51 protein-coding genes are annotated in these 54,076 nt (G+C 69.7%); 33 read left to right on the top strand and 18 right to left on the bottom strand.

Annotated features, from left to right (window positions below; translation table 11 throughout):
- On the bottom strand, positions 1-622 hold a 622-nt coding region (locus E3O46_RS02415; protein WP_134561042.1), incomplete at its 3' end, for a bifunctional transcriptional activator/DNA repair enzyme AdaA.
- 295 nt (positions 623-917) lie between these two features.
- On the opposite strand from E3O46_RS02415, the gene E3O46_RS02410 reads away from it, so the two are divergent.
- A complete protein-coding gene (locus E3O46_RS02410) occupies positions 918-2,138 on the top strand; it encodes a PrsW family intramembrane metalloprotease (RefSeq protein ID WP_134561037.1) in 1,221 nt (406 codons plus the stop codon).
- Positions 2,139-2,349: 211 nt separating this feature from the next.
- Positions 2,350-2,721, top strand: coding sequence for an FKBP-type peptidyl-prolyl cis-trans isomerase (locus E3O46_RS02405; protein WP_166788266.1), 372 nt, complete (start codon positions 2,350-2,352; stop codon positions 2,719-2,721).
- Between the two features lie 33 nt (positions 2,722-2,754).
- Here the strand turns inward: E3O46_RS02405 and E3O46_RS02400 are convergent, their stop codons facing one another.
- Positions 2,755-3,039 (bottom strand): DUF167 domain-containing protein, encoded by a 285-nt coding sequence (locus E3O46_RS02400; protein ID WP_241975325.1) that lies wholly within the window; start codon positions 3,037-3,039, stop codon positions 2,755-2,757.
- 67 nt (positions 3,040-3,106) lie between these two features.
- Between E3O46_RS02400 and E3O46_RS02395 the strand changes: the two genes are divergently transcribed.
- Entirely contained in the window at positions 3,107-3,514 is a 408-nt protein-coding gene (locus tag E3O46_RS02395; RefSeq protein ID WP_134561036.1) for a hypothetical protein, read from the top strand.
- A gap of 28 nt (positions 3,515-3,542) precedes the next feature.
- Here the strand turns inward: E3O46_RS02395 and E3O46_RS02390 are convergent, their stop codons facing one another.
- The 4 genes from E3O46_RS02390 to E3O46_RS02375 form a co-directional block, all read right to left on the bottom strand.
- On the bottom strand, positions 3,543-4,388 hold the full coding sequence (locus E3O46_RS02390) for an SDR family oxidoreductase (RefSeq protein ID WP_134558836.1): 846 nt from the start codon (positions 4,386-4,388) through the stop codon (positions 3,543-3,545).
- A complete protein-coding gene (locus E3O46_RS02385; RefSeq protein WP_134449576.1) occupies positions 4,388-4,813 on the bottom strand; it encodes a pyridoxamine 5'-phosphate oxidase family protein in 426 nt (141 codons plus the stop codon). Before E3O46_RS02385 ends, E3O46_RS02390 begins: the two co-directional genes overlap by 1 nt.
- 153 nt (positions 4,814-4,966) lie before the next feature.
- A complete protein-coding gene (locus E3O46_RS02380) occupies positions 4,967-5,236 on the bottom strand; it encodes a protealysin inhibitor emfourin (RefSeq protein ID WP_134449577.1) in 270 nt (89 codons plus the stop codon).
- The gene (locus tag E3O46_RS02375; protein WP_134561035.1) at positions 5,233-6,333 is read right to left on the bottom strand and encodes a M4 family metallopeptidase; all 1,101 of its coding nucleotides are present in this window, start codon (positions 6,331-6,333) and stop codon (positions 5,233-5,235) included. The genes E3O46_RS02380 and E3O46_RS02375 overlap by 4 nt, the downstream gene beginning before the upstream one ends.
- 107 nt (positions 6,334-6,440) lie before the next feature.
- Between E3O46_RS02375 and E3O46_RS02370 the strand changes: the two genes are divergently transcribed.
- Complete coding sequence (locus tag E3O46_RS02370; protein ID WP_134449579.1) at positions 6,441-7,334, top strand: LLM class flavin-dependent oxidoreductase; 894 nt, start codon at positions 6,441-6,443, stop codon at positions 7,332-7,334.
- 108 nt (positions 7,335-7,442) lie between these two features.
- Here the strand turns inward: E3O46_RS02370 and E3O46_RS02365 are convergent, their stop codons facing one another.
- From E3O46_RS02365 to nirB, 3 genes are all read right to left on the bottom strand, one after another.
- On the bottom strand, positions 7,443-8,474 hold the full coding sequence (locus E3O46_RS02365) for a uroporphyrinogen-III synthase (protein ID WP_241984937.1): 1,032 nt from the start codon (positions 8,472-8,474) through the stop codon (positions 7,443-7,445).
- Between the two features lie 163 nt (positions 8,475-8,637).
- The gene (gene cobA, locus E3O46_RS02360) at positions 8,638-9,753 is read right to left on the bottom strand and encodes a uroporphyrinogen-III C-methyltransferase (RefSeq protein WP_134558838.1); all 1,116 of its coding nucleotides are present in this window, start codon (positions 9,751-9,753) and stop codon (positions 8,638-8,640) included.
- 3 nt (positions 9,754-9,756) lie between these two features.
- Entirely contained in the window at positions 9,757-12,444 is a 2,688-nt protein-coding gene (nirB, locus tag E3O46_RS02355; RefSeq protein ID WP_134561034.1) for a nitrite reductase large subunit NirB, read from the bottom strand.
- A gap of 224 nt (positions 12,445-12,668) precedes the next feature.
- Between nirB and nirD the strand changes: the two genes are divergently transcribed.
- The 21 genes from nirD (at position 12,669) to E3O46_RS02250 (ending at position 32,715) form a co-directional block, all read left to right on the top strand.
- Positions 12,669-13,013, top strand: coding sequence for a nitrite reductase small subunit NirD (gene nirD / locus E3O46_RS02350; protein WP_134449583.1), 345 nt, complete (start codon positions 12,669-12,671; stop codon positions 13,011-13,013).
- Between the two features lie 81 nt (positions 13,014-13,094).
- On the top strand, positions 13,095-14,492 hold the full coding sequence (locus E3O46_RS02345; protein ID WP_134449584.1) for an MFS transporter: 1,398 nt from the start codon (positions 13,095-13,097) through the stop codon (positions 14,490-14,492).
- A 126-nt stretch (positions 14,493-14,618) separates the two neighbouring features.
- Entirely contained in the window at positions 14,619-16,766 is a 2,148-nt protein-coding gene (locus E3O46_RS02340) for a molybdopterin oxidoreductase family protein (protein ID WP_134561041.1), read from the top strand.
- The gene (locus tag E3O46_RS02335) at positions 16,759-18,591 is read left to right on the top strand and encodes an NAD(P)/FAD-dependent oxidoreductase (protein WP_134561033.1); all 1,833 of its coding nucleotides are present in this window, start codon (positions 16,759-16,761) and stop codon (positions 18,589-18,591) included. Before E3O46_RS02340 ends, E3O46_RS02335 begins: the two co-directional genes overlap by 8 nt.
- Positions 18,592-18,691: 100 nt before the next feature.
- Positions 18,692-19,927 carry an AI-2E family transporter gene (locus E3O46_RS02330; protein ID WP_134561032.1) on the top strand — a complete coding sequence of 412 codons (1,236 nt, stop codon included), beginning with the start codon at positions 18,692-18,694 and terminating at the stop codon, positions 19,925-19,927.
- A 156-nt stretch (positions 19,928-20,083) separates the two neighbouring features.
- Complete coding sequence (locus tag E3O46_RS02325; RefSeq protein ID WP_134561031.1) at positions 20,084-20,941, top strand: class II fructose-bisphosphate aldolase; 858 nt, start codon at positions 20,084-20,086, stop codon at positions 20,939-20,941.
- Between the two features lie 3 nt (positions 20,942-20,944).
- The gene (locus E3O46_RS02320; protein WP_134558590.1) at positions 20,945-21,763 is read left to right on the top strand and encodes an HAD-IA family hydrolase; all 819 of its coding nucleotides are present in this window, start codon (positions 20,945-20,947) and stop codon (positions 21,761-21,763) included.
- Entirely contained in the window at positions 21,760-22,407 is a 648-nt protein-coding gene (gene dhaL, locus E3O46_RS02315) for a dihydroxyacetone kinase subunit DhaL (RefSeq protein ID WP_134561030.1), read from the top strand. Before E3O46_RS02320 ends, dhaL begins: the two co-directional genes overlap by 4 nt.
- A gap of 74 nt (positions 22,408-22,481) precedes the next feature.
- A complete protein-coding gene (dhaK, locus tag E3O46_RS02310; RefSeq protein ID WP_134449589.1) occupies positions 22,482-23,477 on the top strand; it encodes a dihydroxyacetone kinase subunit DhaK in 996 nt (331 codons plus the stop codon).
- Between the two features lie 27 nt (positions 23,478-23,504).
- Entirely contained in the window at positions 23,505-24,146 is a 642-nt protein-coding gene (locus E3O46_RS02305) for a maleylpyruvate isomerase N-terminal domain-containing protein (RefSeq protein WP_134561029.1), read from the top strand.
- 103 nt (positions 24,147-24,249) lie between these two features.
- On the top strand, positions 24,250-24,519 hold the full coding sequence (rpsO, locus tag E3O46_RS02300; protein WP_134449591.1) for a 30S ribosomal protein S15: 270 nt from the start codon (positions 24,250-24,252) through the stop codon (positions 24,517-24,519).
- Between the two features lie 214 nt (positions 24,520-24,733).
- Complete coding sequence (locus E3O46_RS02295; RefSeq protein WP_134561028.1) at positions 24,734-25,036, top strand: hypothetical protein; 303 nt, start codon at positions 24,734-24,736, stop codon at positions 25,034-25,036.
- The gene (locus tag E3O46_RS02290; RefSeq protein WP_134561027.1) at positions 25,036-26,019 is read left to right on the top strand and encodes an FAD:protein FMN transferase; all 984 of its coding nucleotides are present in this window, start codon (positions 25,036-25,038) and stop codon (positions 26,017-26,019) included. Before E3O46_RS02295 ends, E3O46_RS02290 begins: the two co-directional genes overlap by 1 nt.
- Positions 26,016-26,573, top strand: coding sequence for a ferric reductase-like transmembrane domain-containing protein (locus tag E3O46_RS02285; RefSeq protein ID WP_134561026.1), 558 nt, complete (start codon positions 26,016-26,018; stop codon positions 26,571-26,573). The genes E3O46_RS02290 and E3O46_RS02285 overlap by 4 nt, the downstream gene beginning before the upstream one ends.
- The gene (locus E3O46_RS02280; protein ID WP_134561025.1) at positions 26,570-27,811 is read left to right on the top strand and encodes an NADH-ubiquinone oxidoreductase-F iron-sulfur binding region domain-containing protein; all 1,242 of its coding nucleotides are present in this window, start codon (positions 26,570-26,572) and stop codon (positions 27,809-27,811) included. Before E3O46_RS02285 ends, E3O46_RS02280 begins: the two co-directional genes overlap by 4 nt.
- Positions 27,808-28,068: a ferredoxin gene (locus E3O46_RS02275; protein ID WP_134449596.1), complete on the top strand. Its 261-nt coding sequence runs from the start codon at positions 27,808-27,810 to the stop codon at positions 28,066-28,068. The genes E3O46_RS02280 and E3O46_RS02275 overlap by 4 nt, the downstream gene beginning before the upstream one ends.
- 64 nt (positions 28,069-28,132) lie before the next feature.
- The gene (locus E3O46_RS18520) at positions 28,133-29,317 is read left to right on the top strand and encodes a DUF4232 domain-containing protein (RefSeq protein WP_241987321.1); all 1,185 of its coding nucleotides are present in this window, start codon (positions 28,133-28,135) and stop codon (positions 29,315-29,317) included.
- A gap of 122 nt (positions 29,318-29,439) precedes the next feature.
- A complete protein-coding gene (locus tag E3O46_RS02265) occupies positions 29,440-29,868 on the top strand; it encodes a hypothetical protein (protein WP_134561024.1) in 429 nt (142 codons plus the stop codon).
- Positions 29,862-30,146: a helix-turn-helix transcriptional regulator gene (locus E3O46_RS02260; RefSeq protein WP_134449598.1), complete on the top strand. Its 285-nt coding sequence runs from the start codon at positions 29,862-29,864 to the stop codon at positions 30,144-30,146. Before E3O46_RS02265 ends, E3O46_RS02260 begins: the two co-directional genes overlap by 7 nt.
- Positions 30,143-31,120: an NAD(P)-dependent alcohol dehydrogenase gene (locus E3O46_RS02255; protein ID WP_134558599.1), complete on the top strand. Its 978-nt coding sequence runs from the start codon at positions 30,143-30,145 to the stop codon at positions 31,118-31,120. Before E3O46_RS02260 ends, E3O46_RS02255 begins: the two co-directional genes overlap by 4 nt.
- Positions 31,121-31,182: 62 nt before the next feature.
- A complete protein-coding gene (locus tag E3O46_RS02250; protein WP_134561023.1) occupies positions 31,183-32,715 on the top strand; it encodes an amino acid permease in 1,533 nt (510 codons plus the stop codon).
- Positions 32,716-32,833: 118 nt separating this feature from the next.
- On the opposite strand, the gene E3O46_RS02245 is transcribed toward E3O46_RS02250, so the two are convergent.
- Positions 32,834-34,540: an alpha-glucosidase gene (locus E3O46_RS02245; RefSeq protein WP_277612951.1), complete on the bottom strand. Its 1,707-nt coding sequence runs from the start codon at positions 34,538-34,540 to the stop codon at positions 32,834-32,836.
- A gap of 157 nt (positions 34,541-34,697) precedes the next feature.
- On the opposite strand from E3O46_RS02245, the gene E3O46_RS02240 reads away from it, so the two are divergent.
- The 4 genes from E3O46_RS02240 (at position 34,698) to E3O46_RS02225 (ending at position 39,514) form a co-directional block, all read left to right on the top strand.
- Positions 34,698-35,693: a dihydroorotate dehydrogenase gene (locus E3O46_RS02240; protein WP_241975287.1), complete on the top strand. Its 996-nt coding sequence runs from the start codon at positions 34,698-34,700 to the stop codon at positions 35,691-35,693.
- The gene (locus tag E3O46_RS02235) at positions 35,690-36,610 is read left to right on the top strand and encodes an iron-sulfur cluster-binding protein (protein WP_198413679.1); all 921 of its coding nucleotides are present in this window, start codon (positions 35,690-35,692) and stop codon (positions 36,608-36,610) included. Before E3O46_RS02240 ends, E3O46_RS02235 begins: the two co-directional genes overlap by 4 nt.
- 142 nt (positions 36,611-36,752) lie before the next feature.
- Complete coding sequence (locus E3O46_RS02230) at positions 36,753-39,035, top strand: polyribonucleotide nucleotidyltransferase (RefSeq protein WP_134449603.1); 2,283 nt, start codon at positions 36,753-36,755, stop codon at positions 39,033-39,035.
- 143 nt (positions 39,036-39,178) lie between these two features.
- A complete protein-coding gene (locus E3O46_RS02225) occupies positions 39,179-39,514 on the top strand; it encodes an ArsR/SmtB family transcription factor (RefSeq protein ID WP_134449604.1) in 336 nt (111 codons plus the stop codon).
- A gap of 30 nt (positions 39,515-39,544) precedes the next feature.
- Here the strand turns inward: E3O46_RS02225 and E3O46_RS02220 are convergent, their stop codons facing one another.
- The 7 genes from E3O46_RS02220 to E3O46_RS02190 form a co-directional block, all read right to left on the bottom strand.
- Positions 39,545-41,122, bottom strand: coding sequence for a hydrogenase large subunit (locus E3O46_RS02220; protein ID WP_198413678.1), 1,578 nt, complete (start codon positions 41,120-41,122; stop codon positions 39,545-39,547).
- Positions 41,122-42,840: a proton-conducting transporter transmembrane domain-containing protein gene (locus E3O46_RS02215; protein WP_198413677.1), complete on the bottom strand. Its 1,719-nt coding sequence runs from the start codon at positions 42,838-42,840 to the stop codon at positions 41,122-41,124. Before E3O46_RS02215 ends, E3O46_RS02220 begins: the two co-directional genes overlap by 1 nt.
- Entirely contained in the window at positions 42,840-43,496 is a 657-nt protein-coding gene (locus E3O46_RS02210) for a hypothetical protein (RefSeq protein ID WP_134449605.1), read from the bottom strand. The genes E3O46_RS02215 and E3O46_RS02210 overlap by 1 nt, the downstream gene beginning before the upstream one ends.
- 8 nt (positions 43,497-43,504) lie before the next feature.
- Complete coding sequence (locus E3O46_RS02205) at positions 43,505-44,503, bottom strand: respiratory chain complex I subunit 1 family protein (protein ID WP_134449606.1); 999 nt, start codon at positions 44,501-44,503, stop codon at positions 43,505-43,507.
- Positions 44,503-46,521 carry a proton-conducting transporter transmembrane domain-containing protein gene (locus E3O46_RS02200; protein WP_134561021.1) on the bottom strand — a complete coding sequence of 673 codons (2,019 nt, stop codon included), beginning with the start codon at positions 46,519-46,521 and terminating at the stop codon, positions 44,503-44,505. The genes E3O46_RS02205 and E3O46_RS02200 overlap by 1 nt, the downstream gene beginning before the upstream one ends.
- Positions 46,518-47,003: an NADH-quinone oxidoreductase subunit B family protein gene (locus tag E3O46_RS02195; RefSeq protein WP_134561020.1), complete on the bottom strand. Its 486-nt coding sequence runs from the start codon at positions 47,001-47,003 to the stop codon at positions 46,518-46,520. The genes E3O46_RS02200 and E3O46_RS02195 overlap by 4 nt, the downstream gene beginning before the upstream one ends.
- Before the next feature lie 107 nt (positions 47,004-47,110).
- The gene (locus tag E3O46_RS02190; RefSeq protein WP_134449609.1) at positions 47,111-47,626 is read right to left on the bottom strand and encodes an Lrp/AsnC family transcriptional regulator; all 516 of its coding nucleotides are present in this window, start codon (positions 47,624-47,626) and stop codon (positions 47,111-47,113) included.
- 186 nt (positions 47,627-47,812) lie between these two features.
- Here E3O46_RS02190 and E3O46_RS02185 point away from each other — a divergent pair, with 186 nt between their 5' ends.
- The gene (locus tag E3O46_RS02185; protein WP_134558604.1) at positions 47,813-48,481 is read left to right on the top strand and encodes a VOC family protein; all 669 of its coding nucleotides are present in this window, start codon (positions 47,813-47,815) and stop codon (positions 48,479-48,481) included.
- Positions 48,482-48,488: 7 nt separating this feature from the next.
- Here the strand turns inward: E3O46_RS02185 and E3O46_RS02180 are convergent, their stop codons facing one another.
- Positions 48,489-48,995 (bottom strand): glutathione peroxidase, encoded by a 507-nt coding sequence (locus E3O46_RS02180; protein WP_134558605.1) that lies wholly within the window; start codon positions 48,993-48,995, stop codon positions 48,489-48,491.
- A gap of 330 nt (positions 48,996-49,325) precedes the next feature.
- On the opposite strand from E3O46_RS02180, the gene E3O46_RS02175 reads away from it, so the two are divergent.
- The 3 genes from E3O46_RS02175 (at position 49,326) to E3O46_RS02165 (ending at position 53,938) form a co-directional block, all read left to right on the top strand.
- Complete coding sequence (locus E3O46_RS02175; RefSeq protein WP_277612950.1) at positions 49,326-51,014, top strand: ribonuclease J; 1,689 nt, start codon at positions 49,326-49,328, stop codon at positions 51,012-51,014.
- 95 nt (positions 51,015-51,109) lie between these two features.
- Positions 51,110-53,215 (top strand): transglycosylase domain-containing protein, encoded by a 2,106-nt coding sequence (locus tag E3O46_RS02170; RefSeq protein ID WP_166788307.1) that lies wholly within the window; start codon positions 51,110-51,112, stop codon positions 53,213-53,215.
- A gap of 120 nt (positions 53,216-53,335) precedes the next feature.
- The gene (locus tag E3O46_RS02165; protein ID WP_134561018.1) at positions 53,336-53,938 is read left to right on the top strand and encodes an NADPH-dependent FMN reductase; all 603 of its coding nucleotides are present in this window, start codon (positions 53,336-53,338) and stop codon (positions 53,936-53,938) included.
- Positions 53,939-54,076: the final 138 nt, after the last annotated feature.

Raw genomic sequence — 54,076 nt, 5'->3', positions numbered from 1 at the left:
GGGCCTGGCCGTGCGCGGTGGCGGTCGCCTCGGCCGCGGTCGCCGCCCGGGCTGCGGCCCGGGGTGCGCCGGCGGTGTTGCCCGCACGCGGCGCGCAGGCAGAGCGGCGCAGCTCCCCCGGGGTGCGCTCGTAGACCGCGGCGATCGTGTCGTTGAACTGGCGAACGCTGCCGAATCCCGCGGCGAAGGCGACCTCGCTGATCGGGAGGGCGGTGCCGAGCAGGAGCAGGCGCGCGGTCTGGGCGCGGTGCGCCCTGGCGAGGGCGAGAGGACCGGCGCCGAGCTCGGCGACGAGTACCCGGGTGAGGTGGCGCGGGGTGTAGCCGAGGCGGCGGGCGAGGCCGGGTACGCCGTCGCGTTCGACGGTGCCGTCGTCGATCAGGCGCATCGCGCGCGCCGCGAGGTCGTCCCTGGTGTTCCAGTCAGGGGAGCCGGGCACCGCGTCGGGCAGGCAGCGCTTGCAGGCGCGCAAGCCGGCCTCGTGCGCCGCTGCGCTCGTCAGGTAGAAGGAGACGTTGCCTGGCCGCGGGGTCGCCGCCGGGCAGCTCGGCCGGCAGTAGATCCCGGTCGAGTGCACGCCCGTGATGAACTGGCCGTCGAACCGCGCGTCGCGGGAGCTCATCGCTCGGTACCGTTCGGCGAAGACCGGGTCGGCGAGGCGGTCGTCGCCGCGCTCTGCGACGCCGGAGCGGCCGGTCGTTCCGGATCGGCCGGGCGTGCGTCTCGTGGCGTCGGAAGGGTTCACCCCTCCAGCCTGCCATTCCCGACCCGAGGTCGGTAGCGGAATTCGGACATCGCGCGCCCGCCCGACGGCCTCCCACGAACCCGGCACAAGCCCCGCGCGGGACCGCGTGGTCTGTCCGCGACCCCCGAATGCGGTCAGAACCGCAACCGCCCCGCCCGGTATCCTGTGGGTCATGACGCCTGAGCCCGCACCCGGTTCCGCCGCCCCACTCCTCGGCGGGCCGGTGACGCCCGTCGCCCCGGTGTGGACCGCTCCCGTGCGCCGTACCCCGGGCGGCCTGATCGCACTGACGATCATCGGGCTCGTCTTCGGGAGCCTGGCGCTCCTGCTCGTCCTCGTCTACCTCTCCACGTTCCTCGGTCCGTCCGCCCTCGTGCTCTGCCTCCTGCTCGCCCTCGTGCCCCTCACCGGCATCCTGCTCGTGGTGCGCTGGATCGATCGCTGGGAGCCGGAACCCCGACCCGCGCTCTGGTTCGCGTTCCTCTGGGGAGCCGGCATCTCCGTCGTCACGGCCCTCGTCTTCGACCTCGGCGTGCAGCTCGCGCTCGCCGCGGCGGGGAGCTCCCGCGCCGGCTCGGAGGCGGGCGGCGCGGGCTCGGGCACGGATGCGTTCGCCGCCGTGCTGCAGGCGCCCCTCGTCGAGGAGGGCGCGAAGGGCGTCGGGATCCTGGTGCTGTTCCTCGTGCTTCGGCGCACGTTCGACGGGCCCGTCGACGGCATCGTCTATGCGGCGACGATCGCGGCCGGTTTCGCGTTCTCCGAGAACATCCAGTACTTCGGCGTGGCCATGCTCGAGAGCGGTGCAGACGGGCTCGGTTTCACGTTCCTCGTCCGCGGGGTCTTCTCGCCGTTCGCCCACGTCACGTTCACCGCGTGCACCGGGATCGCGTTCGGCATCGTGAGCCGGCGCAGGGCCGGCGGTGCGCTCGGCCGGGTCCTCATCGTTCTCGCCGGATTCGCGCTCGCGGTCGCCCTGCACGGCCTCTGGAACGGCGCCGCCTACCTGCTCACGAACGACTCCGCGCTTCTCTTCTACTACCTGCTCGTGCAGCTCCCGCTCTTCATCGGGTACATCGTCGCCGTCGTGCTGCTCCGGCGCCAGGAGGAAAAGATCACCGTCGCCAGGCTCGGCGAGTACGCGGTGGCCGGCTGGTTCACGTCCAGGGAAGTCTCGATGCTCGCGACAGGACCCGGGCGGCGGCAGGCGCGCGCCTGGGCCGCCCGGCAGCCACGGGAACGTCGCCTCGCGATGCGCCTGTTCATCGCCGACGCGACCCGGCTCGCCTTCGCCAGGCAGCGGATGCTGAACGGCACCGCCGACCGGGTCGCCCGCGCCGACGAGGCCGAGCTTCTCGCTCTCGTCCAGGCGCACCGGGCGGTCGTGATCGGCTGAGGCCCGGCATCCGCTCTCAGAGGGCTGATGCCGCCCGCGGCCGGTCGACCCGCGGCCGGTTAACGAGTGAACTCGTCATCCGGTGGCGTGGCACTGCCGACGACTCTCCCGGATGACGAGTTCCTGCTGATATCGTGCGCCCTCCGGTGCCGTTCGCGCAAGGGGTAATTTCCAGCGTGCATGATGCCGGGAAATCCGATTGGATGGGTGCATGACTGATCTGAACACCAAGCCCGAACTCGACGCACCGGAGGGCCCAGCGCCCACGGAGCTCACCATTACCGACATCGTGGTTGGCGAGGGCGCCGAGGCGACCGCCGGCGCGACCGTCGACGTGCACTACCTCGGCGTCGAATACGACACCGGCGACGAATTCGACTCCTCGTGGAGCCGTGGCCAGTCGATCAATTTCCCGCTGCGCTCGCTCATCGCGGGCTGGCAGCAGGGCATCCCCGGCATGAAGGTCGGCGGGCGTCGCAAGCTCGTCGTGCCGCCGCATCTGGCGTACGGGCCCGCCGGCGGAGGACACCGCCTCTCCGGCCAGACCCTCATCTTCGTGATCGACCTGCGCGGCGTCAGCTAGGCCGCGCACTCACCCGCAACCCGTGCGCATCGATCACGACTCGTGGTCGATGCGCACGTGTTTAACCCGCGAGGTGTGTCCGCGCACGATCGTGACGGCGCTCTTCGAGACGGCGAAGTGCTTCGCGAGCAGCTTGACGAGGGCGTCGTTGGCGGCGCCCTCGACGGCCCGCTGCTGCAGGTAGACCGTGAGCGAGGCATCCGTCGGCGCGCTCGTCGCCGCGGGAGTGCCGAGGGAGTCCGGGTCGTCGACGGCGACGAGCGGGCCCTTGCGGCTGCCGGGCTTGACGTGCACCGTCAGGTTCACGGTTCGGGTCACGGACTGCCTCCTGAAAACTCTTCCTTTCAACGCTAGTGGTCTGCGATCGTCCGGACGAGAATGTCCCATGATCTCAATCGACTGCGCACGTGCCCTCGAAGCCGCCGGACTGGCCTGGCGGCCCGCCTCAGGCGACGCGTTCCGGATCGAAAGGGCCGGCTTCGACGTCGAGGTGTTCACGGTCAGCGAGATGACCATCGAACCGCATGAATTCGACACCGGCACCATCCTCGGCTTCAACGGCACGACCGAGTGGGCACTCGACTCGCTCGCCCTCGAGGACGCCCTCTGGCTCCCCCGGGACGACCAGCTCCGGGAGATGCTCGGGGGTGCATTCCACTCCCTCGAGCGGCTCGGCGACGACGCCTATCGGGTCACCGCGCTGCTCGCCGGGGTGCTCGAGGCCGTCGAGGCGACCGACGCGGCGGATGCCTACGGGCTGGCGGTGCTCCGCCTCCTGCGCCTCAGCCGCTAGTCGAGCCTGCTGCCCGTCGAGCCTGCTGCTAATCGAGCCAGGCCGTGGTCATGCGCTGCACCGCTGAGCCGTCGGCATCGGCGAGTTTGACGCCGACGAACGCGCGCGCCGCGTCGGAGGTCTGCACCCGGAACGGCGGACGCTCGCCGTCGAGCAGCGCGGCGACGAAGGCCCCGGCGCTCTCCGCAGACTGCGCGGCACTGAATGACTGCGCGGCCCTGGCGAGGTACCCCGCGAGGGCGGATGCATACGGATCGTTCGGCGGACTGGCGCGCGGGTCGAGGCCGACGTTGTCGACGAACGACGATGCGACCGCGCCGGGTTCGACGACCGTGACCGTGACACCGGCGGTCGCCGCGACGGGGGCGAGGCTCTCCATGAATCCCTCGACCGCGAATTTCGCCGCACAGTACGCCTCGCTGAACGGCTGGCCGACGACGCCGCCGACGCTCGTGACGGTGATCAGCCGGCCGCGGCTCTGCCGAAGGTGCGGCAGCGCCGCGCGGGTGACGCTCACGACACCGAAGAAATTGACCTCCATGACCGCGCGCACGACGTCGAGGCCCTCGTTCTCGATGGTGCCGACGTGGCCGGCCCCTGCGTTGTTCACCAGGGCGTCGATCCGGCCGTACCGGTCGAGCATGTGCGCGATGACCTCGGTGATCGACGCGGGCTCCGTCACGTCGAGGCGGCGGATGTCGAGGTTCACGCCCGCCGTTTCGCCCGCGCTGCGGAGGGCGCGGGCTCCCTCGAGGGTGCGCATGGTCGCGACGACGGTGTGTCCTGCGCGGGCGGCCGCGACCGCGGCCTGGAGCCCGATGCCCGAGGAGGTCCCGGTGACCAGGACGGTGCCGGGGACGGCCGGGCCGCTCATCAGTACCGTTCGGGTTCTGGTCCGAGCTGGAATCGGCGGCCGCTCACCGTCTCGGGAATGATCTCCACGTAGATGTACTTGAGCGTCGGGATGAGCGGGCGCAACGGCAGCTGGTCGGCGGCATCGATGTCGGTCTGCTGTTCCAGCACCCGTGCGTGGCCCCTCGCGACGACGCTCCAGGCCTCGTCGCGTCCGATACCGTCCGTCTCGAAGGCGACCTTGTTGTTGACGGTGAGTTCGAGGAGCTTGGTTCCCTCCGCGGTGCGGAAGACCAGACGCCGGTCGGCGGCGACGAAGTTGACCGGGTAGATGTCCGGTTCGCCCGCGATGCTGAGGGCGAGGCGACCGAAGCTCGAGGAGATCAGGAGGTCCCAGCATTCCTCATCGTCGAGGACATGCACCGGATACAGGTCGTTGGTTTCCATGGTTCATATTCCCACGCAACCGGGTGCTCCGCCACCACCCTCCGCTGTCGACGTGAACTCACGGCAGACCCGAATGTCCCGGTCGGGCCGCACCGCCTCGAAACCGGGCCGACGCGACCCCCCGCGCGCAGCCGGTGCAGGGCCGTCCGGGCCTCAGTCGCGGTCGTGCGTGGTGCGCACCCGGTCGACGAGCTGCCGCCACGGGCCGGAGAGGTCCGGTTCCGCGAGCACGACTTCGTGGGGGGCGCACCGGATGCGGTACACGTAGCGGTCCGGTTCCGGCGCCCTCTCGACGACGTCGTCCCAGGGCAGGGACGCGAGAAAATCGGTCCACGCCGCCGCGTCGGCCTGCTCGTCGACCTGGACCTCCCAGGTGACCCGCACTCCGGCGATGCCACCGCTTCGCGAAACGATGACCTTCATGCCCGCGATGTTACTCCGCCGAGTCCCTTCCCGAGCCCGACACCACTCCAGCCGGCCACGACAGCGCTGTGCTCGCGGGAGCCGGGGCCGAATCGCCTGGTCGCGGCCGTCACGGTTGCGCGGGCGAACCCGGAGAAGTCGACGCGGGGCCGCAGCGTTCCGCTCGTGAGCGTGTCGTACCAGATCCGGCCGGCGCCCTCCCACGCGTTTCCGCCCAGCTCGGCGGCCACGAGGTAGAACGCCCGGTTCGGGATACCCGAGTTCAGGTGCACGCCTCCGTTGTCGTCCACGGAATCGACGTAGCCGCTCATGTCCGACGGTTGCGGGTCCATGCCGAGCACGTCGTCGTTGTACGCCGTTCCCGGCGCCTTGAGCGAGCGCAGCGCCGCGCCCTGGACCTGGTCGGTGAAGAGGCCGGCACCGATCAGCCAGCTCGCCTCTGCGACGGACTGCCCGAGGGCGAACTGCTCGACGAGCGACCCGAACACGTCGGACACGGATTCGTTGAGGGCCCCCGACTGTCCCTCATAGGCGAGGTTGGCGCTGAACTGGGTGACCCCGTGGGTGAGCTCGTGGCCGATCACCGTCAGTGACGCCGTGAACCGGTTGAACACCTCGCCGTCGCCGTCGCCGAAGACCATCCGCTCGCCGTCCCAGAAGGCGTTGTCGTAGTTGCGGCCGTAGTGCACACTCGCCTCGAGGGGCAGTCCATGGCCGTCGATCGAGTCGTGCCCGAACCCGGTCCAGAACAGGGCATGGGTGTGGCCGAGGCCGTCCCAGGCCTCGTTCACCGCGACATCACCGACGGGGGCCTGGACCTTCGACCGCACCAGGCGACCGGGCAGGCGTTCGAGGCCGCCGGCATCCGAAACGGCCCTGTCGAGCTCACCGGGAGTGGCTGCCCCGCCGCGGGCGGCCGGGTGCACGGTCGGCGGATGCGTCGTGCTCCGTCGCTCGCGCAGCGGCGCGTCCCGCAGGAGCGAGTGCCTCGCCGCGTCGGCGGCGGCCGCGTACCGCGGGTCGTCGAGTCTCGCGAGCCGAACCAGGAGGTACGGCGGAACGATGGCGCATCGGATCCCATGCTCTCTGCTGCTCATGGCTCGAGTGTGTCACTGAGCGCAGACAAACGCACGGGTTCCGCGCCCCCGGCTGTGGAGAACACCGGGTCCGGGGGCCGAACAGAACACGCTCCTAGACTGTGACCATGCGCTACGGAATCGTCATCCTCCCCCAGGACCCCTGGCCGGAAGCCTCCCGCAAGTGGCGGGGCGCCGAACGTCTCGGCTTCGACCACGGCTGGACCTACGATCACCTGTCCTGGCGCAGCCTCGCCGACGAACCGTGGCACGCCACGATCCCGACGCTGACCGCTGCCGCACTCGTGACGCGTGACCTGCGGCTCGGGACCTTCGTCTCGAACCCGAACTTCCGGCATCCGGTGCCCTTCGCCAAGGAACTCGCGACACTCGACGAGCTGTCCGGCGGGCGGTTCCTGCTCGGCGTCGGATCGGGCGGCACCGGCTTCGACGCCACCGTGCTCGGCCAGCGGGCATACACCGGGCCGGAGCGGCACGCGCGGTTCACCGAATTCGTCACCCTGCTCGACCTGCTGCTCCGCGGGGAACCGGAGGGCAGCACGGCCGGCATCGACTTCACCGGCGACTGGTACACCGCCGTCGGCGCACGCATGGTCGGCGCGCCGACCCAGGCGCCCCGGCTCCCGTTCGTGATCGCGGCGAACGGGCCGAAGGGGCTTCGCCTCGCGGCGACCCACGGCACCGGCTGGGTGACGACGGGTCCCGACGGCGCGACCGGTGACGCCTGGTGGACGAAGGTCGCCGCGCTCGCCGAGCGCCTCGACGACGCGGCGGATGCCGTCGGCCGCGATCCTCGCTCGATCGACCGGTACCTCAACCTCGACAGCGGTGGCGGCTACTCCCTGCAGAGCGTCGGAGCCTTCGACGACGCCGTCGGCCGGGCCGAAGAACTCGGCTTCACCGACGTGATCAGCCACTGGCCGCGTGCCTCCGGTATCTACGCCGGCTCGGAGGACGTGCTCGAGGCCGTCGCCGCCGCCCGGATGCAGCCCCGCCCCTGACCCCCGGTGTGTTCCGAATTCAGGAGTTGAGCCGTTTTCGGCACGATTCCGGTCTGATTCTGTCCCGGAATGCGCTCAACTCCGGAATTCGGAACGAGGGAGGGCGGGTCAGACGTCGATGCGGTAGCCGCGCTTGATCACCGTCGCGACGAGGCCCGGCTCGGGGAGCGCCTGGCGCAGCCGGCTGATCGCGACGTCGACGGCGTGGTCGTCCTGCATCTCGGGCAGCGTCGCGGTGAGGCTCGCCCGGGAGGTGACCGTTCCGCCGGCGGCGAGCAGCACGCGCAGCAGCGTCAGTGAGCTCGGCGGCAGAGTGGTTTGGGCGCCGGCGAGGGAGAACAGCCGGCCGCGAAGCTCGACGGGCCCGAACCGGGTGTCGAGGCGCAGCACCCGCTGCTGCTCGAGGTGGTCGCAGACGAGCTTGATCAGCGCGCCCATCCGGAACCGCTCCGGCACGATCGGTGCCAGCCCGGCGGCGAGCAGGGGGCCGGCGGTGACGGGGCCGACGGCCGCGGCGACGACGGTCTCACTGAACGCGTCCTGCAGCTCCTCCAGACGGCCGATCGAGTCGGCGACGCCGAACAGGGCCATCACGGCAGGGGCGCTTGTGAAGGTGACCGCGTCGACGCCGCCCGCGCAGATCAGGTCGACGAGCCGCAGCACCCGTGCGGAGTCCTCCGGGAGCAGCCAGCGGTAGGGCGCGACGGTCAGCACCGTCGCGCCGGCGGCGACGAGGCGCTCGAGCTGGGGCTGGTCGGTGAAGCCGTGCAGCTGCACCGCGATCGTCTTCCCGGCGGCGCCGTCCCGCAGCACGTAGTCGACGAGGGACTTGGTGGTCTCCTCGTCGCTCATCCCGTCGTCGTCGAGGCCTGCCGCCCGCACGGCGCCGCGCGCCTTCGGGCCGCGCACGAGGATGCTGGAGTGCGCGAGGGTGTCGGTGAGTTCGTGGCCGACACCCGCGGCATCCGCCGCCTCGAACCAGCGCCGGATGCCGTACGAGGTCGTCGCAAGGAGGATGTCGGGCCGGGCGGCGATGATCGTCAGGGTGTCGCTCGTGATGCGGGCGTCGTCCGCCGCGGCCGCGATGCGGATGGCGGGCGCGTGGACGACCTCGGCGCCGCGGCGTTCGAAGGCGGCGATGAGGTCCTCGGAGCGCCGATCGCTCGTGACGGCGATGCGGAAGCCCTCGAGCTGGTCTGCGCGGAACCCGGGCTGGCTTGCTTCGGCGCTCGTGTCGTTGACGGTGTCTCCGGCTCGTTGGATGGTGGCAGGTGGCTGGGGGAAGCGGGGCGGATGTCCCCGGTCAGTGCTCGGCGTTCAGTGCGTGCTCGGCGTTGCCCGCGATGGCCTGCAACAGCTCCTCGCTGGCGGCGTCGTCGTGCTGGGACAATCGTACGACCTCACCGATCACGAGGACGGCGGGGGAGCGGGCGCCGAGTTTCGCGGCGAGCGGGGTGATCGTGTCGAGCCGGGCCTTCGTGGTGCGCTGGCGGGAAGAGAAGCCCTGCTCGATGATCGCGACGGGCATGTCTGTCCGCATCCCGTGGCGGGCGAGCCCCGCTGTGAGGTGCGGCAGGGTCCCGACGCCCATCAGGACCACGATCGTGCCGCCGAGCCCGGCGAGGTGGGCGAGCTCGTTCTCGCTGAGCGGCGCGTGGCCGGAGAGCACGGTGAAGACCCGGCTGAGTTCCCGGTGGGTGACCGGGATGCCCGCGGCGGCCGGCACCGAGATCGCGCTCGTGACCCCGGAGATGACGGTGACCGGCACGCCGGCCTCGCGGCACGCGAGTACCTCCTCGCCGCCGCGCCCGAACACGAACGGGTCGCCGCCCTTGAGGCGGACGACGGTGAGGCCGGCGAGGGCGCTGTCGACGAGCATCCGCTCGATGTCGGCCTGTGGGGTGGCGTGGTGGCCCGGCGTCTTGCCGACGTCGACGTGCTCGGCACCGGGGCACCACTCGTCGAGCCGGTCGTGCGGGCTGAGCTTGTCGTAGAAGACGATGTCGGCGTCGCGGAGCGCCTGGACACCGGCCATCGTGAGGAGACCGTCGTCGCCGGGGCCGCCGCCGACGAGGGTCACCCGGCCGAGCGGGGCGACGGACGCCGCGGGTTCGCGACTGAGCCAGACGCGCTGCGCGGCGCAGGCATCGACGATGATGCGCTCGGTGGACTCGGAGACCTCGACGAGCACGACCAGGTCGACCGCCGAGACGAGGTCACGCCAGCCGTGCGGGAAATGCGGGTATTCGACGGGGCGCACCTGCGGGTGCGGCCGTTCCGGCGGATGCCCGTCGACGGTGACAGAGGCGAGGTAGACGATCGCCTCTGCGGCCAGGAACCGGGCGAGCACCCGCCTGGCCGCGAGGGCACCTCCGAAGACGAGGACCCGGCGGCCGGCCAGGTCGAGGCTGATGTCCATGGTTCACACTCCCTGTCGCAGTTCGATGGCGCGTTCGGTGGTGATGGCGGTACCGGTGTCGGCGGCAGTGGTGTCACGGGGCCGGACCGGGATGCTCGGACCGGAGAGCAGCACGGCCTCGCGCTCCGCAGGCCGCGCCGGCCGGGGCTGGTCGCGTTCGATGACCTGCATGAGCGCGGGGTCCGCGGTTCCGGGGGCGTTGACGAAGGAGCGGAACCGGCGCAGGCGCTCCGGATCCTTGAGGGTCGCGGCCCATTCGTCTTCGTAGTGGCCGACGTGGGCGAGCATGGCGGCCTCGAGCTCCTCGGCGATACCGAGGGAGTCGTTGCAGACGACGTCGCGCACGTGGTCGAGCCCGCCCTCGAGGTCTTCCTGCCAGCGGGCGGTGCGTTGCAGCCGGTCGCCGGTGCGGATGTAGTACATCAGGTACCGGTCGATGTACTTGATCAGGGTCTCGTCGTCGAGGTCCTGGGCGAGGAGCTGCGCGTGGGCGGGCTGGAAGCCGCCGTTACCGCCGACATAGAGGTTCCAGCCCTGGTCGGTCGCGATGATGCCGACGTCCTTGCTGCGCGCCTCCGCGCACTCGCGGGCGCAGCCGGAGACGCCGAGCTTGAACTTGTGCGGTGCGCGGAGTCCCCGGTAGCGCAGCTCGAGGTTGATCGCCATCGCGACGGAGTCCTGCACGCCGAAGCGGCACCAGGTCGACCCGACGCAGCTCTTGACCGTGCGGAGGGACTTGCCGTATGCCTGGCCGGACTCGAACCCGGCCTCGACGAGGATCTTCCAGACGTCGGGAAGCTGTTCCAGGCGGGCGCCGAACAGGTCGATGCGTTGGCCGCCGGTGATCTTGGTATAGAGGTTGAAGTCGGCGGCGACCTCGGCGATGACCTTGAGCTTGGCCGGCGTGATCTCCCCGCCCGGGATCCGGGGCACGACCGAGTACGTGCCGTCCTTCTGCATGTTGGCGAGGGCGCGGTCGTTGGTGTCCTGCAGGGCGCCGCGGCCGCCGTCGAGGATGTACCCCGAGGTCTGCGTCGCGAGGATCGAGGCGATCACGGGCTTGCAGATGTCGCAGCCGAGTCCGCTGCCGAACCGGCCCATGATCTCGTCGAAGTGGGTGAGCTGCAGGATGCGGACGGATTCGAAGAGCTCGCTCCGGCTGAGCGCGATGTGCTCGCAGAGGGCGTGCGAGACGGCGATGCCTGCCCGGGTCAGTTCCGTCTCGAGGATCTTCTTGACGAGGGGAACGCACGAGCCGCACTGGGTGCCCGCGCGGGTGCACGCCTTGAGCGGGCCGAGTTCGGTGCAGGCCTCGGTGTGCTCGTCGCCGCGGATGGCGGAGCGCACAGCGCCGACCGAGACGTTGTTGCAGGAACAGAGCTGCACGTCGTCCGGCAGGTCGGTGTTCGCCGGCGGCTCGGCGCCGGCCGCGGAGAGGTAGGCGCTCGGTTCGGCGCCGAGCTCGCGGCCGAGCAGGGGCCGGAGCGCCGTGTATGGCGAGGCGTCGCCGACGAAGATGCCGCCGAGGAGGGTCTTCGCGTCTCCCGTGACGACGATCTTCTGGTACAGGCCCCTGGCCGGGTCGGCGTAGACGACCTCGAGGGAGTGTTCCGCGGCGGCGAGGGCGTCTCCGAAGCTCGCGACCTCGACCCCGGAGAGCTTGAGCTTGGTGGCGTCGTCGATGCCGGGGAAGACGGCGGCGCCGCCGTGCAGCCGGTCGGCGACGACCTCGGCCATCGCGTTCGCCGGGGCGACGAGGCCGACGCAGCTGCCGTTGACGCTCGCGACCTCCCCGATGGCCCAGATGTGCGGGATCGACGTGCCGCAGGCATCCGTGATCTCGATGCCGCCGCGCGGGCCGAGCTCGAGTCCCGCCGCGCGGGCGAGTTCGTCGCGCGGCGTGATGCCGATCGAGAACACGACGAGGTCGGCGTGCAGCTGGGTGCCGTTGGTGAGTGTGACGCCGAGGACGCGGCCGGTCGGGGAGGTGAGCACCTCGGTGGGCCGGTTGCCGAGGGCGAGGGTGATGCCCTGGGCCTCGATCAGCCGGCCGAGCGCCTGCCCTGCTCCCTCGTCGAGCTGGGCGCTCATCAGCCAGCGGCCGGAGTGCACGATCGTGGCGAGCCCGCCGAGGCGCTGCAGGCCGCCCGCGGCCTCGAGGCCGAGAAGGCCGCCGCCGACGACGACGACGTTCGCGGGCCGGCCGAGCCGCTCGCGGAGATGGGCGACCTCTGCGACGAGGAAGTCGACGTCCTCGATGGTGCGATAGACGTGGCCGGCTTCGGCGCCGGGAATGGGCGGCACGGTGGCGGACGATCCCGTCGCGAACACGAGCTCGTCGTAGGAGAGGGTCTCGCCATCGGCGAGGGTGACCGTGCGGCCGGCGGGGTCGACGCTGTCTACCCGGCTGCCGCCACGGTAGGTGACGCCGGGGGTCTCCCAGAGTGCCCGGTCGCCGAGGGTGAGGTCCTCGGAGTCGACGAGGCGGCGGGACAGGGCGACCCGGTCGTACGGCAGGTGGTCCTCATCGCCGAGGACGAGGAGTTCGCGGCCATGACCCGGGGTGGACCTGGCCTGCATGGCCTCGGTGAACCGGTGTGCGGCGGGGCCGCCGCCGATGACGAGGACGCGTCGGGGGGCGCCGGACGGCCCTGAGTGAGCCTGAGCGGCGTCGAACGTGACGTTGTCCATGGCGGAGCCTTCCGTAGGTGGTGCTGCCAGCCTAAAAGGGCCGCGTTTCCCCTCGGTTGCGCCCATGTAACAAGGTGTGACCGGGACCTCACCGGCCCGCCCGGGGAGGGTGAGGACTTCTTTACGCATTCGACGCGTCCGGCGCGGACCCGCGAAACGTGGCCGATTTAGCGTGAGGGAATCGCCCACCCGGCAGGCATACCTCACAGAAAGCGGGATCACTCGTGAACCACCCCGGCACCTGGATCCGCGTCTGTTCCCTCGACGAACTCGAGCCGCTCTGGGGCGAAGCCGCCCTCGTCGGCGATGAGCAGCTCGCCATCCTGCTGCTTCCGAACGGCGGCCTCTACGCCGTCGACAACCGTGACCCCGCAACCGGGTCGTTCGTGATGAGCCGCGGCATCGTCGGCTCGCGCGGTGACCGGTTCACCATCGCCTCGCCCCTGCACAAGCAGGTCTACGACCTCGAGACCGGCGAATGCTTCACCACCGCCGAGTACTCGCTGCGCACCTATCCGGTCAGGGTCGAGGACGGCGAGGTGCATGTGCACCTCTCCGAAGCCGCCTGACGTTTCCCCCGACGTTTCCCCTGACTCTTTCCCCGATCTTCCCCTGTCCGTCCCCTGCACACCCCTCCCGAGGAGAACACCATGACTGCAGTCGATACCCCCACAACCGGTCTCCGCACCGGCCCGAGCCTCGTCCACCGCCCCGGCCGATGGATCGACAACTGGAACGCCGAAGACACCACCCAGTGGAACGACGGCGGCAAGGCCATCGCCTCCCGCAACCTGAAGTGGTCGATCTTCGCCGAATTCCTCGGCTTCGTGATCTGGCAGCTCTGGAGCATCGTCGTCGTGCAGCTGCCCAAGGCCGGCTTCACCTTCGACACCGGCCAGATCTTCTGGCTCATCTCGATGCCGAGCCTCGTCGGTGCGACGCTCCGCTTCCCATACACGTTCATGGTGGCCCGCTTCGGCGGCCGCAACTGGACCATCATCTCCGCCGGCCTGCTCCTGATCCCGTCGATCGCCCTCGGGATCTGCGTCGGCAACCCGGCCACCCCGTTCCCGGTGATGCTCTTCGTGGCTGCTCTCGCCGGCCTCGGCGGCGGCAACTTCGCAAGCTCGATGTCCAACATCACCTACTTCTACCCGCAGAGCCAGAAGGGCTGGGCCCTCGGACTCAACGCGGCGGGAGGCAACCTCGGTGCCGCCGTCGCCCAGCTCGTCGTCCCGATCGTGATCACCATCGGTGCCGCCGGAACACTCAACCTCTCGCTCGCCGGCTGGTTCTGGGTGCCGTTCATCCTCGTCGCGATGTGGGGCGCCTGGAAGCACATGGACAACCTGTCGAGCGCCAAGGCCGACTTCGCCGGTTCGCTCGCCGCGCTCCGCGAACCGCACCTCTGGATCCTCGCCCTGCTCTACATCGGCACCTTCGGCTCCTTCATCGGCTTCGCGAGCGTCTTCCCGAAGCTCATCGCCGACCAGTTCCCGGCATACTCGACCTTCCACATCATGGCCGCGTCGATCTCCCTCGCCTTCCTCGGCGCCCTCGTCGGTTCCCTCGCCCGCCCGGCCGGCGGCAAGCTCGCCGACCGTTTCGGCGGAGCCCGCGTCACGATCGCGGCCTTCGGCGTGATGGCCCTCGGCGCGCTGCTCGTGATCGCGGTGCTCTCCCTCGGCAACTTCTGGCTGTTCCTCGCGAGCTTCCTGCTCATCTTCGTCGCGACCGGTGTCGGCAACGGGTCGACGTACCGGATGATCCCGAGCGTCTTCGCCGCCCGCAGCGGCGTCAGCGACGCCCACACCAACTCGGGCGACGTGAGCACCCAGCGGAAGACCGCAGCAGCCCTCGGCCTCATCTCCGCGATCGGCGCATACGGCGGATTCATCATTCCCCAGGTCCTCGGCAACTCGAAGATCGCGACCGGCAGCTACACCGGCGCGATCTACGGTTTCATCGGCGCCTACCTCGTGATGATGGCCGTCACCGCGTTCTTCTACCTCCGCCGCGGCTCCTCCGTGGCCGGGCAGCGCATCTAGCGCGCGCCCGTTCCCGCGCCATCACCGACGCCACCAGCAACAGGAGACCCCGTGACCGCACCCCTCGCATCCGCCGCCCGCCCGGGCGTCGACACGCACTGCCCATACTGTGCGCTGCAGTGCGCGATGACCCTGACACCGACGTATGCCGAGATCGGCATGCAGTCGGGTGGTGCCGGTGCTGGCACGGATACCGCGGCGCGGCCCGGTCTGACCGTCGCCGGCCGGGCGTTCCCCACCAACCGGGGCGGCCTGTGCAAGAAGGGCTGGACCTCCGCGGAACTGCTCACATCCCCGGAACGGATCCTGACCCCGATGCTCCGGCAACCGGACGGCGGCTTCGCCCCGGCGAGCTGGGCGGAGGCGCTCGACCTCGTGGCCGAGCGGCTCGCCGGGAGCCGGGCGCGGCACGGCGCCGACTCGGTCGGGGTGTTCGGCGGCGGCGGGCTGACCAACGAGAAGGCCTACCAGCTGGGCAAGTTCACCCGGGTCGCGCTCGGCTCTTCCCGGATCGACTACAACGGCCGGTTCTGCATGTCCTCGGCCGCGGCAGCGGGCAACCGTGCCTTCGGCGTAGACCGGGGATTGCCGTTCCCGGTCGAGGACCTCGACGCGGCGGACACCATCCTCATCCTCGGCTCCAACGTCGCGCAGACCATGCCGCCGTTCATCGGTCATCTCGAGGGCGCCCGGAGCGCCGGCGGCCTGATCGTCGTCGACCCGCGTCGCTCGGCGACCGCGCGCCTCACCGAGGACGGCGGTGGCATGCACGTCCAGCCGACGCCCGGCAGCGACCTCGTGCTCCTGCTCGGCCTGACCAACATCGTCATCACCGAACGCCTCATCGATACCGACTACCTCGAACGGCGCACGGTCGGCTTCGAGGCCCTCCGCCGCAGCGTCTCCCGGTGGTGGCCCGAACGGGTGCAGCAGCTCACCGGCGTTCCGGTGCCGCAGCTGCGCGAGCTCGCCCGCCGGCTCGCGGCCGGATCGGGCACATACATCCTCACCGGGCGCGGCGTCGAGCAGCACGTCGACGGCACGGACACCGCGACCGCCGCGATCAACCTCGCCCTCGTGCTCGGCCTCGTCGGCACCCGCCATTCCGGCTATGGAACCCTGACCGGGCAGGGCAACGGCCAGGGCGGTCGCGAGCACGGCCAGAAGTGCGACCAGCTCCCCGGCTACCGCAAGATCACCGACCCGGCCGCCCGCGCCCACGTCGCCGGCGTCTGGGGCGTCACGCCCGAGAGCCTGCCGGGGGCCGGCGTGCCCGCGATCGAGCTGCTCGACTCGCTCGGCGTGTCCGGCGGCGTCCGCTGCCTGCTCGTGCACGGCTCGAACGTCGTCGTGTCCGCCCCGGACTCCAACCGGGTGCGTGCCGGCCTCGAGGCTCTCGATTTCCTCGTGGTCTGCGACTTCTTCTTCTCCGAGACCGCGCGCTTCGCCGACGTCGTGCTGCCGGTCACCCAGTGGGCGGAGGAGGACGGCACGATGACCTCGCTCGAGGGCAGGGTCATCCGCCGCCGTACCGCGATCGGCGCGCCGGACGGGGTGCGGAGCGAACTCTGGATCTTCCAGGAACTCGCGCGCCGGCTCGGCTCCGCCGGCACCTTCAGCGCCGACCCGGCCGAGGTGTTCGACGAGCTCTGCCTCGCGAGCGCGGGCGGCCTGGCCGACTATTCCGGACTGAGCTACGGGCTGCTCGACACGGGGGAGGCCGCATACTGGCCGTACCCGGTCGGGTCGACCGGAACCCCGCGGCTCTTCCTCGACCGTTTTGCGCACGCAGACGGCCGCGCGCGCATCGTCGCCGTGCACGCGAGGGTGACGGATGCGCCGGCCCAACGGGACGGTACGGTCACGCTCATCACCGGCCGGCTCCTCGAGCACTACCAGTCGGGGGCCCAGACCCGCCGGGTCCCCGAGCTGCACCAGGCCCAGCCTCAGGCCAGGCTCCAGGTGCACCCGGCGACCGCGGCCCGACTCGGTCTCGTCGACGGTGGCGAGGTCGAGGTCGGCAACATGCAGGGAACCGTGACCTGTGTCGCCGAGGTGACCGGCGGCATCCGCCCAGACACCGTGTTCCTGCCGTTCCATTTCCCCGGTGCCCAGCGCGCGAACCTGCTCACCCTCGGGGCCACCGACCCCGTCTCGGGCATGCCGGAATTCAAGCGCACGACCGTGCGGGTGCGCGCGCTCGTGCGGACACCGGGGTCCGGGCCTGCCGGTCCCGTTTCCGTCCCGTCGATTCGAACGGATGCCCATGCCTGAGCCGATCCCCGCAGCACCCGTCGGGAGCGTTCCCGCTGCCGTTCCCGCTGCCGTTCCCGCTGCCGTTCCCGCAGCCGTTCCCGCTTCCCCGGCGCCGAGCCGGATCGTCCTCGTCGGCTACGGCCCGGTCGGGGCCCGCCTCGTCGAGGAGCTGCTCCCGGTCGTGCGGGCCGGCCTCGCCACCCTGACCGTCGTCGGAGCGGAGTCGGCGGACGCCTACAACCGGGTGCTCATTGCCGACTACGCCGTCGGCCGCTCCGACCGGGACACCCTCGAGGTGACGGACACCGACGCGGCCAGGGCGGCGGGCGTCGACATCCGCACCGGCGAGATCGTCACCCGGATCAACCGGGTGCGACGCACGGTGACCCTCGGCGACGGCACGGACCTCGGCTACGACCGGCTCGTGCTTGCGACCGGTGCCCGGGCCAACGTCCCGACCCTCGACGGGGTGACCCGGCTGCGCCGCACCCTGATGCGCCCGCCGACGGATGCCGGTGCACTCGACACCGCCGACGCGCCGTTGCCGCGCGGGGTCACCGCGCTCCGCGACCTCGACGACGCGGCGACGGTGCTCGAGACCGTCCGCTCCGGAGGCCGGATCGTCGTGCTCGGCGCCGGGGTGCTCGGCATGGAGTTCGCGCTTGCCGCGGCCCAGGCCGGGAGCGACGTCTGCGTCGTCTACCACGCCGACATCCCGCTGAACCGCAATCTCGACCGTGGCGGCGGAACGGTGCTCGCCCGCAGCGCCCGCAGGGCCGGCGTCACCATGGTCAGCCACGCCAGGGCCGAGAGCATTCTCTTCACCGTCGACGCCGACGGCCACGACCGCTTCGACGCACTCATCTGCGCCGACGGCAAGCAGATCCCCGGGGACCTGCTCGTGCTCAGCTGCGGCATCGGCGCCCGCACCGAACTCGCCGGCCTCGCCGGCCTCAGCGTGTCGACGGGCATCCTCGTCGACGAGTCCCTGCGGAGCTGGACGGACCCCGCCGTCTTCGCGATCGGCGACTGTGCGCACGTCGCCCCCCGGCCGGCCCCCGGCGCCTCCACGGCCACGCCTGCCGGAGGGCCCACCGGCCTGATCGGACCCGGCTGGCGCCAGGCCGACTGGCTCGCCGCCCGCTTCGCCGCGGAAATCGAGCACGATGCCCGGGCTGGGGCAGTCACTTCTCCTGCGACTGCCGCCGCCGATGTGGCTGCTCCCGCCGATTTCGGGCCGGCGCTCGCCGTGCAGGCGCACGGCGTCGTCATGCTCAAGGCGGAGGGCATCGACGTCGTCGCCGCCGGCGACACGAGCGCTGACCCCTGGGACATCGACCCTGCGCACCCGGACGACGGCCACGGGGCCGCCGAGCCCGTTCACGGCAGGGACTGCGCGGCGGCACCGGGCGCGACCGCGCCGCGCCTGGGCGTGTCGCAGTGGTCAGACCCCGAGCACGGCCGCTACGTGAAGATGGTCACGCGCGGCGGCATCCTCACCGGCTTCATCTGCGTCGGGATGCCGCGCACCGGTGCCGAACTCGCCCTGCTCTTCGAGCGCGGCAGCGAACTGCCCGCCGACCGTTCGCTGCTGCTGCGCTACGACGGCCCCGACGTCGACCCGGCGGGCGGCGGCGACGCCTTCGCCCCCGACGCGACGGTCTGCTGGTGCAACGGGGTCACGGTCGGCGCGATCACCGCGTCAGCGGCGGCCGGAAACACCGACGTCGCCTGCATCGGCTCGGCCACCCGCGCCGGAACCGGCTGCGGCGGGTGCAGAGGCCGAATCGGCGAGGTCCTTGAGCGTTTCGCCCTGACGAATTCGACGGAGATTGTGGGCTGAACACCCCGAAAATGTGCCTCCCACAGGTGTGAAACTCAAAAACTCCGTCGAATTGGTGAGGTTCGGGGACGGCGGCCCGACCCGGCCTACCATGGGACGCATGCGAGCGAAGCCCGAGCGAACCCCTCAGCAGGCACAACGGCAGACACCACGGCAGACTCCGGCTGAGTCCGCCGGGTCCGAGCACTCTGGTGCCAGGGACAGCACCCTGAAGTCGCTGCTCGTCGACCGGCTGGGGTGGCTGAGCATCCGCAGCGCCCAGCTGATCGTCGTGATCGTGCTGGGAATCGGCGTGGTGTTCGCCCTCGTGCAGCTCAAACTCGTCGTGATCCCCACGCTCGTCGCGCTCATCCTGGCGGCGGCGCTCAGCCCACTCGTGCGCTGGCTGCGCGCCCGTGGAGTGCCGCGAACGCTGGCGACCTGGCTCACCCTGCTCGGCGGGGTCGTCGTGCTCGGGGGCATCGTGACCCTGATCGTCTTCGCCGTGCGCAACCAGTGGTCCGAGCTCGTCACCGCGGCCTCCGACGGCCTCGACCAGTTGCAGGGCTACCTGACGACCGGCCCGCTGTCGCTCGATGCCACCCAATTCGAGGCCGCCAGGAACGCCGTGATCGGCTTCGTGACGAGTGCCGAGTTCGGCAGCGGCGCACTCGCCGGGGTGTCCGCCGCGGCCGAGGTGCTCACCGGAGCCGCCCTCGTCGTCGTCATCCTGTTCTTCTTCCTCAAGGACGCCGCGTCGATCTGGGCCTTCTTCCTGACGCCGTTGCGCGGCTCCGCCCTCGCGCGCGCCCGCCGCATCGGCACGACCGCACCGACGGTCCTCGGACAGTACGTGCGCGGGACCGCGACCATCGCGCTCTTCGACGGCGTCGTCATCGGTGCGAGCCTGGCCATCCTGCAGGTGCCGCTCGCCCTGCCGCTCGCGGCGATCGTCTTCCTCACAGCATTCATCCCCTTGATCGGCGCGACGATCGCCGGGATCCTCGCCGCGCTCGTCGCCCTCGTCTTCAACGGGCCGATCGTCGCTCTCATCGTCGTGGTCATCGTCGTCGTGGTCAACCAGCTCGAAGGCGACCTGCTGAACCCGATCGTGATGGCCGGCGCACTCAAGCTGCACCCCCTCGTGATCCTCGTCGCCCTCACGGCGGGCACCGTGCTCGGCGGCATCGCCGGCGCGGTGCTCGCGGTGCCGCTCGTCGCCGTCGCGTGGTCGATCGTGCGCGTCTGGGACCACCCCGTCGCCGTCGCCCCGAGCCCGCCGCCGCGCCGATTCTTCCGCGGAAAGTCCGGTGCCGGCGGCACGTCGGCCGCTGCCCGCGTCCAGCGCGACGGCTGACCCAGGGACAGGATCCACCTCCTCGGGCCGTGAGGCCTGAGAGCTGAGGCCATTGTCGGGGCCGGGGTTGCAGCCTACGATGTCGGCATCCGGCTGACGGCGACCCGGTGACACCCGGGCCCGGACACCGGCCCCACTCCGGCGAGGAGGCCTGGAATGTCGGTGTCCACCCTGAAATCGGTCGTCGACCGCGCGTTCGCGGAACGCTACGGCGTGCCGGCGATCAACATCGTGAACGACCTCACGATGGAGGCCGTCCTGGCCGGGGCGGTCGAGGCGCGGTCACCGGTGATCGTGCAGACCTCGGTCAAGACCGTGAAGTCGATCGGGTCGCGTGTGCTCTTCAGCATGTGGGAATCGATGACCGCCGGCATCGACGTGCCGGTGGTGCTGCACCTCGACCACTGCCCCGACCGGGCGGTCATCACCGAATGCCTCGAGCGCGGCTGGAACTCGGTGCTCTTCGACGCGTCCCGGCTCCCGGTCGCGGAAAATCAGCGGCAGACCATCGAGGTCGTCGCGGAGGCCCGCACCTTCGGTGCGCACGTCGAGGGTGAGATCGAGTCGATCACCGGGGTCGAGGACGGCATCGGCTCGGACACGGCATCCGCGAGGCAGTCCCTCGAGATCTCCCTGCGCTTCATCGAGGAGACCGGCGTCGACGTTTTCGCACCCGCGATCGGCAACGCCCACGGCGTCTACACCCGGGAACCGGTCCTCGACTTCCGGCGGGTGAGCGACATCGTCACGGCGCACCCGATCCCGATCGCCCTGCACGGCGGGAGCGGCCTGAGCCCGGGCCAGTTCGCCGAACTCATCGCGCTCGGGTGCGCCAAGGTCAACATTTCCACGGCGCTCAAGATCACCTTCATGCAGTCGAGCCTCGCCTATCTCAAAGACGCGGAGGCGCGCGACAAGTGGGACCCGCCATCCTTGTTCGGGCAGGTTCGTTCCGACATCGTCGCGCTGACCCGTGGACTCGCCGAGCAATTCGGCAGCGCAGGGAAGGCCTGACGGATGCCGGCCCTCATCTTCGACTGCGACGGCGTCCTCGCCGACACCGAGCGCGACGGCCACCTGCCGGCGTTCAACCAGACCTTCCGGGAATTCGCCGTCCCTGTACGGTGGAGCGATTCCGACTACGCCGTCAAGGTCAAGATCGGTGGCGGCAAGGAGCGGATGCGGAGCGCCGTGACGCCCGCGGTCGCCGCCGTCATCGGCCTTCCGGACGATCCGGGCGCCCTCGACGAGGCCGTCGCGCGCTGGCATCGACGGAAGACCGCGATCTACACCGACGCCGTGGCGCGCGGCGCACTCCCCGGCCGCCCCGGCATCAGACGGATCACGGCGGACGCGGACGCGGCAGGCTGGACGCTCGCCGTCGCATCCACGTCGGCTGAGGCATCCGTCCGCGCCGTGCTCACCGAGGCGGTCGGACCCGACCTCGCCGCGCACTTCCGGGTCTTCGCGGGGGACATCGTCGCGGCCAAGAAGCCAGCCCCCGACATCTACCTCCTCGCCCTCCGCGAACTCGGTGTCCCGGCAGCCGAGGCCCTCGTCATCGAGGACAGCGCCAACGGCCTCCAGGCGGCGCTCGCCGCGGGTCTCCGCACGCTCATCACCGTCAGCGGCTACACGGCGGCCGAGGACTTCACCGGCGCCTCCCTCGTCGTCACCTCGCTCGGCGACCCCGGCGGCCCCACCGCGATCACCCTGAAGGACCCGCTGCGCCTCGACGTCGGCCGCACCGTCGAACTGACCGATCTCACCGCCATCCTGGCCGCACCAGGACCGATCACACCAGGACCGACCTCCCCGGAACCGGAGACCCCATGACCCGCAGCAGTCTCGACGACACCGAATTCGTCGTGCACAGCATCGCCCAGACCGCGGTCGACAACGAACGCGAGTTCGGCGACCTCGACGCCGTCGTCGGCGACGGCGACTTCGGGTTCTCCCTCGCCCGCGGCTTCGAGATCGTTTTCGCCGACTGGCCGGAATTCGACCGCAGTTCCCCCGCCGACTTCCTGAAGAAGATCGCCCTCGTCATCTCCGGACGGATCGGCGGAACCTCCGGCCCGCTCTGGGGCACCGCGTTCCTGCGGGCATCGGCGGCCGTCGCAGGCAAGACCGACCTCGACGGCGACGACGTCGTCGCCATGCTCCGGGCAGCGACAGAGGGCATCAAAGCGCGGGGCAAGTCCGATCTCGGCGACAAGACCCTCCTCGACGCCCTCGTCCCGGCAACGGATGCCTTCGAGGCCGAAATCCACGCCGGGAGTGCCGGCACGGTTGCGCTGGCCCGTGCCGCCGTCGTCGCGCGGGAACGCGCGGACGCGACGAGCTTCCTGCAGGCCCGCCGCGGCCGGGCGAGCTACACGGGGGAACGCAGCATCGGTTCCCCAGACCCGGGGGCCGTCGCCGTCGCCGTGATCTTCGAACGGCTCAGCCGGGAATGGGCCGCGCGCGACGACCTCTGATCCACACGACCTTCCGCACGCTATTCCGCACGATCTGCTGCACGTTCCGGACCACCCACGAAGGAGATGGACACATGAAGAAATTCGTCAACGACCCGAAAATGTACGTGCCGGATATGCTCAAGGGCATCGCCCTCGCCAACCCGGACACCCTCCGCTACGAGCCGAAGTACAACCTGATCATGCGCGCGGGCGGCCCGAACCCGAACAAGGTGTCGATCATCCAGGGCTCCGGTTCCGGGCACGAACCCGCCCACGTGATGACCGTCGGCCGGGGGATGCTCGACGCGGCCTGCCCCGGCGACGTGTTCGCCGCCCCGCCGATGGACTACGTCTACGAAACCACCAAGCTGATGGCCTCGCCCAAGGGCGTGCTGCTGCTCGTGAACAACTACACCGGCGACCGGATGGCGTTCGAAATGGCCCAGGAGATGGCCGCGTCCGACGGCATCAACGTCAAGACCCTGTTCATCGACGACGACGTCGCCGTGCAGGACTCGACCTGGACGGTCGGTCGTCGCGGCGTCGCGGGCAACTTCTTCGTGATGAAGGCCGTTGGAGCGGCCTCCGAGGCCGGCGCCTCCCTCGACGAGCTCGTCCGGATCGGCGAGAAGGTCGACAGCGTCACCCGCACGATGGGCATCGCCCTCACTTCCTGCACCCCGCCCGCGAAGGGGTCACCGCTCTTCGAGCTCGGCGAGGACGAGATCGAGGTGGGCGTCGGAATCCACGGCGAACCCGGCCGCCGGCGGGCCAAGCTCACGACCGCTGACGAGATGACCGACGAGATGCTTGAGGCCGTCGTGAACGACCTGCCCTTCGTCGCGGGCGACCGCGTCGCTCTCATGATCAACGGGCTCGGCGGCACCCCGATCAGCGAGCTCTACATCCTCTACGGGCACGCGCACGACGAACTGACCCGCCGCGGCATCACGGTCGGGCGCAGCTACGTGGGGGAGTACTGCACCTCCCTCGACATGGCCGGGGCTTCGCTCACGCTCGTGCGTCTCGACGACGAGATCGAGGGCCTGTTGGCCGCGCCCGCCGAGATCGCCGCCCACGTGTTCTAGCGGATGCCGCCGCTCTAGAATGACGCGATGACCAGTTGGAATGAAAGCCGGGCCGCCTACCGGGATGCCGCGGGCTGGTTCGCCGGAACCACCGCGACGATCACGGACCAGTGGGAGCGGGTCGCGCTCGGGGAGTGGACCGTGCGCGACCTCGTCGGCCATACCAGTCGCTCGCTCCTCACCGTGGAGAGTTATCTTGCGGCCGGGCGCGAGGTGTCCGTCGACCCGGAGCACCCGCCGGAGGTCGAGATCGGGAGCGCTGTCGACTACTACGGCGTGATCGGCGTCGGGGCCGGCGATCCTGCCGCGGTCGCGGAGCGCGGCAGGGCGGCCGGACGGGCCCTCGGGGCCGAGCCCGCGGTATCCGTCGCCGGCATCGTCGGACGCGTGCTCGCCGAGGTCGACCGCGCGACCGGCGACGAGTTCGTGCTGACGCCCTTCGGCGGGATGTTGCTGGCCGACTACCTGCCCACGCGCGTGTTCGAACTCGCCGTGCACGGCTGCGACCTCGCCGCGAGCCTCGGCATTCCGCCGACGGTGCCGGAGTCCGCGGTGTCGATCGCCGTGCACCTGCTCGGCGACCTCGCCGTGCGCGGAGGCAAGGGCCCGGAGCTGCTTCTCGCCGGCACGGGGCGTGGACCGTTGACCGACCGGTTCAGCGTGCTCTGAATTCTGCTAAGCTCTCTAGGTTGCCGTCCAACGGCCGCGGAACAAGAGAGCCCAGGCATTCGGCCCACGGGCACCGCGCAGTGAGAGAAAGGGGATCCCATCTATGGCACTCGAAGCTAATGCTAAGAAGGCGATCATCGAAAAGTACGCTACCCACCCAGGCGACACCGGGTCCCCCGAAGTCCAGATTGCCATGCTCACGCAGCGCATCCTCGACCTCACGGAGCACCTGAAAGAGCACAAGCACGACCACCACTCCCGTCGTGGCCTGCTTCTCATGGTTGGTCAGCGTCGCCGTCTGCTCGGCTACCTGTCCGACATCGACATCGCCCGCTACCGCTCGCTCATCGAGCGTCTCGGACTGCGTCGCTAGTCAGGCACGAAACCGGAAGCCGCGTCGATATCGCGCACTTCTGAAGCTGAACTTCAACGAAACGGGCCGTCACCTTCGGGTGGCGGCCCGTTTTGTCTGCCTGCGCGTGGACCTGTGAGCCTCCGCAGTGCGCCTCTCCCTAACACCCTGTTCCCTCAAGGTGGCTGCATAGGAAACCCATAGAGTCCGCTGGCACCGTAGTTAGTGTCAACGAATGAAGGGTGGCACGGAGATGAATGCTCACGAACGCGGTAAGAAGCTCAGCCGGATCGTGACCGGCACGATCGGACTCCTCGCCGTCGTCGCAGCCTCTGCGCTCGGCCTGCACGACTGGGCCGACTCGCTCGCCACGCAGGACGCCTCCGCGACCACGACGACCACGACGACCTCGGGCGACTCGGGCACGACGTCCGGGAGCACGACGACCCAGGCGACCGCCGCCCCCGCGGCGCCCGCTGCGCCGAGTGTGTCCTCGGGCAGCGGAACCAAGGTGCACGCCAAGACGAGCGGGTCCTGATGGCCGCCGTCGCGACCCTCGCGACCGACGACTGGAGTCTCTGGAGCACGAGCGCCCGCCTCGTCGTGACCGACCCCGCGCTCCTCCCGGAGGCCCGCCGGATCGCCGACGCCGTGCTCGAGCGCGTGGAACTCGCCTCGAGCCGGTTCCGCCCGGACTCCGAGATCCTGACGAAGGCCCCGCTCTTCCCGGTCGGTGCCCTCGTGAGCGACACACTCGCCGAACTGATGCGCCTCGCCCTCGCCTCCGCGGCGGAGACCGACGGCGATGTCGACCCGACCCTGGCCAACGCCCTCGGCGCGATCGGCTACGACCACGACATCCGCCTGATCCTCGACGACGGCGTCCCGGTGCGCGCGATCGCCTCACCCCGGCCCGGCTGGGCGAGTGTGCGCCTCGTCGGCAACCGCCTGACCGTGCCGGCCCACCTCGGCATCGACCTCGGAGCGACCGCGAAGGCCGCCGCCGCCGACCAGGTCGCCGCCCGTATCGTCGCAGAACTCGGCTGCGGCGTGCTCGTGAGCCTCGGCGGCGACATCGCGACCGCAGGTCCGGCGCCCGCGGGAGGCTGGCAGGTCCTGGTCCAGGATGCCCCGATCGACCCGAGCGCCCACGTGACCCTTGCCGAGGGCCTCGCCCTCGCGACCTCGAGCACCCAGAAGCGCCGCTGGACGAAGGCCGGCCGCCCCCAGCACCACATCCTCGACCCCGCCTCCGGGCTGCCCGCCGAACCCGTCTGGCGCAGCGTCACGGTCGCGGCCGGGACCTGTCACCGGGCCAACACGCTCAGCACGGCCGCGATCGTCCGCGGCCACAAGGCCGTCGCCTGGCTGCGCGAACTCGGCGTTCCCGCGCGCCTCGTCGACGCCGAGGGTGTGGTCGTCTCCCTCGGCGGCTGGCCGGACGACAACCGGTCAGAGGCCCTGGAAACCTCGGAAACCCCGGCTGCAGCCGACGCCGAAGCCGAAAGGTCGTTCCTGTGAACGAGGCGCTCTGGGCGCTCGGTCGCGGGACAGGGGTCGTCTCCCTCGCCCTCTTCACCGTGTCCGTCCTGCTCGGCATCCTGAACCGGTCCGGCAGGCCGCTCTTCACGTTGCCCCGCTTCTCTGTCGCCCTCGTGCACCGCAACGTTGCTCTGCTCGCGACCGCGTTCCTCGCCATCCACCTCGTCACGCTGTTCGGGGACTCCTACGCCCAGCTCCGGCTCGTCGACTTCGTCGTGCCGTTCCTCGGCGCGGCCAAGCCCTTCTGGCTCGGTCTCGGCACCCTCGCCGTCGACCTGATGCTCGCGATCGTGATCACAGCACTCCTCCGCGGTGTCGTCGGCGTGCGGGTCTTCAAGGCCGTGCACTGGCTCACCTACCTGATGTGGCCCGTTGCGCTGCTGCACTCCATCGGCAACGGCACGGATGTCGGCCAGACCTGGTTCATCGCCTTCGCCGCGACCTGTTCGATCGCCGTGGTCGCCGCGCTCGTCTGGCGCCTGAGCCGCGGTTTCATCGAGTACCAGAACGTCAGAGTCGAGAGGGCCTCATGAGCAGCACAGCGGACACCTGGCTGTTCCCCGCCGTCCAGGCCCCGGTCGGCACCGCCCGGCTCACGGCCGCCCCTGCCGCCGACTACGCCACCCACCAGTCGACCTTCGGCCCGCTGCCCGCCCACGCGGATTCGGCGGCACTCCTCGCCGCCCTCCGCGACTCCGGTCTCGAGGGCCGCGGCGGCGCTGGCTTCCCGGCGTGGCGCAAGCTCGCCGCCGTCCCTGCCCGCGAACGAGCCCGCCGCCGCCGCGTCGTCGTGATCGGCAATGCCGCGGAGGGCGAACCCCTCAGCCAGAAGGACGCGACCCTGCTGCTCCGGTCGCCGCACCTCGTCATCGACGGGCTCCTCACCGTCGCCGGCGCCCTCGGCGCCCACTCCGTCTACCTTTACGCCCAGGCCTCGGTGATCGAGTCCGCCACCCGCGCCCTCGCCGAGCGGGCGGATGCCTCCGCGATCGAACTGCGGGAAGCGGCGGACACCTTCATCTCGGGTGAGGCATCCGCCGTCGTCAACGCCCTCGCCGGCAGGGCGCCGATTCCCCAGGACCGCACCGTGCGGCTGACCGAATCCGGCCTCGGTGGCCGGCCCACCCTGCTGCACAATGTCGAAACCCTCGCCCACATCGCGCTGATCGCGCGCTTCGGCGCCGCCTGGTTCCGGTCGGTGGGCACGACGGGGGATCCGGGGACGCGACTCGTCACGGTCGGCAGCGACGGGCATCCGTCGAGGGTGCTCGAGGTCGCAGGCGGGTCCCGCATCGGCGACGTGCTCCGGTTCACCGGAGTCGACACCGGGAGCCTTTCGGCAGTGCTCGTCGGCGGTTACCACGGCGCCTGGCTGCCGGCGTACGCCCTCGAGGCCCGCCTCGACCGCGCCGACCTCGCCGGATTCGGCGCGAACCCCGGCGCCGGCATCCTGATGGGGCTCGGCGAACGGCGCTGCCCGGTCGCGGTCGCGGCCGCGGTCGCCAGCTACCTCGCCGGCGAGACCGCCGGCCAGTGCGGCCCCTGTGTCAACGGGCTCCCGGCGATGGCCGCCGTGCTCGGGCGTCTCGCCACCGGGGACCGCGACCCGGGGCTCCCCGGGGAGGTACGCCGTCTCGCGGCCATCGTCACGGGGCGGGGCTCCTGCAACCACCCGGACGGCACCGCCCGGTTCGTGCTCAGCACGCTCACGGTGTTCGCCGATGACGTCACCGCGCACCTGAACGGGCACTGCCGAAAGGACCACCGATGAATCTGCGCACCCCAGAGGCCCGCGGCCCGGCCGCCGCCCTCCTGCACATCGACTGGACGAGGTGCGACGGCCGCGGGCTCTGCACCGAGATCCTGCCGGAACTGCTGGCCCGCGACGACTGGGGCTACCCGCTCGCCTACGGCTACGGTTCTGCCGGCGCCGGCTCGAACGTGCCGGTCCCGGACACCCTGCTCGCCGCGGCAGCGGATGCCGTGTCCCTCTGTCCACGCCAGGCGCTCACCCTCGTCGACCCCTAGTTCCTCGCCGGTCGCGCCAGCGCAGAGAGGGCCCGTCGACGGGGGAGTGACGTAGGCTCGGATGATGACAAGGCCCGGCCACAGCCCATTTTTCTGGATTCCCGCCCTCGTTGCCTCCGCATGGTGGGTCGTGTGCGCCGGCGCATTCGGCTTCCTGACCTGGTTCGGCCTCGTCCCGACCGCCTTCGTGAAGCACCTCCTGCCTGAGACGATTCCGAGCAACGTCTGGTTCTGGTCCTGGCCGTGGGCCGGCCTGGCACCGCTCGCCTCAGCGGCGGGCGTCTTCGTGGTCTACCTGGTCCTGGCGCGCCTGATCGTGGACAGGACGGACGGATCCCGCGCCGCCCGGTTCTTCGCCCTCTGGTTCGTGGCCGTGCTGACCGGCTTCCTTGCCACCCTCCCGTGGGTGATCAGCGCGATCATCTCCGCATTCCCGCCGTCGCGCGCGGCGTTCGTGCTCGATCCGGCCGGCGAGTCCATGCTCCTCAGCGGATACTGGGGGATCGCCTGGGGCTGGTTGCCGGCCCTGCTCGCCCTGCGCCGGGTCCGGGTGCCCGCCTCCGCAACCGGGTCGACCGCAGATGCCGCCCTTGCGCCCGTCGCGACCGGCCCCTTTCGCAGGCACCCGCTCGCCGTTCTCTGTGGCATCATGGTCGCCGTCCTGGTCCTCTCCGGCCTCGGGGCGGGATTCGGAAGCCGCGCCGAGCGACTCCACGCCGCGGCGGAGAACGCCCTCGCCGACGGCAACACCCTCGGCGCCGTCCCCGATCCGGATGTCCAGGTCACGCCCCCGCCGACCGTTGCTCCCGACGCGGCGGTGGCTCCCGTCGGATGGTGCACGAAGGAAGACACGGCGGTGCTGCTCGGGGATCCCGATGCCGCGACCGGACACCGCACCGTGTCGATCCAGGCCATGAACTTCAGCGACGTCCCGTGCACGCTCAACGGCTACCCCGATCTCGCCTTCGCTGACCAGGCCGGCTCCTACCTCGCCGTCACGCTCGTGCACGGCGGCTCCTTCATGACCACCGACGACGGCCCCCATCCCATCGAAGTCCCGGCCGGCGGATTCGCCATCACCCGACTCGGCTGGGATGCCATGGCGACCGCAGACGTGCCCGTGACCTACACGCTGTACGCGGCCCTGTATCCCGGGCTCGATCGGGGCTCCTGGCCGAGCACCCTCGACATCGTCGCCGGCGGAGAGGTCTCCGTCACGGCGTGGTCCCTCACCGGGGCATCGGACTGAGCCGGCGCGAACCGGGGGCCGGCAACGAAGATGTAGCTTTTCCTTGACACGAAGTATGATTTTCTTTACATTGAGTCATGTCAGCTTTACTTCGCACCGTTTCACGGCCCTCAAGGAGTCCGATGTCAGCCCTGGAAAAGCGAGCCTGGATCAGGCTCGGCACCGCGATCGCCGCGTACGCGACCTATCTCGGCTTCATCCTGATCCGGGAGGACGGCATCCCTCTCCCTGAGGTGCCCTACGTGCCTGCGCTGCTCTGGACCATCGGCGGCGCCATCGTCGTGTCGATCGTGCTCGACATCCTGGTCTCGATCCTGTCGCCGCGGGACGCCGGGCAGGCTGACCAGCGCGACCGCGAGATCGCCCGGTTCGGCGACACCGTCGGCCAGTCGTTCGTCGTGATCGGCGGCGTCGCCGCCCTCCTGATGGCCCTGCTGCAACTGCCGTACTTCTGGATCGCCAACGCGGTGTACCTCGCGTTCGTGCTCTCGGCGGTCCTCGGCGGAATCGCGCGGCTCGTCGCCTACCGGAGGGGCCTGCCCCAATGGTGAGGCCGGCGAAGTCAGCGACCTCCGCGAAGCCGACCCGGGTCACCAACGACATGAGGCGGCTCCGCTTCGCCCACGGCGAGATGACCCAGGCCGATCTCGCCGACCGCACCGGCGTGACCCGCCAGACCATCATCGCCATCGAACAGGGCCGCTATTCGCCGTCGCTCGAGCTGGCGTTCCTGATCGCCCACGCCTTCGGCGTCCCGCTCGACGACGTGTTCCAGTACCCGACGCCATCCCTCACCCCGCCCCTCACCCCGTCAGGAGAAGAATCATGAAGGCCCTCGTCCAGAATCAGTACGGTTCCGCAGACGTCCTCCACCTCGAGGACATCGACGAGCCGGAGGTCGGAGCCGACGAGGTGCTCGTCCGGGTCCAGGCCGCCGGGATCGACGCCGGCGTCTGGCATCTGATGGCCGGGCGTCCCTACCTGCTCCGGCTGTTCGGTTTCGGGCTCCGGGCCCCGAAGCTCCGGGTGCGCGGGCGGGATGTCTCGGGAACGGTCGCGGCCGTCGGGGCCGGCGTGACCCGGTTCCGGGTCGGCGACGAGGTGTTCGGCACCTCGCTCACCGGATCGTTCGCCGAGTACACCCGGGTCCCGGCCGACCGGCTCGCCCCGAAACCGGCGAACCTCGGGTTCGTGGATGCCGCCGCCGTTCCCGTCTCGGCGTGCGCCGCCCTGCACGCCCTCCGCGACGCCGGGAAGGTCGAGGCGGGCCAGAGGGTCCTCGTGATCGGCGCCGGCGGCGGCGTCGGAACCTTCGCCGTCCAGCTCGCCACGGCGCTCGGCGCGACGGTGACCGGGGTCTGCAGCACCGGCAAGGTCGACCTCGTCCGGTCGCTCGGAGCCGCACAGGTGATCGACTACACCCGCGAGGACTTCGCGGACGGAAGGAACACCTGGGACCTGATCCTCGACATTGCCGGAAATCCCACCCTGTCCCGGCTCCGCCGGGCGCTCACCCCGACCGGCACCCTCGTCATCGTCGGCGGAGAGGGCGGTGGCGCCGTGTTCGGCGGGATCGACCGCCAGCTGCGTGCCCTCCTGCTGTCCGGCTTCGTGAAGCAGACCCTGCGCGGGGTCGTCTCCGCCGAGGGCGCCGACGACCTCGAGACCCTCGGGAAACTGCTCGAGGCCGGCACCATCCGGCCCGTGATCGACCGGACGTTTCCCCTCGCGGATGCGGCAGACGGCATCCGCTACCAGCACGCCGGACAAGCCAGGGGGAAGGTCGTCGTCACCGTTCCGTGAGACCCCGGACAGGGGGAGTCGTAGGCTGGGCGGGTACCCAACGAAATGGATATCCCCCTGTTATGAGCATTTGGCGCACCAAAAGCATTGAGGCCTCGATGGCCGACTCCCTCGAAAAGGGCCACAATCTCAAGCGCACCCTCGGCACCTGGGACCTCATGGTCATGGGTGTCGCCGTTGCCGTCGGCGCCGGGATCTTCTCGGTCGGAGCAAAGGCGGCCGGCAGCTACGCTGGCCCGTCGGTGACGCTCGCGTTCCTGCTCGCCGCCCTCACCTGCGCCCTCGCGATCATGTGTTACGCGGAGTTCGCGTCGGCGGTGCCGGTCGCCGGCTCGGCGTACACCTTCACCTATGCGACCCTCGGCGAGCTCCTGGCCTGGATCATCGGCTGGGACCTGATCCTCGAGATGCTCACCGCGGCCGCCGTGATCGCCAAGTACTGGGGCATCTACCTCTCGAGCGTCTTCGAACTCCTGCACTGGAACGTGCCGGCGACCATCAACATTCTCGGCCTCGACGTGAGCTGGGGCGCCTTCGTCATCGTCGCGATCTTCACGACTCTCCTCGTGCTCGGCACCAAGCTCTCCGCGCGGGTCGCGAGCGTCTTCACGATCCTCAAGGTCGCGATCGTGCTCTTCGTCATCGTCGCCGGCGCCTTCTTCATCAACCCGGCGAACTACTCGCCGTTCATCCCCGCCGCTATCCAGACGACGGGTGGAGACGGCGACGTCTGGATGCAGTCCCTCTTCTCCTTCATGACCGGTGCGCACCCGGCCCAGTACGGCCTCTTCGGCCTGCTCGCGGGCGCCTCCCTCGTCTTCTTCGCGTTCATCGGCTTCGACGTCGTCGCCACGAGCGCCGAGGAAGTCAAGAACCCGCAGAAGACCCTGCCGCGCGGGATCTTCGCAGGGCTCGCGATCGTGACCGTGCTCTACCTCGGCGTCAGCCTCGTACTGACCGGGATGGTGCCGTACACGGTGCTCGCGCAGGACCCGAACGCCTCCCTCGCAACGGCCTTCGTCGCCGTCGGAGCCGGCTGGGCCGCCGAGGTCATCTCGGTCGGCATCCTGATCGGCCTGACGACCGTGATCATGGTGCTGCTCCTCGGGCTGTCCCGGGTGCTCTTCGCCATGAGCCGTGACGGCCTGCTGCCCCGCGGCCTCAGCGTCACCTCGGCGAAGCGCGGCACGCCGGCGCGGGTGCAGATCATTGCGGGCACGGCGGTCGCGCTGATCGCCGGCCTCACCAACGTGGGCGTCCTCGAGGAAATGATCAACATCGGAACGCTCTCGGCGTTCGTGCTCGTCAGCATCGCCGTGATCGTGCTGCGGAAGAAGCGGCCGGACCTCAAGCGCGCCTTCAAGGTGCCCTTCTCCCCGTACCTGCCGATCCTCTCGGCCGTGCTGTGCTTCTGGCTGATGCTGAACCTCACAACCCTGACCTGGGTGCGCTTCGCGGTGTGGCTCCTGATCGGCCTCGCCGTGTACTTCGCCTACGGGCGCCGCCACTCCGTGGTCGGCATCGAGGCCAAGCGCGTGTTCGACGAGACCGTACGCACCGAGGCCGTCCGAGAGGAGAACTCGCTCCGCGACTGACCCCTCCCGCGACGAACCCTTTCCGCCAATCCGTTCCGCGAGAGTACGAATTCGGCCCTTTCCGTGTGGCTGAAGGGGCCATTTTCGTACTCTCGCGGGCCGGGCGGGGGCAAGACGCCTAGGGGAGGCGGTAGAGGGTGGCCTCCCAGGGGCGGAGGGTTGCCGACTCCTGGGGCGGGTAGTTGCCGAGGAGGAGGGTGGCCGTCGCGAGTAGAGCGGCGACCGAGGCGGGCAGCGGCGCGGCGAGGGGGGCATCCGCTGCGTTGGCCACGACGAGGAGCGTCTCACCGGCCAGCGAGCGGGTGAAGGCGCAGAGCTGCCCGTGATCGGGCTCGAGCAGCCCGAAGTCGCCGAGGGCGACGACCGGGTTCTCGTGCCGGAGCCGGATCAGTTCCTGGTAGAACCGGAACACGCTCCTCTCGCCCGAACGGTCGGCGGCGACGTTGATCCCGGTGTGGTTCGGGTTGACCGCGAGCCACGGCGTTCCCGTGCTGAAGCCCGCGTTCGGCGACGCATCCCACTGCATGGGCGTTCGGGCGTTGTCGCGGCCCATCGCGTGCACCCCGGCGAGAACGCCTGAAGGTGACCCGTCGAACTCCTCGACGGCCTCACGGTAGTGGTTGAGCGTTTCGATGTCGCGGTAGTCGGCGATGGAGTCGAACCGCACGTTCGTCATCCCGATCTCCTCACCCTGGTAGATGTACGGGGTACCGCGCTGCAGGTGCAGCACGAGCGCCCAGAGGGTGGCGGACTCGTAGCGGTACTCGGCGTCGTTGCCGAACCGGGACACCAGACGGGGCTGGTCGTGGTTGTTCAGGTAGAGGCTGTTCCAGCCGGTCTCCGCGAGGTCGGTCTGCCAGTGAGCGAGGTTCCGCTTGAGCGCGGGCAGGTCAAGGGGGAGGGCGTCGAACTTGTTCGCGCCCTGGTCGAGGGAGACGTGCTCGAACTGGAAGATCATGTCGACCTCGTGCCGGGCAGGGTCGGTGAACAGCACGGCGTCCGCCGTGGTCACCCCCGGCATCTCGCCGACCGTGAGGTGCTCACCGGGGCGCCCGGCGAACACGGCCGCGTGCATCTCCTGCAGATAGTCGTGGATCTGCGGGCCCATCGGGCAGGAGGCGTCCCGCGACGGGGCGGGCCCGTCGACGAGCTCGACCCGCTTGGCGATGAAGTTGATCACGTCCATCCGGAAGCCGTCGACGCCGCGGTCGAGCCACCGGTTCATCATCGCGTAGACGGCCTGCCGCACCTCGGGGTTCTCCCAGTTGAGGTCGGGCTGCTGCACCGCGAACAGGTGCAGGTAGTACTCGCCGGTCGCCTCGTCGAGGGTCCAGGCCGGGCCGCTGAAGAAGCTGCCCCACGCGTTCGGCGGACCGTTCGAGGCGTTCGGCTCGCGCCACCAGTACCAGTCCCTCTTCGGGTTGGTCAGGCTGCTCTTCGACTCGAGGAACCAGGGGTGCTCATCGCTCGTGTGGTTGACCACGAGATCCATCACGATCCTGATCCCTAGCTCGTGGGCCTCGGCGACGAGCAGGTCGAACTGGGCGAGGTCACCGAAGACGGAGTCGATGTCCTCGTAGTCCTTGATGTCGTAGCCGTTGTCGTGCTGCGGAGACGGGTACACCGGGGACAGCCAGAGGGCATCCACCCCGAGCTCTGCGAGGTAGCCGAGCTTGCCGCGGATGCCGGCGAGGTCACCGATCCCGTCCCCGTCGGCATCCGCGAAGCTGCGCGGATAGACCTGGTACACGACACCCGAGGTCCACCAGGGGGCTCCTCCCTCGGGGCCGGCAATCGAATCGGTCACGGGTGTGGGGCTCGTCACGACTGGATCCTTTCCTCGCGCCGGGTGACCGGCGCTGGGGTCGAGCCTAGACCGCGCGGCTGGGGAGGACGAGGATGGCGGCGGCGAACGGCTGATTTGAACATCCACGGAAACGCACGCGATAATTGGACCGCGGAACGGGACGATATTCCCTCCCGTGGACCCGAAGGCAGGCCAGTTGAGCGAGACCCCGCGGCCGACGACGGATGCCCGCCGCACCTTCTTCGCCGCCCGCCCGGCCCCCGTCGCCACGGTCGACCTCAGCGTCAGCATCGGCGGCCTGCGCCTCAGGAACCCGATGATGCCCGCCTCCGGGTGTTTCGGACCCGCCCTCGGTCGGCTCATCCCCGTCGACGAGCTCGGCGCCGTCGTGACCAAGACCGTCTTCGGCGTGCCGCGCGGCGGCAACCCGGCGCACCGGCTCACCGAGATCCGGGCCGGCATGGTCAACAGCGTCGGCATCCCGAGCCGCGGCGCCGCCGGTTACCTCGCCGAACTGCACCCGCGTTACGCCGCCCTCGGCCCGCCTGTGATCATCAGCGTCGGCGCGCACCGGCCTGCCGGGTACGCCCCCGTCGTGCGCGACCTCGGCACGGCAGGCGACGCCTTCGAGCTCAACGTCTCGTGCCCCAACCTCGACCGCGACGGCACCGACATCGGCTCGGACCCGGACGCCATCGAGAGCGCGGTCGCTGCGGTGCGGCTCGAGACCGACAAGCCGATCATCGTCAAGCTCCCCGTCCTCGCCTCCTCGATCGCCGAGTGCGCCCAGGCCGCCCAGGCAGCAGGCGCAGACGCCGTCTGCGTCGCCAACTCGATCCCCGCCTTGCCGCTCGAGGCGTACACCCGCGCCCCCGCGATCGGCAACGTCATCGGCGGCCTCTCCGGGCCGTCGATCCGGCCGATCGTGCTCCGGCTGGTCTGGCTCGCCGCCCGCTCCGTCGACATCCCGGTGATCGCCTGCGGCGGCATCGAGACCGCGGACGACGCCCTCGACTACTTCTCGGTCGGTGCGTCCGCCGTGCAGGTCGGCACCGCCAGTTTCGCCCGCCCGTTCGCGATGGTCGAGATCGTGCGCACCCTGCAGCAGCGCTGCGCGGACGACGGGGTCACCGGCATCCGCGATCTCATCGACCTCTGGAGAGCCCAATGAGCCCGATGAAGACCCCGCCGACCGCTGCGGAGACCCGGGCGGCGCTCGCCAGGCAGGCCGCCTTCGCCGCAGCGGATGCCGCAGCCCTCGACGGCCTGTTGTCCGTGCGCCCCGCAGAGGCCGGGCCGCGCCCCGAGCCGGTCTGGGACGAGGCGACGGTTGTCAATCACGAGGTCGTGCGCGAGCGCTACCACCGGCTCACCCTGTCCTGCGGCACGATCGCGGCAACCGCGCTCGCCGGGCAGTTCCTGATGATCACGGTCCCGCCGCACGGTGGAGAGCGGATCCTGCTGCCACGCCCGATGGCGATCCACCGCCGGAACCCCGAGCGAGGCACGATCGAGGTCATCTACGGCGTCGCCGGCCGCGGCACGACCGCACTCGCCGCGGTCAACCCGGGGCAGCGGCTGCTCGTGACCGGGCCGCTCGGCCGCGGCTTCGAGTTCCCGTCCGGAACCCGCCGGGCACTGATGATCGGCCGCGGCGTCGGCGTGTGCGCCGTGATGGGTTCGGTCGAGGATGCGGCGGCCCGCGGCATCGAGGCGACGCTCGTCGCGAGCGGACGCACCAGGGGGAGCCTCATCGGCTCCGCCGAATGCGCCGAACTCGGTGCGCGCTTCATCCCGGTCACCGACGCGGAGGGCACCGCCGACCTTCCCGCACTCGGGGCTCTCCTGCGCCGCGAGTTCGCCGCCGGTCCGCCCGACGTCGTCTTCGTCTGCGGCGCCGGCGTCCTCACCCGGCTCGCCGCAGAACTCGGCGCCGAATGGGGCGTGCCCGTGCAGGCCTCCCTCGAGGCGCACATGGCGTGCGGGCTCGGCTACTGCCACGGATGCGCGGCCCCGGTCCGCACGGATCCCGCGGTCGAGGGTCCCCTCGTCTGCGTCGACGGCCCGGTCTTCGACGCCGCCGTTTAAGCGCAGATCCGGAGCAAGAGCGCTCTGTTAGACTTGGCGAGGCCAATCTATGGATTGTCCGCACGCCTTGCGCGCCATACGGGTGCGCAAGTCTTCATCGCCGGAATGGCGAGAAGCAAACACAAAAGGAGAGAACCCCCATATGGAGGGTCCAGAAATCACGTTCGCCGAAACCGTTATTGACAACGGCAAGTACGGCACTCGCACGATCCGCTTCGAGACCGGCCGTCTCGCCCAGCAGGCGCAGGGTTCTGCCGCCGCATACATCGACGAAGAGACGATGCTGCTGTCCGCCACGAGCGCGAGCAAGCAGCCCAAGGAAAACTTCGACTTCTTCCCGCTGACCATCGATGTCGAGGAGCGTATGTACGCTGCCGGCCGCATCCCGGGCAGCTTCTTCCGTCGCGAAGGTCGCCCGTCGACCGAGGCGATCCTCACCTGCCGCCTGATCGACCGGCCGCTGCGCCCGTCGTTCGTCGACGGACTCCGCAACGAGATCCAGGTCGTCGTCACCGTCCTCGCCATCGCGCCGGACGAGTACTACGACGTGCTGGCGATCAACGCCGCGTCGATGTCGACCCAGATCGCCGGCCTGCCGTTCTCCGGCCCGATCGGTGGCGTCCGCGTCGCGCTCATCCCCGACCAGAACGGTTCCGGCCAGTGGGTCGCGTTCCCGAAGCACTCGCAGGTTGAAGAGGCCGTGTTCAGCATGGTCGTCGCCGGCCGCGTTGTGACGGATGCCGATGGCAGCGAAGACGTCGCGATCATGATGATCGAGGCCGAAGCCACCGACAACGCCTGGACCTTGATCCAGGGCGGCGCCATCAAGCCGAACGAAGAGGTCATCGCCGAGGGCATCGAAGCCTCGAAGCCCTTCATCAAGCAGCTCATCGAGGCGCAGCAGAAGGTCGCAGCCGCGGCCGCGAAGCCGACAGGCAACTACCCGGTGTTCCCGCCGTACGTGCCCGCCACCTACGACGCCGTTGCCGCGCTCGCCTATGACGAGCTGAAGAACGTCTACCAGATCGCCGACAAGGTCGACCGTCAGAACGCTGACGACGCCCTCAAGGCGAGCGTCAAGACGGCGATCGCCGCGAAGATCGAAGCCGGCGAGCTCGACGCGAGCGCAGCAGGCCAGGTTTCCGCCGCGTACAAGTCGGTCACCAAGCTCGTCGTGCGCTCCCGCGTGCTCAACGAGGGCATCCGCATCGACGGCCGTGGGCTTGCGGACATCCGCCCGCTCGACGCCGAGGTCGCGATCATCCCCCGCGTGCACGGTTCGGCGATCTTCCAGCGCGGCGAGACCCAGATCCTGGGTGTCACGACGCTGAACATGCTCAAGCTCGAGCAGACGATCGACTCCCTGAGCCCGGTCACCAAGAAGCGCTACATGCACAACTACAACTTCCCGCCGTACTCCACCGGTGAAACCGGCCGGGTCGGCACGCCGAAGCGTCGCGAGATCGGCCACGGAGCGCTCGCTGAGCGTGCCCTGGTCCCCGTGCTGCCGTCGCGCGAGGAGTTCCCGTACGCCATCCGTCAGGTCTCCGAGGCGCTGAGCTCCAACGGCTCGACCTCGATGGGTTCCGTCTGTGCGTCCACCCTGTCCCTGCTCAACGCCGGTGTGCCGCTGCGCGCCCCGGTCGCGGGCATCGCGATGGGCCTCATCTCCGACACCGTTGACGGGAAGACCCGCTACGCGGCCCTGACCGACATCCTCGGTGCGGAAGACGCCCTCGGCGACATGGACTTCAAGGTCGCAGGCACGAGCGAGTTCGTCACCGCGATCCAGCTCGACACCAAGCTCGACGGCATCCCCGCCTCTGTGCTTGCCGGTGCGCTCACGCAGGCCAAGGATGCTCGTACGACCATCCTGGCCGTGCTGAACGCCGCCATCGACAAGCCCGACGAGATGGCACCGACCGCGCCCCGCGTGATCAGCGTCCAGATCCCCGTCGACAAGATCGGAGAGCTGATCGGCCCGAAGGGCAAGACGATCAACGCGATCCAGGACGAGACCGGCGCAGACATCTCGATCGAGGAAGACGGCACCGTGTACATCGGCGCCGTGGACGGCCCCTCGGCAGAGGCCGCCCGTGCCCAGGTCAACGCGATCGCGAACCCGACCAACCCGGAGGTCGGCGAGCAGTTCCTCGGAACCGTCGTGAAGATCGCCGCGTTCGGCGCCTTCGTCTCGCTCCTCCCCGGCAAGGACGGCCTGCTGCACATCAGCGAGGTCCGCAAGCTCGCCGGTGGCAAGCGCGTCGAGAACGTCGAAGACGTGCTCGGAGTCGGCCAGAAGGTCCTCGTCGAGATCACCAAGATCGACGACCGTGGCAAGCTGTCGCTCGCCCCGGTCCTCGAAGACGAGTCGGCGTCCGCCGAATCCGTCGTCGAGGTCGCATCGGTGTCCACCGAGGCGTAGTCTTAGGGTTCTGCCGACAACCTCTCGCCAGGTTAGTCGGTTAGACGGAAGGCCCGTTCTGCTTCGGCAGGGCGGGCCTTTTCCGTGCCCAGCCCCAACTATTTGAGAACATTATAAATTGGCGATATAATCAAACGGTGCCGATGACCGGATTGCCCATGGCCCAGCTCAAGGCCGAATTGTTCAAGTCGCTGGGGCATCCGCTGCGCGTGCAAGTGCTCGAACAGCTCGTCGGCGGCGAACGCTCGGTCGGCAGCCTCGCGGAGGTGCTCGGCTCCGAGCTCTCCAACCTCTCCCAGCAACTCGGTGTGCTGCGCCGCGCCGGCGTGGTCGTCACCCGCCGTGAGGGCAACACCATCTTCTACGCGGTCCGTGACGCCGGCGTCGCCGAACTGCTCACCGTTGCGAAGCGGATGCTGGTCGCGAGTCTCGAAGACTCCCACGCGCTCCTCCGCACGATCGAGCAGGACGAGCGCTAGCGGCATCCGCTTCGCGACGGCGGGCGGGTATCAGAGGTCGTTGCCTGCGTAGGACTGGTTGAAGCTCTTGTTGACGAGCGGGAAGTCGGGCACGATCGTGTCCGCGAGCGCGACGGGCAGCGCCGGCCAGTTGAAGAACGAGGGGTCGACGATCTTGACCCGGCTGAGCACACCGCCGGCTCCGAGCTCGACCCGGTGGCAGATGCTTCCGCGCCAGCCCTCGACGAAGGCCAGCCCGGTGCCGGGCACGGCCGGGTCGACCGAGGTGCCGCTGCCGAGGTGCTCGCCGAGGCGCGCCACGAGGTCGATGACCACGGCCATCGAGACCGCGAATTCGCCCGCGCGCACCCGGTACCGGGCGAGCACGTCCCCGCCGGTCTCGGTGACGACGTGGAACGCCGGGCCGAGGTCGACGAACGGGTGGTCCCTGCGGGAGTCCGCGTCGATCCCCGACGCCCTCGCGACGTAACCGAGGGTGCCGATCGCGCGGGCCTGGGCCCCGGACAGCGGCGCCGTTCCGGTGAACCGGTCGCGCACGATCGCGTGGCCGAGGGTGATCGCGATGATCTCCTGCATGTCTGCGGCCACGCCGCGGAGCACCTCGGGGTCCGGCAGGCTGAGCACCCGGGCGCCCCCGATCCGCAAGCCGCCGCGCAGGAAGCGCTGGCCCGTGACGGTCTTGTTGAGTCGCAGGAGCGTCTCACGCAGCCGCTGGGTGTGCGAATGCACGATCCCGAAGCCGACGTCGTTCGCGAGCGAGCCGAGGTCGGAGACGTGGTTGTAGATCCGCTCGAGTTCGAGCAGGAGGGCGCGCAGCAGCCGGTCGGTCTCGCGGACCTCGATGCCCGCCGCGGCCTCGACGGCCATGCAGTATGCGAGGGAGTGCCCGACGACGGTGTCCCCGGTGACCTGCTCGGCGAGCTCGAGGCCGTCTGCCGGCCTGCGGCCCTCGAAGAGCCGCTCGACGCCGCGGTGCATGTACCACTGGCGGGCCTCCATGCGCACGATCGTCTCGCCGACGACGGAGAACCGGAAGTGGCCGGGGTCGATGATCCCGGCGTGGATCGGGCCGACGGCGATCTCGTAGACGCCGGGTCCCTCGACCTCGACGAAGGGGAAGGACTCGACGTCCGGCTCGAACCGGGGGGTCACCCGCGCGCCGCGGCGCATCGGGTACCAGCCGCGCGGCCAGTGCCCGTGCCGCACGAGCCGGTACGGCTGCGGGTGGTCGGCCGGGCGTACGCCGTACAGGTCCCGCATCCCGCGCTCGAAGTTGCCGGCCGGGTAGGACAGGTCGGCGATGCTCGGCACCCAGGCGTCGGTGTACGGCACCGGAACGACGAGGTCGACCTGCCGGCGGGGAAAGACGCCCGCGAACGAGTAGACGACGCGCAGGGCGTCTCCGTCGTCATGGCAGGCGATCATCGCGAGCCGGTTGCCGCTGTCCAGCAGGGCGGATGCCTCCTGCCGCAGCCGGTCGCGGACGAGCACCCGGATCTCGGGCCGGGCCGGGGCCGCCGGCATGACCGGAGCGTGGGGGACCGGTGCGTGGGGGATCGGTGGGCCGGGCGTCGCCGAATTCAGGTCAGGCGTGTCGCGGTTGGTCATCAGTGGGCTCCTCCCAGTACGGCGGCGGCGCGCACGAGCAGCACGCCGACCGGGTTCGCGATGAAGGGAACGACGGCGCAGGTGGCGAGGGCGAGCACGAGGGGGAGCAGCGGGCCGTGGGTCGAGCGGTCCGGCGCGACGACGACGTCGACGACGGTCACGGCGACGGTGTCGGGGAACGGAGCGGCCACGCGGATGTTGGAGGTCATCGGGAACGGTTCAGGACCGCTCCCGCCGTCAGCGACGTGAGCGACACCGTTCACGACTCCGGCACCGTCGATCCCTGCCTCCGCCTCGCGGCGGGACAGGACCGTGGCTTCGCGGTCCGCGTCCGATTCGTCCCCCGGCGCGGTCGCGCGCGGGGTCACCTGCTTCGGCAGGATCGGCGGGGTGTGGTCGAGGGCGTCGTGCGGGGAACCGATGGTGAGCGCGACGGTGAGCCGGGTGAGGCTCGCGAAGATCACGAGCAGGAGGACAAGGGCGATGCCGACGACGACGCCCATGCCTGCGGACCAGCCGGCGAGGATGATGCCCACCTCGGAGAAGAAGATGCTGAAGGGCGGAAATCCGACGAGCGCCGCCATCGCGACGAGCCACGGGATCGCCAGCCCCGGGCGGCGCACGAGCAGCGCCCGGACGTTGGCGATCGTCGGTGTGCCCTCTACCTCGAGGATCCGGCCGGAGACGACGAAGAGCGTCGCCTTCACGAGTCCGTGGCCGAGCATGTAGAGCAGCACGGCCGGCAGGGCGGCGGCGCCGACCGCGGCGCCGATCGCCATCAGGCCCATGTGCTCGATGCTCGAGTATGCGAGCATCCGCTTGAAGTCGCGCTGGCGGATGAGCAGGGCGGCGGCGACGAACAGGGAGAGCAGGCCGGCCACGCTCAGCATCGCCCGGAGGAAGTCCGGGCCGATCACGGCGTCCGTGATGGTCTGCACCCGCAGGATCGCGTACAGGGCGACCGCAAGCAGCACGCCGCTCATCAGGCCGGACACCGGCGCGGGCGCCTGGCTGTGGGCATCCGGCAACCAGCTGTGCATCGGTGCGAGGCCGGCCTTGGTCGCGAAGCCGAGCACAGCGAGGGCGCCGCCGGCACGGACGAGTGCGGGGTCGAGGGGCAGGCCCGGCTGGCTGAGCACGAGCCAGGACAGCGTCGCCTCGCCGGTGGCCCGGGAGGCTGCGTAAATCAGCAGGATGCCGAGCAGGGCGATCGCGACGCCGACGGAGCCGAGGATCACGTACTTCCAGGAGGCCTCGAGGGACTTGCCGGTGCGGTGCGCGCCGACCAGGAACGCGGTGGTGATCGTCGTCGCCTCGATCGAGGCCCACATCAGGCCGATGTTGTCAGCGACGACGGCGAGTGACATGGCGGCGAGGAACACCGAGATCAGGCCGTCGTAGGAGCCCGCCCAGCGCGCGGGAGTCTGGGAGTGGCCGCCGCCGCCGAGTCCGCCCCAGGTCGAGACGAGGCCGATGGCTCCGACGACCGTGAGCAGGTAGGCCGAGAGGGCGTCGGCGCGGAGCACGCCGCCGAGAGTCGGCACCTGGTCGTGCAGCGCGGCGACGACGAGGATCACCCCGGAGGCGAGCACGGCCAGGCTCGAGGCGATCGGACCGAGCCGGCGCAGCCGCGGGGACGGCACCGTGAGGCTCAGGAGCGCGAACAGCACCGGGAGGGCGAGCGGGGTCCAGAGTGCGAAGGACAGGGACGGGGCCATCAGTCATGCAACTTTCTCAGCTGGTCGATGTCCGTATTGCCGAACTTGTTGTGCATCCGCCCCGCGAAGACGTAGAGGATCATCACGACGAGGAGCACGTCGAGGGAGATGCCGAGCTCGAGCACGAGCGGGACGCCGCCGCTCGTCAGGAAGGCGACGGTCGCGATGCCGTTGTCGAGCACGAGGAAGCCGATCAGCTGCGACCGCGCCTGCCTCCGGGTGACGAGCAGCAGGAAGCCGATCAGCACCATGGCGAGCCCGATCGGCGCGGCGTGCGCGGACACGCTCGTGTCCCTGGCCAGCACCCGGCTGGAGACCACATAGGCGAGGATCGTGAGCAGGGCCACTGTCAGGAGCGAGGCCGTCGGGTTCAGGCGCGGGGCCTCATCCGTTCGGGTCGTCGCCTTCGACTCGTGGGCGAGCACCCACGGCAGGCCGAGGCCCTTGACGAGCAGCACGAGCACGGCGACGAGGATGACCTCGAGCTCGCCCTTCTGCACGCCGATCACGGCGACGAGCGCGGCCAGGGCGAGGCCCTGTACGGCGAGCAGGCGGATCGAGGCGAGCATCGAGTGCCGCCAGACCATCAGCGCGCTCGTGAGCAGCAGCGTGCCGGTGCAGAGGCCGATGAGTTGCGGGTAGGTGGTTTCGAACACGGATGCTCCTAAGCGACCAGGTAGGAGGCGGTGACGGCGAGCAGGGCGAGGGCGAACGACCCCGCGAGCAGCTCGGGCACGCTGAACAGGCGCGCCTTGGCGAGGAAGACCTCGCCGACGCTCAGCGCGGTGCCCAGGGCGAGCACCTTGGCGGCGACTGCGACGGCGCCGAGGAGGAGACCGGGCACGGTGAAGTCGGTGAGGACGCCCCACGGCACGATGAGGTTGCCGAGCAGGCCGAGCAGGGCGGCGAGCTTGAGCCAGGAGCCCAGTTCGAGCCAGGCCAGGTCGCGCCCGGAGCTTTCGAGCACCATGGCCTCGTGCAGCATCGTGAGTTCGAGGTGCGTCGAGGGGTTGTCGATGGGCAGCCGGCTCGTCTCGGCCATGATCGCGATCGCGAGGGCGACCATCGCGAGCAGGCTCACGGGGGAGATGATCACGGCGGGCGTCTGGAGCCGGGTCTGCACGATCAGCGACAGCGTCGAACTGCCCGCCGGGATCGAGAGGGCGTAGATCGAGAGGAGCAGGGTCGGCTCGACGAGGGCGGCGACCGTCATGTGCCTGCTCGAGCCCATCCCGCCGAACGCGGTGCCGCCGTCGAGCCCGACGAGGGCGAGCGCGACGACGCCGATCAGCATGACAGAGACGATCACGAAGAGGTCGCTCGGGATGAGCGGGAGCGCGAGGGTGCCGACGAGGGGGAGCAGCACGCAGAGCAGCAGGCTCGAGACGAGCAGCACGATCGGGCCGACCGACAGCATCCAGCTCGAGTCCGCCGCGTGCACAGGCTCCTTGGCGAGGAGCTTCCGCACGTCGCGCCAGGGCTGCCAGATTCCGGCCCCCGCGCGGCCCTCGAGCCGGGCGCGCACCTGGCGGATCACGCCGATCAACAGCGGGGCCAGGAAGACGAAGAGCGCGAGTTGCAGCACGGCCATCAGGATCGGGGCCCCGATGCCGGCCCAGGTCAGCTCAACCGCGTGCGCCGCAGCGCCCGTGCCCACGCGCATCACAGCGACACCGCGATCAGCACGACGAGCAGGGCGGCGAACGAATAGCCGAGGTAGCGGTGGATGCTGCCGTCCTGGGCGCGCCGGGCGGCGAGGCCGAAGCGCTGGGCCGCGTTCAGGACCGGCCGGTAGAGCCGGGTCTCGATCACGTCGGAGACGGTCTGTTCGACGTGCACCTTCTCGACGAGGTACCTGGACTCGCCGACATGGGTGACCTCGACGTCGCGCGACGGACGCAGCACGTCGTCGAAGACCCGCACGAGTGGTTCGGCGTATGAGGTCGCGGTGTACTGCATCCGGGGCCGGAGCCTCGAGCCGCCACCGGCCCAGGGCAGCGGGTCCACCCGGGTGGGGTGGCGCCGGGCGCCGAGGGCGACGATGACGAGGATCGGCACGAGGACGAGTCCCGCGAGGATGACGAGGGTGCCAGGGTCGAGCACGGCGTCGATTCCGGAGAGGCTGACGCCGGCGAGGCCGACGGTGTGCACGTCGGGAACGATGACGGGGCCGACGGCCGCGGCGATGGCCGCGGCGAGCGGGCCGGGCATGAGCCCGAGGCCGACGACGGCGAGGGCGCCGAGCACGAGGGGGACGCGCATCACCCAGGGCACCTCGCGGGCGATGCTCGCCTTCCGGGAGCGCGGCCGGGCCAGGAATGCGATGCCGTATGCCTTGACGAAGGTCAGCAGTGCGAGTCCCGCGGTGAGGGCGAGCACGGCGACGGCGAGCGGCATCGCGATCGACGCGGCGACGGAAACGACCTCACCGTCGAGCCGGGCACCGTGGATCAGCGCCTGCAGCAGCATCCACTCGGCGACGAAGCCGCTCGTGATCGGGAGCGATGCCGCGCCGAGACTGGCGAGGCCGAACGTGCCTGCCGTCCACGGCATCCGTTTGCCCAGGCCGCCGAGGCGGTCGAGGTTGAGCTCGCCGGTCGCGTGCGCGACGGCGCCGGCACCGAGGAAGAGGGTCGTCTTGAAGGCGGCGTGGCTCACCATGAGCAGAAGGGCCGCGACGAGGGCGGCGTCTGCGGCGGCCGTCGCGTTGTAACTGCGCAGCAACACGGATGCCCCGAGGCCGAGGAAGACGAGCCCCATGTTCTCTGTGGTCGAGTAGGCCAGCAGCACCTTGAGGTCGCTCGCGACGGAGGCCTGCAGGATGCCGTACACGGCGGACACACCGCCGAGCACGAGGATGAGCACGCCCCACCACGGCGGGCCGGAGGGCAGCAGGCGCACGCAGACGAGGAGCGCGCCGTAAACGCCGATCTTGACCATTGCGCCGCTCATCGCCGCGGCGACGTGGCTCGGCGCCTCGGGCAGCACCCGGGGAACCCAGACGTGCAGCGGGACGAGCTCCGCCTTGCCGCCGAAGCCGAGCAGGAGGAGGACGAATGCGAGGTTCGCCGGCCAGGAATCGGCCGGCACGGTCGCGAGCGTCTGGAAGCCGGTGCCGCCGGTGGCGGCCACGAGCACGCCGAAGCCGGCGAGCACGAAGAAGAAGCTCAGCTGGGACATCGCCGAGTACCAGATCGCGGCGGAGTAGACGGTGCTCCGGCTCGCGTGGTCGGCGAGGAGGAGCACGGTGGAGCCGAGGGTCATGATCTCCCAGAGGAGCAGGAAGGACACGACGTCGGTCGCGGCGGGAACGAGCTGCATGCCGCCGAGGAAGACGGCCATGGCCGCCCAGGAAGTGCGTGAGGCCTCCGCGCCGCGGGCCGAGCCGATCCCGAAGAGGGAGACGAGGGCGCCGACCGCGGAGACGACGATCATGAAGAGGCCGCCGAGCCGGTCAGGGGAGAGCACGAGGGGATCGATCGGGAGAGCGAGCGGGATGGTCAGGGCGCCGTTCGCCCCGCCGAGCGCTGCGGCCCCCGTGACGATGCCGGCGACGCCGAGGAGGGCGCAGAGCGCGCCGGTCGCGCGGGACCGCCACGAGACGGGACTGAGCAGGCCGGTCGCAACGGCGGCGAGCGCGAGCAGGGCCTGGACGACGAGGCCGGACTGGACGGCGTTCATCGCCCGGTCATCCGTCGGAGGGCTTCGACGATGGCGGCAGGCTCCGGCGGAGTACCGGGGACAACGAGGTCGACGTGCACGAAGTCGGACACCGGGCCGGCGACACCGTAGCCGTCGGCGAAGACGCCACCGGTGATCGCGCAGTCGCCGACGGCGACGACGAAACGGGGGGTGGGGGTCGCGACGACCGTGCGCCGAAGCGGTTCGATCATGTTCCTGGTCACCGAACCGCAGATCAGCAGCACGTCAGCATGCCGAGGCGAGGCGACGAGCCGCACGCCGTAGCGCTCGACGTCGTAGACCGGGCCGAAGGCACTGGCGACTTCCTGGGCGCAGTCGTTGCAGCCGCCGGCATTGATGAAGCGCACCTGGATGCTGCCGCCGAAGATCCCGGCGCCGGGGAAGAGGGCGGGGGCCTGCGGGGCCTGCTCGGCGATCCGCCCGCTGCGACGGATGAGGGAGGTCAGTCTGGTGACGCTCACCGGGGGTCTACGCCACTAAACATCATTACTTCTTTATATACCTATATGATGAATTTATCAAATAGATTGTGGACACTGCGCGGTGCGGGGCGGTCGTTCCGTCGGACTCAGGCCTCGTCGTCGATATCGACGTCGGCGCGGTTCGCCGGGCCGCGCTCCCGGGTCACCCGGTCGAGCAACGGGGTGATCCGGTATGGGATCAGCTCGCCCATGGCGAGCGAGGTCTCCGTGCGATCGACGCCCTCGCACGCAAGGATCGTGCCGTCGATGCGGAACAGGTCGTCGGCATCCGTGCACACGACGAGGACGAGCAGGTCCGTCGACCCGCTCATTCCGTGGGCCTGAACGATCTCGGGGATCTGGTTGAGTTCTGCGACGATCTGGCTGAGCCTCTTCTGCTGCAGGTGCACCTGGATGAACGCCGTCAGGGGGTGGCCGAGGGCGATCGGATTGATCCGGCGATCGAAGGCCAGGAACGCGTTGGATTCTTCGAGCCGTGCCATCCGCGCCTGCACGGTGTTCCTGGACAATCCCAGCCGCTGGGCGAGGGCCACGAAGGTGCTGCGCGGCTCTACGCAGAGGGCGCGGAGGAGTTGGAGGTCGACCCTGTCCAGACTGTGCATAACGCATGAGATTAGCACGCAGGAGGCCCGCAGAATAGGGCAAAGTGATTAGTGTTACGCCCCGCGAGGGCGCATCCGTGAAGGACGCGTCGGGAGGGTCACCGCGGCGGTCCGCCGCGCTTCCCGCCGGCTTTCGCAGGCCTCATTCTCTTGACCGCCGGCGGGCGCCGGAGCAGAGTGAGGTACATGAGCGCAACCGGTTCGATCCAGAGTCCCGTGCAGACCGGCCCCGTGCTCGCGGGCGGCCCGTTCGTACACCTCGATGGAGCGTTGCACGCGAGCTACCGCACGAGCGATTTCGCCTCTGCGGTGCGCTTCCTCGACCGCGTCGCCGAGGCGGCGGATGCCGCAGGCCACCATCCCGACGTCGAACTCGGCTACGGGACGGTCGCCTTCCGGCTCCGCTCGCATGATCTCGGCGGCGTGACCGAACGCGACCTCCGGCTCGCCCTGCAGATCCAGGCGCTCGCGAATGAGCTCGGTGCGGAAGGCAGGGCCGTGACGCCCGCCCGGTACGACGTTGCGATCGACTGCACGGACGCCGACTCGATCCGGCCGTTCTGGCGCGTCGGCCTCGGTTATGTCGAGCTGCCGGCCGACGGCGACGGCGACGTGGAACTCGTCGACCCGCGGGGTCATGGGCCGAGGGTCTGGTTCCAGCACATGGAGATTGCCCGCACCGACCGGAATCGTATCCATCTGGACGTCTACGTGCCGGGTGACGACGCCGAGGAACGCGTCAGCGCGATCGTCGAGGCCGGCGGCACGCTGCTCACCGACGAGCACGCCCCCGAGTGGTGGGTGCTCGCCGACGTCGAGGGCAACGAGCTCTGCGTCTGCACCTCGAGCTACTGAACCCGGGTCAGGCGGCGGCGGAGGCGAGCGTCTTCTCGATCGCGCCGACGAGCTCTGGTGACTCGGGTTCGACGGTCGAGGCGAAGCGGTCCACGATCTGGCCCTCTGCGTTCACGAGGAACTTCTCGAAATTCCACTTGACGAGGCCGGGCAGCAGGCCGGACTTGAACCTGGTGAGCTGGGCGTAGAGCGGATGCTGGTGCTTGCCCCGGACATCCACCTTCTCGGTCATCGGGAAGGTGACACCGTAGTTCAGCTGGCAGAACGCCTCGATGTCGGCGGACTCCCCGGGCTCCTGGCCCATGAATTGGTTGCACGGCAGGCCGAGGACGACGAGGCCGTCGTCCTTGAAGCGCTCGTAGAGGGCCTCGAGGCCCGCGTACTGGGGCGTGAAGCCGCACTTGGATGCGACATTGACCACGAGAACGGTCTTGCCGCGGTAGTCGGCGAATGTCGTCTCCGTGCCGTCGATGAGGGTGAGCGGGGCGTCGTACAGGGGGGAAGAAGAAGGCATAATCGCAGGCTATTAGCGAAGTCTCCGAGTCGGCTGGGGACGGCGGGAGAACCGCCGGGGGAGCTGGCGGCCCGCATGCGGTAGAATTGGGAGTTGACAGCGCGATTCAACGGCCATCCACAGCTGCGCTTTCACGCTCTGCGGTTCCACACACCCGGATGGCTTTCCACGGCTTCGCCCAGTCGAATGAGGCTCACGGCCTCGCGACCTGACGCGCGCATCACCTTCTGATTTGCATAACCCCGTCACCACGGCTGCCGGATAGACCCGGCGCCGGCTATGAGACCGGTTGCCCTGTGCGCGGTTTCGCCAAGAAATGAGTTTATTTAATTGACTAAGCACGAACTCGACCTGAACAGCCCGCCGTCCCTCATCAAGCGGGGACTGCGCATCGTCCCCCTCGGCGGCCTCGGCGAGATCGGTCGCAACATGACCGTCTTCGAACACAAGGGCAAGCTGCTCATCGTGGACTGCGGGGTGCTGTTCCCCGAGGAGACCCAGCCCGGCGTCAACGTGATCCTGCCCGACTTCTCCTACATCCGCAGCCGGATGCAGGACGTCGTCGCCGTGGTGCTGACCCACGGCCACGAGGACCACATCGGCGGCGTTCCGTACCTCCTCCGCGAGCGCGCGGACATCCCCGTCGTCGGCAGCGAGCTCACCCTCGCCTTCGTGAGCGCCAAGCTCGAAGAACACCGGATCACCCCCAAGCTCCAGCAGGTCAAGGAAGGCCAGCGTCGCAGCTTCGGCCCGTTCGACCTCGAATTCCTCGCGGTGAACCACTCCATCCCCGACGGACTCGCCGTCGCCATTCGCACCGAAGCCGGCCTCGTGCTCGCGACCGGTGACTTCAAGATGGACCAGTTCCCGCTCGACAACCGCCTCACCGACCTCCCCGGCTTCGCCCGTCTCGGTGAAGAGGGCGTCGACCTCTTCATGACGGACTCGACCAACGCCGAGGTTCCCGGCTTCACGATGACCGAGGAAGACATCCGCCCGGCCATCGACTCGGTGTTCCGCACCGCGCCGCGCCGTATCATCGTGTCGAGCTTCGCGAGCCACGTGCACCGCATCCAGCAGGTCATCGACGCGTCGGCCAGGCACAACCGCAAGGTCGCCTTCGTCGGCCGCTCGATGGTGCGCAACATGGCCATCGCGGAGAAACTCGGCTTCCTGCACGTGCCGAAGGGCCTCATCGTCGACGTCAAGGCGCTCGAGCGGATGAAGGACAGCCAGGTCACGATGATCTGCACCGGGTCGCAGGGCGAGCCGATGGCAGCCCTCTCCCGGATGGCGAACCGCGAACACACGATCAAGATCGGCGAGGGCGACACCGTCCTCCTCGCGAGCTCGCTCATTCCCGGCAACGAGAACTCGATCTACCGGGTCATCAACGGCCTCACCCGCTGGGGCGCCAATGTCGTGCACAAGGGCAACGCCAAGGTGCACGTCTCCGGCCACGCGAGCGCCGGCGAGCTCGTCTACTGCTACAACCTCGTCAAGCCCAAGAACGTCATGCCGATCCACGGCGAATGGCGCCACCTCAAGGCCAACGCCGAGCTCGCGATCCGCACGGGTGTCCCCGAGGCGCAGGTGCTCGTCGTCGAAGACGGCGTGGTCGTCGACCTCGTCGACGGCGTCGCCAAGATCGTCGGCCGCGTTCCGGCCGAGATCGTCCTCGTCGATGGCATGACCGTCGGCGGTGTCGCCTCCGAAGAGGCCCTCGCCGACCGCGTGCAGCTCTCCAACGACGGCGCGGTCACGATCCTCGGCATCCTCGACACCCGCACCGGCGCGCTCGTCGAACCGGTCGAGTTCATCGCCCGCGGCTTCGTGCAGGACAACGCCTGGATCCAGGGCGCGACGAAGTCCATCGACGACGCTCTCCGCGCGGCGAACAAGGTCAAGATCGTCGACGGGCCCGAGCTCGAAGAGATCTTCACCCAGAGTGTGACACGGTGGATGCAGCGTAAGTACCGCCGCATCCCGGTGATCACCTCCGTCGTCGTCGACGCCTAGCAGCCACTCCAAGGCGGATGCCGGTGGACCCGCGGGTCCGGCGGCATCCGCCTTCTTCGTACCACTCGTCCAGAAATGAAAGCCATAGTCGTACCATGACAATTTCGCCGCCCAGCAGGAAGAAGGGCCGTCGACTCCGCCGTCGTTCCATCGTCCTGATCGCAATGGGTGTCGTCGTGGCCGTCATCGCGACCGTCGTGACCGTCATCGCCGTGAACCTGCCCGACGACCTCGAGATCGGCCGGCTGTCGCAGAAGAGCAACCTCTATGCGACCACGAGCGCGGGAACCCCCTACCTCCTCGCGTCGTTCTACGACCAGAACCGCGTCGAGGTCGCCTTCGACGCGATCAGCCCGTTCGTGAAGGATGCCGCGACCTCGGGAGAGGATCCGGGCTTCTACGACCACGGGGGCGTCGACATCTGGGGCACCGTGACCGGCATCGTCTCGACCGTCTTCACCGGCACAGCCAGGGGCGGCTCCTCGATCACCCAGCAGTACGTGAAGAACGTGCTCGTGCAGAAGTGCGAAGCGCTCACCGACGAGACGGAACGCGCGGACTGCTACAACACGGCCACCGAGGCGAGCCCCGACCGGAAGCTCAAGGAGATGAGCCTCGCCATCGGCCTCGAGAAGAAGTACTCCAAGGACGAAATCCTGCGCCAGTACCTGAACATCACGGGCTTCGGCGGCTCCGTCTACGGAATCGAGGCCGCGGCGAGCTACTACTTCAACACCACGGCGGCCAACCTCACGTTGCCGCAGGCCGCGAGCCTCGTCGCGATCGTCAACAACCCGGTCAAATTCCAGCTCGACAAGCCGGACAGCGCGACAAACGGTGTGGCCAACGGTTATGCCGACAACAAGGACAGGCGCGATTACATCCTCGATGCGATGCTCGAGCACGGCAAGATCAGCCAGGCAGATCACGATGCAGCGATCAACGCCCCGATCGAACCGACCATCACCGAGCCGAGCACCGGGTGCCAGACAGCAGGCGGCAGCGCCTACTTCTGCGACCTCGTCATGCAAACGCTTCGCAACGACCCGGCATTCGGGGCGGATGCCGAGACACGGCTGGCCAACGTGCGACTCGGCGGGTACAACGTCTACACGACCCTAGACCTCGATCTGCAGTCCGCCGCCGAGACCACAATGAAGGCGAACGTGCCTGCGACGTATCCGGGCTGGGACGTCGGCGGGGTCATCACGAGTGTGGAGGTCGGAACCGGGCGAGTGCTCGACATGGCCCAGAACAAGGACTACAGCCAGGATCCTGCCGTGCAGGCGACCGGAGACAACTTCAGCGGCATCAACTACAACACCGACCTCGGCCAGGGCGGCTCCAACGGGTTCCAGACCGGGTCGACGTACAAGGTCTTCACCCTTGCCGAGTGGCTCAACGAAGGTCATTCCCTCTCCGAGTCCGTGAGTTCCCGGCCCCGGTCGAACTGGGGGACCTTCGAGGACAGTTGCAACGGGCCGCAAAGCTACGGGGCGGCATTCAACCCGAAGAACGATTCCTCGTCGGAGAACGGCTCGTACAGTTCGGCGTTGCAGTCGACCATCCAGTCGATCAACACGGGTTTCATCGGTATGGCCAAGGAACTCGACCTGTGCGGCATTCGCAAGACGGCCGAAGCATTCGGCGTGCACCGTGCCGACGGGAATGCGCTCGAGCAGGGCGCGGCATCCGTGCTCGGAACAAACGAGATCGCGCCCCTCACCATGGCGGCCGCCTATGCCGGGATCGCAAACGACGGCGTGACGTGCACGCCGATCCTGATCGACAGGATCACCGGGCCGGACGGTACGGAGATTCCCGCGCCGACGTCGAACTGCACCCAGTCCGTCAGCACGGACGTCGCCGCGGGGATGAGTTATGCGATGCAACGGGTCATGACGAGCGGAACGGCGGCGGCCTCCTACCGAGCCACCACGCCCCGGGTGCCGATGATCGGCAAGACCGGCACCACCGACGACAACAAGGACACCTGGATGAGCGGGGCCAGCACGAAGGTCGCCACCGTCGTCGGGGTTGTGAACGTGTCCGGCGACGGCCAGGACCAGCGGACGACGTACTTCGACAGCGGCCAGGCCGCGACCGCCCGGCACCGGATGTGGCCGGATGTCATGAGCGTCGCCAACGAGAAGTACGGCGGGGACAGCTTCACGGTGCCGCCGCGGAGCATGACCCGCTGATCCGGACTGTGTGGCTGATCACGACTGTGTGATAGGACGGAGGAGTCGGCTCATCACACAGGAGATGCCGGGGACAGTCGTTTGACGTGGCCGTTCGGGCGCTCCGGAAAGAACACGGAAATGACGTCACACAGGATCGGCTACTTCGTCGGAAGCCTGTCCTCCACCTCCATCAATCGCACGCTCTCCCGGGCGCTGATCCGGCTCGCCCCGGAGAACCTGCACTTCACGGAAATCCCCATCCGGGACCTTCCCCTCTACAGCCAGGACTTCGACGCCGACTATCCACCGGAGGGGCGCGCCCTCAAAGCTGCCATCGAAGGCTCCGACGGGATCCTGATCGTTTCGCCCGAATACAACCGGTCGATACCGGGGGCCCTGAAGAATGCCATCGACTGGGGTTCGCGGCCCTGGGGGACCAACTCCTTCGCGCGGAAGCCCACCGGAATCATCGGCGCCTCCGTGGGTAATATCGGCACCGCCGTCATGCAGTCGAACATGCGCAGCGTGCTGAGCTTCCTCGATGCCCCCCAGTTGAACTCCCCGGAGGCGTACATCAAGTTCGATCCGACGGTCTTCACGGGCGACGGCGAAATCACCGATGCGGGCACCAGGGACTTTCTCCGGCACTACATGGATGAGTACGGTGCGTTCGTCCAGCGCGTCCTGGACGTCACCGCGCCGGGCCACATCGGAGACTTGCACGCGAGCTCGAAGAAGTGACGCGATAGCCGTCGGCCCCGGGCGCTAGCTGTACTGAGTCATGACGTTGGTGACACTCGGCTGATGGGGGTTGTTCCGATGCCGGTGTGGATGCGTTCAGTGTTGTAGTAGTTGAGCCAGGGTGCAAGCGCTGCTGCG

Origin of the sequence: Cryobacterium glucosi, from assembly GCF_004402235.1 — a bacterium.
GTDB classification, from domain to species: Bacteria; Actinomycetota; Actinomycetes; order Actinomycetales; family Microbacteriaceae; genus Cryobacterium; species Cryobacterium glucosi.
Note: the sequence above shows the minus strand (reverse complement) of the source record. Positions and strands in the feature narration are given on the sequence as shown.

Excerpts from the sequence above, each read along its gene's own strand:
- E3O46_RS02385 (WP_134449576.1), bottom strand. The coding sequence starts at position 4,813 with ATGGAAACCAACGACCTGTATCCGGTGCATGTCCTCGACGATGAGGAA.
- E3O46_RS02405 (WP_166788266.1), top strand. The coding sequence starts at position 2,350 with ATGACTGATCTGAACACCAAGCCCGAACTCGACGCACCGGAGGGCCCA.
- E3O46_RS02305 (WP_134561029.1), top strand. The coding sequence starts at position 23,505 with ATGACCAGTTGGAATGAAAGCCGGGCCGCCTACCGGGATGCCGCGGGC.
- E3O46_RS18520 (WP_241987321.1), top strand. The coding sequence starts at position 28,133 with ATGACAAGGCCCGGCCACAGCCCATTTTTCTGGATTCCCGCCCTCGTT.
- E3O46_RS02295 (WP_134561028.1), top strand. The coding sequence starts at position 24,734 with ATGAAGGGTGGCACGGAGATGAATGCTCACGAACGCGGTAAGAAGCTC.
- E3O46_RS02200 (WP_134561021.1), bottom strand. The coding sequence starts at position 46,521 with ATGAACGCCGTCCAGTCCGGCCTCGTCGTCCAGGCCCTGCTCGCGCTC.
- E3O46_RS02330 (WP_134561032.1), top strand. The coding sequence starts at position 18,692 with ATGCGAGCGAAGCCCGAGCGAACCCCTCAGCAGGCACAACGGCAGACA.
- E3O46_RS02390 (WP_134558836.1), bottom strand. The coding sequence starts at position 4,388 with ATGAGCGGCCCGGCCGTCCCCGGCACCGTCCTGGTCACCGGGACCTCC.
- E3O46_RS02375 (WP_134561035.1), bottom strand. The coding sequence starts at position 6,333 with ATGAGCAGCAGAGAGCATGGGATCCGATGCGCCATCGTTCCGCCGTAC.
- E3O46_RS02185 (WP_134558604.1), top strand. The coding sequence starts at position 47,813 with ATGAGCGCAACCGGTTCGATCCAGAGTCCCGTGCAGACCGGCCCCGTG.
- E3O46_RS02190 (WP_134449609.1), bottom strand. The coding sequence starts at position 47,626 with ATGCACAGTCTGGACAGGGTCGACCTCCAACTCCTCCGCGCCCTCTGC.
- E3O46_RS02275 (WP_134449596.1), top strand. The coding sequence starts at position 27,808 with ATGAATCTGCGCACCCCAGAGGCCCGCGGCCCGGCCGCCGCCCTCCTG.
- E3O46_RS02290 (WP_134561027.1), top strand. The coding sequence starts at position 25,036 with ATGGCCGCCGTCGCGACCCTCGCGACCGACGACTGGAGTCTCTGGAGC.
- E3O46_RS02345 (WP_134449584.1), top strand. The coding sequence starts at position 13,095 with ATGACTGCAGTCGATACCCCCACAACCGGTCTCCGCACCGGCCCGAGC.
- E3O46_RS02410 (WP_134561037.1), top strand. The coding sequence starts at position 918 with ATGACGCCTGAGCCCGCACCCGGTTCCGCCGCCCCACTCCTCGGCGGG.
- E3O46_RS02235 (WP_198413679.1), top strand. The coding sequence starts at position 35,690 with ATGAGCCCGATGAAGACCCCGCCGACCGCTGCGGAGACCCGGGCGGCG.
- E3O46_RS02395 (WP_134561036.1), top strand. The coding sequence starts at position 3,107 with ATGATCTCAATCGACTGCGCACGTGCCCTCGAAGCCGCCGGACTGGCC.
- E3O46_RS02280 (WP_134561025.1), top strand. The coding sequence starts at position 26,570 with ATGAGCAGCACAGCGGACACCTGGCTGTTCCCCGCCGTCCAGGCCCCG.
- cobA (WP_134558838.1), bottom strand. The coding sequence starts at position 9,753 with ATGGACATCAGCCTCGACCTGGCCGGCCGCCGGGTCCTCGTCTTCGGA.
- E3O46_RS02335 (WP_134561033.1), top strand. The coding sequence starts at position 16,759 with ATGCCTGAGCCGATCCCCGCAGCACCCGTCGGGAGCGTTCCCGCTGCC.
- E3O46_RS02380 (WP_134449577.1), bottom strand. The coding sequence starts at position 5,236 with ATGAAGGTCATCGTTTCGCGAAGCGGTGGCATCGCCGGAGTGCGGGTC.
- nirB (WP_134561034.1), bottom strand. The coding sequence starts at position 12,444 with ATGGACAACGTCACGTTCGACGCCGCTCAGGCTCACTCAGGGCCGTCC.
- dhaL (WP_134561030.1), top strand. The coding sequence starts at position 21,760 with ATGACCCGCAGCAGTCTCGACGACACCGAATTCGTCGTGCACAGCATC.
- E3O46_RS02325 (WP_134561031.1), top strand. The coding sequence starts at position 20,084 with ATGTCGGTGTCCACCCTGAAATCGGTCGTCGACCGCGCGTTCGCGGAA.
- E3O46_RS02230 (WP_134449603.1), top strand. The coding sequence starts at position 36,753 with ATGGAGGGTCCAGAAATCACGTTCGCCGAAACCGTTATTGACAACGGC.
- dhaK (WP_134449589.1), top strand. The coding sequence starts at position 22,482 with ATGAAGAAATTCGTCAACGACCCGAAAATGTACGTGCCGGATATGCTC.
- E3O46_RS02255 (WP_134558599.1), top strand. The coding sequence starts at position 30,143 with ATGAAGGCCCTCGTCCAGAATCAGTACGGTTCCGCAGACGTCCTCCAC.
- rpsO (WP_134449591.1), top strand. The coding sequence starts at position 24,250 with ATGGCACTCGAAGCTAATGCTAAGAAGGCGATCATCGAAAAGTACGCT.
- E3O46_RS02170 (WP_166788307.1), top strand. The coding sequence starts at position 51,110 with ATGACAATTTCGCCGCCCAGCAGGAAGAAGGGCCGTCGACTCCGCCGT.
- E3O46_RS02215 (WP_198413677.1), bottom strand. The coding sequence starts at position 42,840 with ATGGCCCCGTCCCTGTCCTTCGCACTCTGGACCCCGCTCGCCCTCCCG.
- E3O46_RS02220 (WP_198413678.1), bottom strand. The coding sequence starts at position 41,122 with ATGACCAACCGCGACACGCCTGACCTGAATTCGGCGACGCCCGGCCCA.
- E3O46_RS02320 (WP_134558590.1), top strand. The coding sequence starts at position 20,945 with ATGCCGGCCCTCATCTTCGACTGCGACGGCGTCCTCGCCGACACCGAG.
- E3O46_RS02370 (WP_134449579.1), top strand. The coding sequence starts at position 6,441 with ATGCGCTACGGAATCGTCATCCTCCCCCAGGACCCCTGGCCGGAAGCC.
- E3O46_RS02260 (WP_134449598.1), top strand. The coding sequence starts at position 29,862 with ATGGTGAGGCCGGCGAAGTCAGCGACCTCCGCGAAGCCGACCCGGGTC.
- E3O46_RS02250 (WP_134561023.1), top strand. The coding sequence starts at position 31,183 with ATGAGCATTTGGCGCACCAAAAGCATTGAGGCCTCGATGGCCGACTCC.
- E3O46_RS02340 (WP_134561041.1), top strand. The coding sequence starts at position 14,619 with ATGACCCTGACACCGACGTATGCCGAGATCGGCATGCAGTCGGGTGGT.
- E3O46_RS02265 (WP_134561024.1), top strand. The coding sequence starts at position 29,440 with ATGTCAGCCCTGGAAAAGCGAGCCTGGATCAGGCTCGGCACCGCGATC.
- E3O46_RS02180 (WP_134558605.1), bottom strand. The coding sequence starts at position 48,995 with ATGCCTTCTTCTTCCCCCCTGTACGACGCCCCGCTCACCCTCATCGAC.
- E3O46_RS02165 (WP_134561018.1), top strand. The coding sequence starts at position 53,336 with ATGACGTCACACAGGATCGGCTACTTCGTCGGAAGCCTGTCCTCCACC.
- E3O46_RS02205 (WP_134449606.1), bottom strand. The coding sequence starts at position 44,503 with ATGCGCGTGGGCACGGGCGCTGCGGCGCACGCGGTTGAGCTGACCTGG.
- E3O46_RS02225 (WP_134449604.1), top strand. The coding sequence starts at position 39,179 with ATGACCGGATTGCCCATGGCCCAGCTCAAGGCCGAATTGTTCAAGTCG.